The sequence below is a fragment of the Streptomyces sp. NPDC053513 genome (assembly GCF_044544765.1).
GTDB classification, from domain to species: domain Bacteria; phylum Actinomycetota; class Actinomycetes; order Streptomycetales; family Streptomycetaceae; genus Streptomyces; species Streptomyces litmocidini.
In genome coordinates, this window is sequence record NZ_JBITXP010000004.1 from 342,211 (window position 1) to 398,638 (window position 56,428).

A 56,428-nucleotide genomic window follows, 5' to 3' on the forward strand; every position below is an offset into this window, starting at 1 on the left:
AGCTCCAGGAGCCGGTGCACCGTGGAGGCCTCGGCGCCGGTCAGCTCGGCGAGCCGCTTGGCGGCCCGCCCGGTGGGGGCGGCGAGCACGACCTTGGCCTTCTTGGCCCGGGCCAGCTCCACGATCGAGCGGACCGTGAAGGACTTCCCGCAGCCGGGGCCGCCGGTGAGCACGGCGACCTTGCGGGTGAGGGCGAGCCGCACGGCCTCCTCCTGCTCGGGCGCCAGCGACGCCCCCGTCCGGTCGGCGAGCCAGGCCAGCGCCTTGTCCCAGGCCACGTCCCGGAAGGCCGGCATCCGGTCCTCCTCGGTCCGCAGGAGCCGCCGGAGCTGACCGGCCAGGGACAGCTCGGCCCGGTGGAAGGGGATCAGGTACACGGCCGTGACGGGCGTCCCCTCGGGGCCGGGCACGACCTCCCGCACGACCCCCTCGGGATCCTCGGCGAGCTCGCCGAGGCACTCGATGACGAGCCCGGTGTCGACCTGCAGCAGCTTCACGGCGTCCGCGATCAGCCGCTCCTCGGGGAGGAAGCAGTGCCCCTGGTCGCTGGACTGCGACAGCGCGTACTGCAGGCCGGCCTTCACCCGCTCGGGGCTGTCGTGCGGGATGCCGACGGCCTGGGCGATCCTGTCGGCGGTGAGGAACCCGATGCCCCACACGTCGGCGGCCAGGCGGTAGGGCTGGTTCCTCACGACCGAGATCGACGCGTCCCCGTACTTCTTGTAGATCCGCACGGCGATGGAGGTCGAGACGCCGACGCCCTGGAGGAAGACCATCACCTCCTTGATCGCCTTCTGCTCCTCCCAGGCCGCCGTGATGTTCTTGGTCCGCTTGGGCCCGAGACCGGGGACCTCGATCAGGCGGGCGGGGGCCTCTTCGAGGATGTCGAGGGTGTCGAGCCCGAAGTGCTGCGTGATGCGGTCGGCGAAGACCGGGCCGATGCCCTTGATCAGCCCGGAGCCGAGATAGCGCCGGATGCCCTGGATCGTGGCCGGCAGGACGGTCGTGTAGTTGTCGACGGTGAACTGCTTGCCGTACTGCGGATGCGACCCCCAGCGGCCCTCCATCCGCAGCGACTCCCCCGGCTGCGCGCCGAGCAGCGCCCCGACGACCGTGAGCAGGTCCCCGGCGCCCCGCCCGGTGTCGACCCGGGCGACCGTGTACCCGCTCTCCTCGTTGGCGTAGGTGATCCGCTCCAGGACACCTTCGACCACTGCCGGCCCGCGACCCTCGTTGGACATGCCTCGACGGTAGCGAAGGGGTCGGACATCGTGGGGCGCGGGAACGTCCTCCCCGTCCCGGACGGGGACGACGGCTTCACCACGGTCGCCCGCGTGCCCAAGGAGGTCGAGCAGCAGGACGTGTGCCCCCAGGGCGGGTGACCGCCGCCGCCCCCCGGGATGGCGTTGATTCGCCACATGGCGCGCTTGATCGTCCCCCGTGCCGTGGCGACCACCGCGTGAATGTGCTGCTGATCCCCGGAAAGCGCGTATGGGCGCCTTCGTCAAGATAGCTGCGCTTGCCACCCACCTGTCCTGATTCTCCCTTCAAGGCGCCCCCCGCTGCCGGAACGATGAGCGTGCCTTCGGGCGGCGGTCACGACCGGGCCGCCGACGTCACCAACGCGAGGGGAAACAAGGGCATGAAGTGGATCAAGAGCCTGGCCATGACGGGCGCGGCCGTGGTGCTGACCGCCGGCCAACTGCTGGCGGGCACCGCGTCGGCCGCGCCCGCGGCCGACCGGGCGGACGGCCTCCAGCGGAAGGTCGACGCCTACCTGGCGAGCCACCCCGGCGAGCGCCAGCTCGGCGAGGGCAAGGCGACCATGCCCGGCGGATCGGTCACCTTCTCCACCCCCGGCACCGCCGACGCCACCGCCATCAGCTGCAGCTACGGGCACCTGTGCATCCAGGACGGCAACGGCAGCCGCTGGGACTACTACTACTGCGGCTACTACGACTTCTCCGGTGTCGGCGACGGGTACTTCAACAACAACCAGACCTCGGGCACCGTCGCGAGGTTCTACAACAACGACGGCAGCCTCCGCTGGACCAGCAGGGCCCCGCAGAGCGGCACGGCCTCGTGGACGCCGGTGTACCACATCCGCCCCTGTTGATCCGATCCGTCCGAAGCCCGGCCGGTGTTCCCGGAGTCCGGCCGCCCGGCGCTCCGCCCCCCACGTCGGTGGGGCGGAGCGCCGTCCGGTCCGGGGCTTTCCGGAGGCCGCCCGCGCCGGCCCGTGGCGCGTCACACCGCCAGGAACGCCTCCAGCGTCTCCTCCAGGACCTCCGCGCCGTCCCTCGCCCACAGGGCGTCGTTGAAGAGCTCCACCTCGACCGGGCCCGTGTAGCCGGCCTTCTCGACGAGGTCCGCCCAGGCGGCGAGGTCGATCGCCCCCGTGCCCAGCTGGCCCCGGCCGTTGAGGACGCCCGCCGGGAGCGGGGTGGTCCAGTCGGCGAGCTGGAAGGAGTGGACGCGGCCCGCCGCGCCCGCGCGTTCCACCGCCGCCGGGGCCCGGTCGTCCCACCAGAGGTGGTACGTGTCGACCGTGACGCCGACCTGGGAGGCGGGGAAGTGCTCCGCGATCTCCAGGGCCTGGTCCAGCGTCGACACCGCGCACCGGTCCGAGGCGTACATCGGGTGCAGGGGCTCGATCGCCAGGCGGACGCCCCGCTCCCCCGCGTACGGGGCGAGCGCGCCGATCGCCTCCGTGATGCGGGCGCGGGCGGCGGGCAGGTCGGGGAAGGCGGGGGTGAGGCCGCCGGAGACCAGGACGAGGGTGTCGGTGCCGAGGGCGACGGCCTCGTCGATCGCCGCGCGGTTCTCCGCCTCCCAGCCGTCCGAGGTGAAGAAGCCGCCCCGGCAGAGGGTGGTGACGGCGAGCCCCGCGTCCCGCACGAGGGCGGCCGCGGCCTCCACTCCGTACTCCCGGACCGGTTCGCGCCACAGGCCCACGCCGGGGACGCCAAGCCGGACGCACTCCCGCACGAGGTCGGGGAGGGCCAGCTGCCTCACCGTCATCTGGTTGAGGGAGAAGCGGTCGGGGTTCACTGCGGGACTCCGTACACGGTGAGGAGCGAGCGCATCCGGGACTCGGCGCGGGCCGGGTCCGGGAACAGGCCGAGGCCGTCGGCGAGTTCGTAGGCGCGGGCCAGGTGCGGGAGCGAGCGGGCGGACTGCAGGCCGCCGACCATCGTGAAGTGCTCCTGGTGGCCGGCCAGCCAGGCCAGGAACACCACGCCCGTCTTGTAGAAGCGGGTGGGGGCCCGGAAGAGGTGCCGGGAGAGGGCGACGGTGGGGTCGAGGACCTTGCGGAAGCCGTCGGCGTCGCCGGTGTCGAGGATCCGGACCGCCTCGGCCGCCAGCGGGCCCAGCGGGTCGAAGACGCCGAGGAGGGCGTGGCTGAAGCCCTGCTCGTCGCCCGCGATCAGCTCCGGGTAGTGGAAGTCGTCGCCCGTGTAGCAGCGGACGCCCCCGGGGAGGCGGCGGCGCAGCCCGACCTCGCGCCGGGCGTCGAGGAGCGAGACCTTGATGCCGTCGACCTTGTCGGGGTGGGCGGCGATCACGTCGAGGAAGGTCTCGGTGGCCGCGTCCAGGTCGGCCGATCCCCAGTAGCCGTCGAGCTCCGGGTCGAACATCGGGCCCAGCCAGTGCAGGATCACCGGCTCGCCCGCCTGGCGGAGGAGGTGGCCGTAGAGGTCGAGGTAGTCCTCGGGGCCGGTCGCGGCTGCGGCGAGGGCGCGGGAGGCCATGAGGACGGCCTGCGCGCCCGACTCCTCGACGACCGCGAGCTGTTCCTCGTAGGCCGCGCGGACCTCCGCGAGCGTGCCGCCCGCGATCTGGTCGGTGCCGGCGCCGCAGGCGATCCGGCCGCCGACCGCCCGGGCCTCGGCGGCGGACCGGCGGATCAGCTCGGCCGCGCCCGCCCAGTCGAGGCCCATCCCGCGCTGGGCGGTGTCCATGGCCTCGGCGACCCCGAGGCCGTGGGACCAGAGGTGGCGGCGGAAGGCGAGGGTGGCGTCCCAGTCGACGGCGGCCGGGGAGTCGGGGGTGGTGTCGGCGTACGGGTCGGCGACGACGTGCGCGGCGGAGAAGACCGTACGGGAGGTCAGGGGGCCGGTCGCGGAGAGCGCGAGCGGTTCGGCACGGGGGGTGTACGCGCGCGTGGAGCCGTCCGGGAGCGGCAGGCGGAGCGTCACAGCGTCACCTCCGGGACCTCCAGGCGGCGGCCCTCGGCGGCGGACCTCAGGCCCAGTTCGGCGAGCTGGACGCCGCGGGCGCCGGCGAGGAGGTCCCAGCGGTAGGGCTCGTCGAGGACGACGTGCCGGAGGAACAGCTCCCACTGGGCCTTGAAGCCGTTGTCGAACTCGGCGTTGTCGGGGACCTCCTGCCACTGGTCGCGGAAGGAGTGGGTGGCGGGGACGTCGGGGTTCCAGACCGGCTTGGGGGTCAGGCTCCGGTGCTGGACGCGGCAGTCGCGCAGGCCCGCGACGGCGGAGCCGTGGGTGCCGTCGACCTGGAACTCGACGAGTTCGTCGCGGTGGACGCGGACCGCCCAGGAGGAGTTGATCTGGGCGACGGCGCCGCCCTCCAGCTGGAAGATGCCGTACGCGGCGTCGTCGGCGGTGGCGGCGTACGGCTTGCCCTGCTCGTCCCAGCGCCGCGGGACGTGGGTGGCGACCTGGGCGGTGACGGAGGTGACCCGGCCGAACAGCTCGTGGAGCACGTACTCCCAGTGCGGGAACATGTCGACGACGATGCCGCCGCCGTCCTCCGCGCGGTAGTTCCAGCTGGGGCGCTGGGCGTCCTGCCAGTCGCCCTCGAAGACCCAGTAGCCGAACTCGCCGCGCACGGACAGGATCTCGCCGAAGAAGCCGCCGTCGACGAGCCGCTTGAGCTTGAGGAGGCCGGGGAGGAACAGCTTGTCCTGGACGACGCCGTGCTTGACGCCCTTCTCCCGGGCCAGGCGGGCGAGTTCGAGGGCGCCGGCGAGGTCGGTGGCGGTGGGCTTCTCGGTGTAGACGTGCTTGCCGGCGGCGATGGCCCGGGTGAGGGCGTCGACGCGGGCGGAGGTGACCTGGGCGTCGAAGTAGACGTCGATCGTCCCGTCGGCGAGGACGGCGTCGAGGTCGGTGGACCACTCGGTGAGGCCGTGGCGCTCGGCGAGGGCGCGCAGGGCGTGCTCGCGGCGGCCGACGAGGACGGGCTCGGGCCAGAGGGTCTCGCCGTTGCCGAGGTCGAGGCCGCCCTGGTCGCGCAGGGCGAGGATCGAGCGGACGAGGTGCTGGCGGTGTCCCATGCGGCCGGTGACGCCGTTCATGGCGATGCGGACTGTCCTGCGTGTCACGAAAGGTTCCTCTCCGCGGTGCTCCGCGCCCTCGGTCCGTCCGAATCCGCGGGTGGAGCCGGACCCCTGGATAGAAAGCGCTTTCCATCGGGGGTGACGCTAGCCTGCCGACATCGCCGCCGACAAGGGCCCTGGAGGTACGCACACGATGACCGTCACCCTGGCGGACGTGGCCGCCCGCGCACGGGTCTCCCCCGCCACCGTCTCCCGCGTCCTGAACGGCAACTACCCGGTCGCCGCGTCGACCCGGGAGCGGGTGCTGAAGGCCGTGGACGAGCTCGACTACGTCCTCAACGGCCCCGCGAGCGCCCTCGCCGCCGCCACCTCCGACCTGGTCGGCGTCCTCGTCAACGACATCGCCGACCCCTTCTTCGGGATCATGGCGAGCGCGGCGCAGAGCGCGATCGGGGAGAGCGCCACGGGGCGCGGCGGGGGCGAGAAGCTCGCCGTCGTCTGCAACACCGGCGGCTCCCCCGAGCGCGAGCTGACCTACCTCACCCTGCTCCAGCGGCAGCGGGCCGCGGCCGTGATCCTCATGGGCGGCTCCCTGGAGGACCCCGGGCACCTCGCGGCGACGGCCGGCAAGCTGACGAAGCTGGCGGAGGCGGGGACCCGGGTCGTGCTGTGCGGGCGGCCGCCGGTGCCGGGGGACGCGAGCGCGGCGGCGCTCGTCTTCGACAACCGCGCCGGCGCGCGCCGCCTCACCGAGCACCTGCTCGGCCTCGGGCACCGGCGGATCGGTTACGTGGCGGGCCCGGCCGACCGCACCACCACCCGGCACCGCCTGGAGGGCCACCGGGAGGCCCTCGCGGCGGCGGGCGTCCCCGAGGGGCCGACGGTCCACGGGCCGTACGACCGCGCCTCCGGCCACGGGGCCGCGGCCGAGCTCCTCGCCCGCGACCCGCACCTCACGGCCGTCGTCGCGGCCAACGACACGGTGGCGCTGGGCGTCTGCGCGGCCCTGCGGGAGCGGGGGCTCTCCGTCCCCGGGGACGTGTCGGTCGCGGGCTTCGACGACCTCCCGTTCTCGGTGGACGCGGTCCCCGCCCTCACGACGGTCCGCCTCCCGCTCCACGAGGCGGGCGTCCGGGCCGGCCGCCTGGCGATGGGCGCGGAGGAGCCCCCGGCGGGGGGCGAGGAGACGGTGCCGGGGGAGCTGGTGGTGCGGGGGTCGACGGGGGCGCCTCGGGGGTGAGCGGCCGCTATCGTGGTGACGAGCGCCACACGGAGGATCGCATGACGGCCATACTGATGGACCTTTCCAGTGCCTGGGACGTCCTGGACGGCGTCTCTCTGCCCAACGGCTACCGCGTAGAGATCACGGACGGAAAGATCATCATGACGCCCCAGGGCGAGGACCAGTCCGACGTTCTCATCGAGGCTGCCCCTCAGATCAAGAAGCAGCTCGCGGGCCATGGCAAGGTGCTGTCCGACGTCATGATCGACTTCCCGTCGAGCCTTTACGGCTACGCCCCTGACCTGGCCATCATCGCCCCGGGCTCCGAGCGGAACAGGCGCGGCCGCTTCGAGTGGCACAGCCTGGAGGCCGTACTGGAGATCATCTCGCTCAGCACACGGGACAACGACTTCGAGAAGAAGCTCCGGATGTACGCGGAGTGCGCGATCCCGCTCTACGTGATCATCGACCCGTCCGAGAACGTCTGCACCCTCCACAGCAGGCCCGCCCGCACCGGCGTCTACGCGGAGCAGGAGAGCATCCCCTTCGGCGAGGACCTCGTCCTGCCCCTCGAAGGGCGCGAGATCGTCGTGAAGACCGACGGCTTCCCGCGCGCCGAAGGCTGAACGCACCGTACCCCTTCGGGAGGGTTCCTCCCGATCGGCCTGACGGGCATGCGCACGCGCGTCATGCGGAACGCCGCCCAGCCGTTCGGCACTCCGGACCCGGCCCGGCCGAACATCTCGGCCACCATCTGGCGCACCCTCACGGACCTGACGAACCGGGTGTACGCCTTCGAGTCCTCGTACTCCCCCGACGTCGTCTGGACCCGGCTCGACGCGCTCGACTTCGAACGGGCGGCGCGGCTCGACCTCTCGGTGGAGGGGCTCGTGGGGGACGTCAGCGACCGCTACGAGCCGGCCGAGCCGTTCGACTTCGCGTCGGCGTAGGCCTGGGTCCGGGGCTTCGGCATCGGCTTCGGGTTCGGCATCGGGTTCGGCTTCGACTTCGCCTCAGTCATCGGCGTCGACTCAGGCGTCGGCGGTGAGGCCCGTCGCCGCGAGGACCGCGTCGACCGTCTCCTCGACCGTCTGCTCCGCGTTGTCGATCCAGACGCCCTCGCCGGAGAGTTCGGCGCGCATGGCCTCGTCCAGGAACGCCCAGTTCGTGGTCAGCTTCTTGTGACGGGCGTTGTTGCGCTCCCAGGCCTTGTCCGGGCCGGGGGCCAGGATCACCGTCCGGAACGGGACCGCCCGAGCGTGGGCGCGGTAGAAGTCCAGGTGGGAGCGGCGCACGACCACGTCGTCGAGGACCGGCAGGAAGCCCGCCGCGGCGAAGCTGTCCGCGAGGAGGCAGCCGTTGCGGGCGCGCAGCAGGATCTGCCGGTCCGCCTCCGGGTCGCCGTCCGGACTCGGCCAGTGGCCGCCACGGACGATCAGCTCCTGGAGGCGGTCGACCTCGATGTGCGCGGCCCGGGCGAAACGGGCCGCGAGGGCTGCCGCGACGGTGCTCTTCCCGCTGCCGGGGATGCCCGCCAGCAGGACGGCGCCGGGGGCGGGCCCGGCGCTGTCGACGGTGACGTTCTCGAAGGTCATACGGGCCTTCCCTCGCGGGCGGGACGCGGGAACGATACGGCCGCGGGCCCGTCGGACGCCACGGGTTTCCGGCCCGTGCCCCCTCCCGCGCCCCGCCGCGGCGCGAAGGACGTCAGCGCCACGCCCCCCACGAGCAGCGCGGCCGCGCACCAGCGGAGGGGGCTCACACCCTCCCCCAGGAACAGCGCGGCCGAGGACATGCCGAAGACGGGGACGAGGAGGGAGAAGGGGGCGACGGAGGAGGCGGGGTGGCGACGGAGGAGCCATCCCCAGGCGCCGAAGCCGAAGACGGTCGTGATCCAGGCGACGTAGACGATGACGCCGACGCCGGTCCAGTCGAGCCCGCGCAGGGCCGCGAGGTCGCGCTCGGGCCCCTCCAGGAGGAGGGAGAGGGCGAGGAGCGGCAGGACGGGCACGGTGCTGACCCAGACCATGAAGTTGAGCGCGTCGGGCGGGGCGGCCTTGCGGGTGAGGACGTTGGAGACGCCCCAGCAGGCCGCCGCGGCGATCACCAGGGCGAAGCCGGTCACGGAACCCGCCGCGCCCTCGTCGACGGCGGCGACGCCGATGCCGGCGAGGGCGACGGCCATGCCGACGAGCTTGCGGCGCCCGGGGCGTTCGCCGAGGGCGGCGAAGGCGAAGAGGGCGGTGAAGACGGCCTGGACCTGGAGGACGAGGGAGGAGAGCCCGGCCGGGGCGCCGAGGTCCATGCCGGTGAAGAGGAGCCCGAACTTGGCCACGCCGAGCACGAGGCCGACGCCCACGATCGACTTCCAGGCGACCTTCGGGCGGCCGACGAGGAAGACCGCCGGCAGGGCGGCGACGAGGAAGCGGAGGGCGGAGAAGAGCAGCGGCGGGAAGTGGTCGAGGCCGATCTCGATGACGACGAAGTTGACCCCCCAGACGGCGGCGACCAGGGCGGCGAGGGTGATGTGGGCAGGGGCGAGTCGGCCCGGGCCGGAACCGGCCGGGGCGGTGCGTGCGGGGTGCATGCGGTCGAGCATGGCCGCCGCCGACCGTGTAGCACCAGCACGGATTCCTTCATGGTGAGATGAAGCGTTGCTACATCGACCGCATGCGCCCCACCCCCTCGCCCCTTCCCGCCCAGGAGCTGCCCGTGCTGGATCTCGGCCGTCTTCGCGCCCTGCACGCCGTCGCCGTCCACGGCAGCGTCGGCGCCGCCGCCACCGCCCTCGGCTACACCCCCTCCGCGGTCTCCCAGCAGATCGCGAAGCTGGAGCGGGAGACCCGCACGACCCTGCTCGAACGCAGCGGACGCGGCATCCGGCTCACCGACGACGCCCATCAACTCGCTTCCACAGCACGGAAGTTGCTGGCACTGGTCGAGGAGGCGGAGGTACGGCTCGAAGAGCGGCGGGGCCGGCCCGCCGGGCGGCTCACGATCGCCTGCTTCGCGAGCGCGGCGCGCGGACTGATGCCCCGGGTGCTGGCCGAGCTGGCCCGGCTCCACCCCGAGCTCGACGCCCGCCTCTCGGAGGTGGACCCGCACCTCTCGATCGACCTGGTGGCGCGGGGCGTGATCGACCTGGCGGTGGCGCACGACTGGGACATCGCGCCGCTGCCGACGCCGCCGGGCGTCGAGCAGGTGGTCATCGGCGACGACCTGTGCGACATCCTCGTCCACCGGGACCATCCCCTGGCGGCGCGGGAGTCGGTGCGCCGGGAGGAGCTGGCGGCGGAGCGGTGGATCTCGCAGCCGCCGGGGACGGTCTGCCACGACTGGCTCACGCGGACGCTGCGGGCGACCGGGTACGAACCGCTGATCGTCCATCAGGCGGAGGAGAACCACACGCAGGTGGCCCTGGTGGCGGCCGGCCTGGGGATCGCCCTGGTCCCGCGCCTGGGACGGGGCGCGCTGCCGCCGGAGGTGACGCCGGTGCGGCTCGACCCGACGCCGACGCGCCGGCTGCACGCCATGTGGCGGACGGGTGCGGCGCGGCGCCCGGCGATCCGGGAGACGGTCCGTACGCTCCAGGAGCTCTGGCCCTCGATCGCGTCGGCCGGGTGAGCCCCGTGCGGGGATTCCCGTGCGGGGATTCCTGCGCGGATCCTTGACCTGGCAGTTACTTTCGGGCTATCCGTGACACCTTGGAAGTTTCCTTCAACCTTGCACGGCCGGAAGGAGCATCAGTGCACCACCGCGCCCCCGCCCCCTCCCGACGCACCCTCCTCACGGTGACCGCCGCAGCCGCCGCGGCGGCCGTCACCGGCGCCCTCGCCCCCACCGCCTCCGCGACCTCCTCCCCCACCTCCGCCTCCGAGTCGGAGACGAACGACCGCGCGCTCCGGCGGATCATCGACCGGATGTCGCTGGAGGAGAAGGTCGGCCAGCTCTTCGTGATGCGGGTCTACGGCCACTCCGCCACCGCCCCCGACCAGGCCGACATCGACGCCAACCTCGCCGAGATCGGCGTCCGCACCGCCGCCGAACTGGTCCAGCGCTACCACGTCGGCGGGATCATCTACTTCACCTGGGCCCACAACACCCGCGCCCCGCAGCAGATCGCGGACCTCTCCAACGGCATCCAGCAGGCCGCACTCGCCCAGCCCACCCCGATCCCGGTGCTCATCTCCACCGACCAGGAGCACGGCATCGTCTGCCGGGTCGGCAAGCCGGCCACCCTGCTGCCCGGCGCGATGGCCCTCGGCGCCGGCGGCTCGCACGCGGACGCCCGCAAGGCCGCGCAGATCGCGGGCGAGGAGCTCGCCGCCGTCGGCATCCGGCAGAACTACGCCCCCGTCGCCGACGTGAACGTCAACCCGGCCAACCCCGTCATCGGCGTCCGCTCCTTCGGCTCCGACCCGCAGGCGGTCGCCGGACTCGTCGCCGCGCAGGTCAAGGGATACCAGCGGGCCGGGGTCGCGGCCACCTCCAAGCACTTCCCCGGCCACGGCGACACCGCCGTCGACAGCCACTACGGCCTGCCGACGATCACCCACACCCGGGAGCAGTGGGCGGCGCTCGACGCGCCGCCGTTCCGGTCGGCGATCGACGCCGGCATCGACTCGATCATGACCGCGCACATCGTGGTCCCCGCGCTCGACCCCAGCGAGGACCCGGCGACCCTGTCCCGGCCCATCCTCACCGGCATCCTGCGCGAACAGTTCGGCTACGACGGCGTGGTCGTCACCGACTCCCTCGGCATGGAGGGCGTCCGCACCAAGTACGGCGACGAGCGCGTCCCGGTCCTCGCCCTGAAGGCGGGGGTCGACCAGCTGCTCAACCCGCCGAAGCTCGACGTCGCCTGGAACGCGGTCCTCCAGGCCGTCAAGGGCGGCGAACTGACGGAGGCACGGCTCGACGAATCGATCCTGCGGATCCTGCGGCTCAAGGCGAAGCTCGGACTCTTCCGGCAGGCGTACGCGATCCGGGCGGGCGTCGAACGGGTCGTCGGCAGCGAGGAGCACCTCGCCCACGCCGACCGGATCGCCGAGGCGACGACCACCCTCCTCCTCAACGAGGACGGCTTCCTGCCGCTGAGCCCGGCCACCCACCGTTCGGTCCTCGTCGTCGGCGCCGACCCGGCGTCGCCGTCGGGGACGACGGGCCCGCCGACGACCACGCTCGCGACGGCGCTGTCGGAACTGGGCTTCACGGCCACCGCCCTGTCGACCGGGATCACGCCGACGGCGGCGAAGATCGAGGAGGCGGTGGCGGCGGCGGCCGGCAAGGACGTGGTGCTCGTCGGCACGTACAACGTGTCGGCCACCAGTCCGCAGCGGACGCTCGTCTCGCGGCTCGTCGCGACGGGGGTGCCGGTGGTGACGGTCGCGATCCGGAACCCGTACGACGTGGCGCGCCTCGGGGGGCAGCGGGCCGCTCTCGCGACCTACTCCTGGACGGACGTCGAACTCCGGGCCGCCGCACGCGTCCTGGCCGGCCGGGCCCGCCCCGTCGGCCGCCTGCCGGTCCCGATCCAGCACGCGGAGGACCCGACGCGAGTGCTGTACCCGGTGGGCCACGGCTTGTCGTACACCCGCTGAGCCGCCCGGGCGGTGCCCCGTGCGTGCGCGCCGCCCGGGCGGTGCCCCGTGCGTGCGCGCCGCCCGGGCGGTGCCCCGCCGTATGGACCCGCGCCCGGGGCACCCCACCCGCGCGGGCCCACGCCCGCCGGGTCGGCACCCCTGCCCGTGCGGGCGCGCCCTGCGGGGCGTCGCCCCCTGCCCGTGTGGGCCCGCGCCCGGCGGGGCGGTGCCCCCGCCCACCCCCGTGTGGGCAATCGTCCCGCTGGGGCGGGACGGGTGGGCACACGGGACGGCGCCCTTAAGCGGCGCCTCCGCGTTCCGCGCCTGGACCCGCACCGACAGCGGTGGTGCACACGGGGTGCGGGTCCAGGCGCGTCAGCCTCTGGCGCCGGCAGGGCGCGGGTCCGTTGTGCCCACCCGTTCCGCCCCAGCGGAACGACTGCCCACAACGGCGGGGCACTGCCCCGGCGGGCGCAGCCCACAACAGGGGCGCGAGGGGCGGGCACCGCCCCGCGGGCGCAGCCCGCAACGGGGTGCGAGGGTGGGCACCGCCCCGCGGGCGCAGCTCGCAGCGGGGGGGAGCCGCCCCGTTGCGGGTGCCGCCTGCGGGGGGAAAAGGTTGGGGGCGCGCCCGCTTGAGGCGCGCCCCGTGGGGTCACGGGCGCAGGCCGTGTTCCCTGGTCGCGTCCTCGTCGACCACCGTGTCGATGCGCGCGTCGAACCGCGCCAGCGGCTGCCCCGCCTGGACCGCCGACGCGGGGACCCCGGCCCACGCCAGGATGCGGGCGGTGGCGTTCTCGCGCTCGGCGGGGACGAGCCCGGCGACGTTCGCGCCGTGGTTCATGCCCGGCGCCACGTAGACGAAGGAGTCGCGCGCGCCCTTGCCGAGGCGGAACTTCTCCGAGCCCCACGGGTCGTTGCCGCCGTAGACGAAGAGCATGTGGTTCGCGTTCTTGCGGACCCAGTCGTCGACGTCCCGCATGACCTGCGGCTTGAACTTCATGGGGATCGAGCTCGGCACGAAGCTGCTGGCCGGCTGGTAGCCGTAGCGGCTCAGGCCGTTCAGGTGCGGCTGCTTGATGGTGGGCGAGCCGAGCTCGGTGGCCGCCTGGTAGTAGTACGGCGTGTAGTACTCCAGGCCCTGGTCGGTGTAGGCGGACCAGCCGGAGTAGGCGTCGATCGTCTCGTAGACGGTGTCGTCGCTCGCGGTCGCCGCGTCCGGGATCTGGTCGCAGACGTCCTGGCCGTAGTACTGCCAGAAGCCCCACACGAAGTCGAGGACGACGGCCTCGTACGCCTTGTCGAGCGAGCCGACCGTGTTGAAGGTGGCGCCCTCGGACTCGGCCCAGGCCTTGTACTTCTTCTCCAGCGGCTCGCGCCGGACGAGCGCCTCGCGCTGCATGGCGTTCAGGCGGTCGCGGCAGTCCTTGGTGCCGACGGTCTCGAAGAACCGGTCGTAGGCCGAGTCCTCCTTGTTGACCACGTCGTTCGGGGCCACGTAGGCGACGACGCCGTCCATGTCGCGCGGGTAGAAGCGCTCGTAGTACGTGGCGGTCATGCCGCCCTTGGAGGCGCCGGTGGACAGCCACTTCTGGCCGTAGATCGACTTCAGCGCCGTGTAGATGCGGTGCTGGTCGCTGGCCGCCTGCCAGATGTCGAGCTTCGACCAGTCGGCCGGCTGCGGGCGGGACGGCGTGAAGAAGCGGTACTCCATGGAGACCTGGTTGCCGTCGACGATCCGCGTCGGCTCGGTCCGGCTCGGCGTGGTGGACAGCCCGTAGCCGCTGGTGCGGAAGACGGTGGGGCGGCTCGTGTCCTTGTGGAGGATCGAGATCCGCTGCTGGAACGTGCCCGCCCACGGGCGCTTGTGGTCGATCGGCTGTTCGTAGTTGAGGACGAAGTAGCGGTAGCCCGCGTACGGCTTCTCCTCGATCAGGCTCATCCCGGGGATCGCCAGGATGCGGTCCTTGATGTCGGTGCTCGTGCTCTGCGAGTCGACGACGGTCGCGCTGCCGGTCTCCGGGTCCGCGGCGGTGGCCACCCCGGTCGATCCGACGGTGCCTATGAGCACCGAAAGCGACAGCGCCCATCTCAGCGACTTGCGCATTCACCCTCCCCTTGGTTCACAACGGTGTCGCGAACCTAGCGGGGGCAACGTGCGGACCGCCAGACCCAGTTGATCCTTACTCTTGGACTTTCCTGTACATCAGCACAGGATCCAGCCCGTCGCCGTGCCCCGGCCCGCCACCGAACCGGTCGCCTTGACGCAGCGGTTGAGGGCGTGGACGGTCAGGGGGCCCACCTGCCGGTCGAAGCGTCCGGCCCGGACGACGGGGCGGGCGCCGCGCGGCTGGAGCGAGACGACCATCGGGCGGCGGGGTCCGGGGCGCTTGGCGACGGTGACGGCGCAGACGTACTGGCGGGTCCGGTAGAGGCGCAGTTCCCCGGTGGCGAAGGCGATCGTCCGGGTGGGCCGGCCGTGGCAGACGGCGGCGGCGTCGGCGCTCCCGCCGCCGGGGCCGGGTCCGGGGAGGAGGAGCAGCGCGAGGGCGGCGAGGAGCGGGACGAGCACACGGGCGAGGACGCGGGCTGGTGCGGGGCGGCGGTGCCCTTCGGACCGGTCCGTGGTCATGCGTTCCCCTCCCTGGGCGAGTCGTCGTACGGCCGTACGACGCACGGCGCCCCGGAATGGTTGCCTCCGGCTGTCCCGGTCATCCGAAGGTCGTCATGACCAGCGTCGCGAAGACGGCCTCCGCGCCGAACTGCACCCGGAACGCGGTCCGGGCGACCGTGGGACGCGACGCGGCCTGGGCGGTCACGAAGGCCACGGCCGCCACCGCCAGGCTCACGGCGTACGGGTAGCCGGGGGTGGAGCCGCAGCTCTCCCCGTACGTGATGCATCTGCCCGCGTTCTCGGCGGTGAGGGCGAGGAGACCGGCGAACACGGTCGTCGGGACGAGGAGGGCCGCCCAGATCAGGGACAGCCTCCGCAGCCGTCGGCTGTCCACGGGGGAGGCGGGGGTGTCGTGGCTCATGCCCCGATCCAAGCCCCCGGGACGGGGCGGGGGGATCCGCCGGGATACTCACCCGGCGGACCCCCGTACTCAGACCCGCCGCCGGGGCCGCCCGGTCCGGCTCAGACCCGCCGCCCGGTCCGCCCGGTCCGGCTCAGACCCGCTCCCGCTCCGTCTCCTCCGCCTCGCCGACGAAGGTGTTCCACAGCGTCGCGTACCGGCCGCCCAGCGCGAGGAGCTCGTCGTGGGTGCCGTCCTCCGCGACCCGGCCGTGGTCCATGACGACCACGCGGTCGGCGCGGGCGGCCGTCGTCAGCCGGTGGGCGACGACGAGCGTCGTGCGGCGGCCCGCGAGCCGGTCGGTGGCCTGGTTGACCTGGGCCTCGGTCGCCAGGTCCAGGGCCGCCGTGGCCTCGTCCAGGAGCAGGACGTCCGGGTCGACGAGTTCGGCGCGGGCCAGGGCGATCAGCTGGCGCTGCCCGGCGGAGAGGTTCCGGCCGCGCTCGGCGACCTCGTGGAGGTATCCGCCGTCGAGCGTGGCGATCATGTCGTGCGCGCCGACCGCGCGGGCCGCCGCCTCGACCTCGGCGTCGGTCGCCTCGGGGCGGCCGTACGCGATGGCGTCGCGGATCGTCCCGGCGAAGAGGTACGCCTCCTGGGGGACGACGCCGAGCCGGTGGCGGTACGCGGTGAGGTCGAGGTCCCGCAGGTCGGTGCCGTCGGCGGTGACCCGGCCGCTCGTCGGGTCGTAGAACCGGGCGACCAGCTTGACCAGCGTGGACTTGCCGGCGCCGGTCTCGCCGACGAAGGCGACGGTCTGCCCGGCGGGGATGTGGAGGTTGATGTCGGTGAGGGCCTCTTCCTCCCCGTCGCCGGACCCGTACGCGAAGGACACGTGCTCGAAGGCGATCTCGCCGCGCAGCGAGAGCACGTCCAGGGGCGCGTCGGCGGCGGCCGTCGACGTCGGCTCCTGGAGGAGCTCCTGCATCCGCTTCAGCGAGACGGCGGCCTGCTGGTAGCCGTCGAAGACCTGCGAGAGCTGCTGCACGGGGGCGAAGAAGAGGTCGATGTAGAGGAGGTAGGCGACGAGGGCGCCGGTGGTGAGGGTGCCGGCCTCGATGCGGTTCGCGCCGACGATCATGACGGCGGCGGCCGCGACCGAGGACAGCAGGGTCACGAACGGGAAGTAGACCGAGATCAGCCACTGGCCCCGGACGCGCGCCTCGCGGTACGCGTCGCTGCGCTCCGCGAACCGGGCCGCGCCCGAGCGCTCGCGGCGGAAGGCCTGCACGATCCGCAGGCCGGAGACCGACTCCTGGAGGTCGGCGTTGACGACGCTGATCCGCTCGCGCGCCAGCTCGTACGCCTTCACGCTGGAGCGGCGGAAGTAGTACGTGGCGACGGCGAGGACCGGCAGGGTCGCGAAGACGACCAGGGCGAGCTGGAGGTCGAGCACGAGCAGCGCGACCATGATCCCGAAGAAGGTGACGACCGAGACGAAGGCGGTGACCAGGCCCGTCTGCAGGAACGTCGACAGGGCGTCGACGTCCGTGGTCATCCGGGTCATGATCCGGCCGGTGAGCTCGCGCTCGTAGTAGTCGAGGCCGAGCCGCTGGAGCTGGGCGAAGATCTTCAGGCGCAGCGCGTACAGGACCCGCTCGCCGGTGCGGCCGGTCATCCGGGTCTCGGCGGTCTGCGCGACCCACTGCACGAGGACGGTGACCAGGGCGAGCGCGGAGGCCGCCCAGACGGCGCCGATCGCGAGCCGGTTCACGCCCTCGTCGATGCCGTGCCGGATCAGGACCGGGAGGAGCAGGCCCGCGCCCGCGTCGAGGGCGACCAGGCCGAGGCTGATGAGCAGCGGGACGCCGAAGCCGCGCAGGAGACGGCGCAGTCCGTACGCGTCCTCGGGCGCCACGGCCCGGGCCTCGTCGATGTCGGGGGTGTCGGTGGCGGGCGGCAGGGCCTCGACGGCGGCGAGCAGCTCGGGGGTCGCCCCGGGCGCGGGGCTCTCGCGGCCGGTGGTCTCGTCCCGTACCCACAGGGTCGGGGTGATGCCCCGCTCGGCGTCGAACTCGGCGTCCAGCTCGGCCCGCAGCGTGCGGTCCTCGGGGAGCTCCTCCTGCGGCACGAGGTGGCCGGGCGAGACGGCGCCGAGCTCCTCGGGGTCGGTGAGGAGGCGGCGGAAGAGCGGGGAGCGCTCCTCCAGCTCGGCGTGGGTGCCGATGTCGGCGAGGCGGCCCCCGTCGAGGACGGCGATGCGGTCGGCGAGGCCGAGGGTGGAGCGGCGGTGGGCGATGAGCAGGGTCGTGCGGCCCGCCATCACCGACTTCAGGGCCTCGTGGATCTCGTGCTCGACCTTGGCGTCGACGGCGGAGGTGGCGTCGTCGAGGAGGAGGAGCCGGGGGTCGGTGAGGATCGCGCGGGCGAGGGCGACGCGCTGGCGCTGGCCGCCGGAGAGGGTGAGGCCGTGCTCGCCGACCTTGGTGTCGTACCCGTCCGGGAGCTCGGCGATGAAACGGTCCGCCTGGGCGGCGCGGGCGGCGGTCTCGATCTGCTCGCGGGTGGCGTCGGGGACGCCGTACGCGATGTTGGCGGCGACCGTGTCGGAGAAGAGGAAGGAGTCCTCGGGGACCAGGCCGACGGCGGCGCGCAGCGAGTCGAGGGTGAGCTCGCGGACGTCGTGGCCGCCGACGAGGACGGCGCCGTGGGTGACGTCGTAGAAGCGGGGCAGGAGGAGCGAGACGGTCGACTTGCCGGAGCCGGAGGCGCCGACGACGGCGACGGTCTCGCCGGGCCGGATCTCCAGGGAGAAGCCGTTCAGCACCGGGCGCCCGTCTTCGTACGCGAAGGAGACGTCGTCGAACTCGACGGTCGCGGGCGCGTCCGCCGGGAGCTCCTTGGTCCCGTCCTTGATCACCGGTTCGGTGTCGATGAGGTCGTAGACCCGCTCGACGCCGGCGCGGGCCTGCTGGCCGACGGTGAGGACCATGGCGAGCATGCGGACCGGGCCGACGAGGGAGGCCAGGTAGGAGGAGAAGGCGACGAAGGTGCCGAGGGTGATCTGGTGCCGGTAGGCGAGCCAGCCGCCGAGCGCGAGGACCGCGACCTGGCCGAGGGCCGGGACGGCCTGGAGGGCGGGCGTGTACTTCGAGTTCAGCCGGATGGTCCGCAGGCGCCCCGCGAACAGCTTCCGTCCGGCCTCGCGGATCTTGCCGGTCTCCTGCTCCTCCTGGCCGAAGCCCTTCACGACCCGGACGCCGGTCACGGCCCCGTCGACGACACCGGCGACCAGGGCGGCCTGCTGCTGGGCGTGCCAGGTGGCGGGGTGGAGGCGGGTGCGGCTGCGCTTGGCGATCCACCAGAGGGCGGGGGCCACGGCGAGCGCGACGAGGGTGAGCGGGATCGACAGCCAGGCCATGACGGCCAGCGAGATGAGGAACAGCAGGACGTTCCCGATGGTCATCGGGAGCATGAAGAGGAGGCCCTGGATCAGCTGGAGGTCGCTGGTGGCCCGCCCGACGACCTGCCCGGTGGACAGCTCGTCCTGCCGCCGCCCGTCGAGCCGGGTGACCGTGCCGTACATGTCGGTCCGCAGGTCGTGCTGGACGTCGAGGGCGAGGCGTCCGCCGTAGTAGCGGCGGACGTAGGTGAGGAGGTAGACGAGGACGGCGGCGCCGATGAGCAGCCCCGTCCAGACGCCGAGGCTCCGGGTCTTCGCCCCGATGACGTCGTCGATGATCACCTTGGTGATGAGCGGCACGAGGGCGAGCAGGGCCATGCCCGCCAGGGAGGATCCCAGGGCGAGCAACGTGTTCGCCTTGTACCGCCACGCGTACCCGGCCAGCCTGCGCGCCCAGCCCCGCTGTTTCTCCCCGACCGCCACGAGGGCCTCCTGTTCGTCCTGCTCTACCGGAAGGCCCAACACGGCCGACGTGCGATTTCATCCCGCCGCAACAATTCCCGCCGGAGCGGGTAGGGAGTCCCCGGACCGCCGGACGGGCGGTGCCGTGGACGGAGGGGAAGGGGAGGTCCGTGGGGAAGGTCGAGGACGGCAGGCCGTACCGGTGGGGGCGGCTGTACGCGGGGCTGCGGGCGGTTCGGGGGTTCGCGTCGACCGGCCGGGTGGCCCCGGCGACGGCCCGGGATCTGAAGGACACGACGGGCAGGCCCCGGGCGGTCTTCGAGGGCTACCTGCGGACGACGGGCCTCGACGTGCTGGCCGCCCGGGAGCGGGGCGGGGCCGTCGCCGAGGCGGCGTCGGACGCCTTCGCCGACGTGGCGCGGCTGATACCCCCGGGAGCCATGAGCCGCGGGAACCTCACCCTGGCGGAGGCGGAGCACTTCCGCCAGGGGTACGAGGCGCAGCTCGCCGAGTACCGGAAGGCCTGGGAGGGGCTCGTCGACTGAGCGGCGGACGAGCGGGCGACCCCCGCCCGGCCGCACGGCGGGCCGGACAGGGGTCGCTCGGGTCCCGCGACCGAGAGGGTCGCCCGGCCCCGCGACCGGGAGGGTCGCCCGGCCCCACGGCCGGGCCGGGCGGCCGCGCCCGTCACAGGTGCGTCGGCTCGAACATCCTCAGCAGGGCCGGGAGGACCACCACCGACGGGCCCGGGGTGGCGAGGGCCTTCGCGAGGTCCGTCGCCAGGGTCTCCGGCGTCGTCAGGGCGGCGGGGACGCCGAAGGACTCGGACAGGGCGACGAAGTCCGGGCGGGTGAGCTCGGTGGCCGTGGCCTCGCCGAACGCGCCCGTCATGTACTCCCGCAGGATCCCGTAGCCGCCGTCGTCGACGATCAGCCAGGTCACGTCGAGGCCGTACTGCTTCGCCGTCGCCAGCTCCGCGATCGAGTACATCGCGCCGCCGTCGCCGGAGACCGCGAGGACCGGCTGCGACGGGTCGGCGGCGGCCGCGCCGAGGGCGGCGGGGAAGCCGTAGCCGAGGCCGCCCGCGCCCTGGGCGGAGTGCATCGTGTTCGGGTGCCGCGCGTCGAAGGCCGACCACGCCCAGTACGCCAGGATCGTCATGTCCCAGAAGCTCGGAGCCCGGTCCGGGAGCGCCTCCCGCACCGCCGCGACGATCCGCTGCTCCAGGCCGAGGTCCTGCGCGGCGATCCGGTCCCGGACCTTGCCGAGGACGGCCGAGACCCGCGCGGGGGCGGCCGGGTCCGTGCGCTCCCCGACCGTCTCCAGGAGTGCCTGGAGCGCGAGGCGGGCGTCCGCGTGGATGCCGAGCGCCGGGTGGTTGGACTCCAGCTTGCCCGCGTCGGCCTCGATCTGGATCACCCGGCCGCGCGGGGCGAAGGTGTGGTAGTTCGAGGACAGCTCGCCGAGGCCCGAGCCGACGACGAGGAGGACGTCGGCGTCCTCCAGGAAGTCCGTGGTGTGCCGGTCCTCCAGCCAGGACTGGAGCGACAGCGGGTGCTCCCACGGGAAGGCGCCCTTGCCGCCGAAGGTGGTGACGACGGGGACGTCGAGCTTCTCCGCGAGCGCGAGGAGCTTGCCGGAGGCGTCGGAGCGGACGACCCCGCCGCCCGCGATGATCGCGGGCCGCTCGGCGTTCTCCAGGAGGTGCGCGGCGACCGCCGTCAGCTCGGGGCGCGGGACGACCTCCTCGGGCGTCGCGTCCATGGCGGTGACCACCGGCAGGGTGGTCTCGGCGAGGAGCACGTCCTGCGGGATCTCCACCCAGACCGGTCCGTGCGGGGCGGTGAGCGCCGATTCCCAGGCCGCGGCGATCGCGGAGGGGATCTGGGACTGCGTGCGGACCGTGTGGACGGACTTCACGACGTCCCGGAAGGAGGCCTGCTGGTCGCGGAGCTCGTGGAGGTAGCCGTGCCGGCCGCCGCCGAGCCCGGCCGCCGGGACCTGGCTGCCGATGGCGAGGACGGGGGCGGAGGCGGCGGCCGCCTCCTGGAGCGCGGCGAGCGACATGAGGGCGCCGGGGCCGGTGGAGAGGAGGAGGGGTGCCGCCTCGCCGGTGATCCGGCCGTACGCGTCGGCGGCGAAGCCGGCGTTGTTCTCGACGCGGAGGCCGACGTAGCGGAGGTCGGAGCGGCGGAGGGCGTCGAACATGCCGAGGGCATGCTGGCCGGGGAGGCCGAAGACCGTCGTGGCGCCGAGGCCGGTGAGGGTCTCCACGACGAGGTCGCCGCCGTTGCGGCCCTTCGGCGGGTTCAGAGCCGCCTCCGTCTGGGCCGCGGTGGGCCGGAGCACGAGGTCGTGGTCGTGGGTCATGGAGGCGTCCCTTCGGGGATGGCGATCAGGTCGTGGGCAGGCGTTCCGCAGGGCGGAACGGGTGGGCACGACCCGACCACCGGGCCGCACCCCACCACGTACCTGAGCCCGCGACCGCCCGAGGTTACTTCGCGTCTGCGGCGCGGCCCGCCGCGATCTGGCGCGACATGATCGTCGTCAGCTCGTACGCCGTGTGCGACGCGGCGACCGCCGTGATCTCGGCGTGGTCGTAGGCCGGGGCGACCTCGACGACGTCGGCGGAGACCAGGTTGCAGGAGGAGAGGCCGCGGAGGATCTCCAGGAGCTCGCGGGAGGTCATGCCGCCGGCCTCGGGGGTGCCGGTGCCGGGGGCGTGGGCCGGGTCGAGGCAGTCGATGTCGATGGAGATGTACAGCGGGCGGTCGCCGATGCGCTGGCGCAGCTGGTCGGCGACCTCGTCGGCGCCGCGGCGGTAGACGTCGGAGGAGGTGACGATGCCGAAGCCGAGCTTCTCGTCGTCGGTGAGGTCCTGCTTGCCGTAGAGCGGGCCGCGGGTGCCGACGTGGGAGAGGGCGGAGGTGTCGAGGATGCCCTCCTCGACGGCGCGGCGGAACGGGGTGCCGTGGGTGTACTCGGCGCCGAAGTAGGTGTCCCAGGTGTCGAGGTGCGCGTCGAAGTGGAGCAGGGCGACGGGGCCGTGCTTCTTGGCGACGGAGCGGAGCAGCGGCAGGGCGATGGTGTGGTCGCCGCCGAGGGTCATCATGCGGGCGCCGGTGCCGAGGAGGTCGTCGGCGGCGGCCTCGATGGTCTCGACGGCCTCGTTGATGTTGAACGGGTTGGCGGCGATGTCGCCGGCGTCCGCGACCTGGGCGAGGGCGAACGGGGAGGCGTCCTGCGCCGGGTTGTAGGGGCGGAGCAGGCGGGAGGCCTCGCGGATGGCGTTGCCGCCGAAGCGGGCGCCGGGCCGGTAGGAGACGCCGGTGTCGAAGGGGACGCCGACCACGGCGACGTCGGCGGTGCCGACCTCGTCGAGGCGCGGCAGGCGGGCGAACGTCGCGGGACCGGCGTACCGCGGGATGCGGGACGAGTCGATCGGGCCGCGGAAGGCGTTCTGGTCGCTGCTGCTCATGGTCGGGGTCCTCCTGGGTGCTTCTCGGTGGGCCGGGCGTCGGGTCGCGACGCCCGGGGCGTGGGGCCGCCGTCAGGCGGTGACGGGCGCCGGGTCCGGGGACCCGGGCTCGGTCGGGGTGTCCTGGCCCGCCAGCCGGGCGCGCCAGTTCGCGAGCACGGCGGCGTCCGTCGGGCGGGTCGCCAGGGAAACGATCACATAAGCGGCGAGTGAGGCCAACAAACCGTAGTAAACAGGCTCATTTGCCAAGATTCCGTAAGCCCACATCAGGCCAATGACGGTCAGGCCGCCGACGGTGACCGCGGCGAGCGCGCCCTGGACGGTGCCGCGGCGCCAGAGCAGGCCGCCGAGGATCGGCACGAGGAGCCCGCCGACCAGCAGGTTGTAGGCGACGGTGAGGGCCTGGACGACGTCGTTGAGGGCGATGGCGATGAGGATGACGGCGACGCCCATGATCAGGATGAAGAGGCGGTTGCCCTTCACCTCGTCGTGCTCGTCCTCGTGCTTCTTCGCGACGGCGCCGCGCAGGCGTGACCAGATGTCGTTGTTGGCGACGGTGGCGCAGGCGATGAGGGCGCCGGAGGAGGTGGACATCACGGCGGCCAGCGCGGCGGCGAGGACGAGGCCCCGGACGCCCATCGGCAGCTCGTCCTTGACGATGGTGGCGAAGGCGTCGTCGGCGCTGGGGAGCTTCGGGTAGAGCACCTTGGCCGCCGTGCCGATGACGGCTCCGGCGAGCGCGTACGCGAGACAGTAGGTGCCGGCGACGGTGCCGCCCCACTTGGCGACCTTGTCGGTGCGGGCGGTGAAGACCCGCTGCCAGATGTCCTGGCCGATCAGCATGCCGAAGGTGTAGATCAGCACGTACGTGAAGATCGTCTCGCCGCCGATGCCGAGCGGCTCGAAGTACGAGGTGGGCAGCGCCTCCCGCATGCCCTCGAAGCCACCGGCCTTGACGACGGCGATCGGCAGCAGCAGGAGCAGCACGCCGATGGTCTTCACCACGAACTGCACCATGTCGGTGATGGTGATGGACCACATGCCGCCGAGGGTCGAGTAGGCGACGACGATGGTGCCGCCGAGGACGATCGCGAGGGTCCGGGGCAGGTCGAAGAGGACGTCGAAGATCGTGGCGTACGCGATGGTCGAGGTGACCGCGAGCATCAGCGTGTACGCCCACATCACGACGCCCGAGATGACGCCGGCCCTGCCGCCGTAGCGCAGGTCGAGCATCTCGGAGACGGTGTAGACCTTCAGGCGCGCGATGCGCGCGGAGAAGAAGACGGAGAGGGCCAGCAGGCCGAGGCCGATGGCGAAGACCATCCAGGCGCCGGAGAGGCCGTACTTGTACCCGAGGCCGACGCCGCCGATGGTGGAGGCGCCGCCGAGGACGATGGCGGCCATCGTCCCGGAGTACATCCAGGGCCCGAGGCGGCGGCCGGCCACCAGGAACTCGCTCTTGGACTTGGCGCGGCGCATGCCCCACCAGCCCATCGCGAGCATGCCGGCCAAGTACAGGACGATCACTGTGTAGTCGACGGCCATGGGGCCCTCCTTCTCACCTCGGTGGCGTGTCGTGCGGGGGAGTGCCCAGGTGCTGATCGCGGGGACATCCGCCCGTACCCGCGGCCCTGGGATGAGACGACAGTAAGTGGCCGGAAAGCGACGTTGAAGTGTACGTTTCCTCCACTGTTCCGGCGGGGGGTGTACGAAGGATCCATGCCGATGACCCCCGCGTCCCCCTCCGAGACCGGCTCCACTCCCCCGACGCCGCCGGTGCCGCTCGCCGCGCTGCTCGCCCGCCCCGACCTGGGCCTGCGGCTGCTCGCCGGGCCCGAGGACGTGCCGCTGCACTGGGTGCACACCTCGGAGATGGCCGACCCCTATCCGTACCTGCTCGGCGGCGAGCTGCTGATGACGGCGGGCGTGCAGCTCACCGATCCGGCCCACTTCGTCGACCGGGTGGTGGAGGCGGGGGCGGCGGCGCTCGCCTTCGGGGTGACGCCGGTGTGGGACACGGTGCCGCCGGAACTCGTCGCGGCGTGCGAACGGCACGGTCTGCCGCTCGTCGAGGTCCCGCCCCGGACCCCGTTCACGGCGGTGGCGCGGGCGCTGTGGCGGCTGATGGCGGAGGCCCGGCTGCACGAGCTGCGCCGGGTGACCGAGGCCCAGCAGTCGCTGGCGGCGGCCGCGGCCCGGCCGGCGCCGGTCCCGGCGGTCCTGGGCGCGCTGGCCTCCCGCCTGGGCGGCCGGGCGGTGCTGTTCGGCGCGGACGGCACGGAGTCGGCGGCGGCCGGCCGGGAGGTGCCGGCGGAGGCGGCGCGGGCGCTGCGGGACCTCGCGGGGGTGCTCGGACCGCGCCCGGGCGGGCCGGCCTCGGCGAGCGGGGACGGCGGCGGGCTGCGGCTCGCCGCGTACGCCCTGGGCGGCGGGGACGGCCTGACCCTGGGGGTGGCGACGGAGCGGCGCGGCCCCGGCGACCACACGATCGCGGGCGTGGCGGTGGTCCTGCTGTCGCTGCTCACGGCGCCGCACCGGGGCGCGGCCGTGACCGTACGGGACGGGGCCCTGGTCCGGCTGCTGCTCGGCGCGGCGCCGGCGGAGGTCACGGAGTCCCTGGGCCCGGGCCCGTGGACGGTGGTCCGCGCGCGGGGCGGCGACGGCACGCCGTTCGCGGCGGCGAGCCTGGCGGCGGCGCTCGGCACCCCCCTCGCGGACGAGACGGAGGGCACCGTGCGCCTCCTCCTCCCCTCCTCCTCCCCCGTCACCGCCCAGCAGGGCTGGACGCTCGGGGCGAGCGCCCCGGTGGCGGCGGCGGAGCTGGCGGCCGGGGACGCGCAGGCGGCGCGGGCGCTGCGCAGGGCGGAGGCCTCCCGGGCGGCGCTCGTCAGACACCGCGCCCACGGCCTCGCCGCGCTCGTGGACCGCGACGAGGCCGCCGCGTACGCCCGGAGCCTGCTGGCCCCGCTCACCGAGCCGCTCGCCGAGACCCTCCGGGTCTGGCTCTCGCTCCACGGCAGCTGGGACCGGACGGCGGTGGCCCTGGAGATCCACCGGAACACGGTCCGGCAGCGGATCACCCGCTGCGCGGCCCTGCTCGACCGGGACCTGGACGATCCGGACGTACGGATGGAGCTGTGGTTCGCCCTGCGGGCTCAGTGAGCCGGGCGGTCCCGCGTCACCAGAGCTTGTTCACCGCCGTCTTCGCCGTGGTGCGGAACGCGGCCACGGGGGCGTCCTTCAGGTCGCCCATCTGCCCCCACCGGACGTAGGTGACGGTGCGGCCGTCGCGGCCCACGGCGAAGAGGTGGATGTCGGTGCTGCCGATCTGCGGGTCGGCGGTGTCCAGGCTGTAGACCCAGGCGCCCTCCTCCACGGCGATCCTGCCCTGGTAGGCGCTGACGGCGTGCAGGCCCGGGTTCTGCCTCTCCAGGAGGGCGCCGCAACCGGCGAGGGACTTGCGGAGGGTGTCGACCAGCTTCACCGCGTCGGCCTCGGTGCGGGCGACGGTGGTGATCTGGACGCCGTTGGTGTCGAGCTCGGTGGCGAACTCGCGGTAGCGGGTGTTCTGCGCCGGGATCTTGTACGGGGCGCAGAGGGCGCCGCCGTTCTCCGGGACGCCGGAGAAGACCCGGGTGGCGGTCCACGGCGTCGACGACGCCGGCATCTGGGCGGCGGAGAGGAAGGCGGGCTGGGCGGCGGCCTGCGCCGGGGCGGCGGCGAGGGCGGCGAGGCCCAGGGCGGCGGTGGCGGTGGCGGCGAGCGCGGTACGGAGCCTGTTCATGGTGGTGGGTCCCCCGTCGGGTCGTTCGGTCAGTGCCCCCTCAGCGTCGGGCCCCCGCCCGCCCCGGGCAACGGCGACGCGCCCTCCACCCGTTCCGGAACCATTCCACCCCCTCTGACGTGGGAGAACGCAAGAGGGGTGGAACGAGCGGGGGATGGGCCGATGGGTGACGTCGAGGAGTTCGCGGCGCGGGTGCGCGCGCTGAAGGAACGGGACGGGCGGAGTTACGAGGCGCTGGGGCGGCGCCTCGGCGTCAGCGCCTCCACCCTGCACCGTTACGGCTCCGGAGCGGCCGTCCCGGAGTCCTTCGCCGTCGTCGAGCGCCTGACCCGGCTGTGCGGGGCCACCCCGGACGAGACGCGGGAGCTGGAGGAGCGCTGGCGGCGCGCGGACCTCGTCCGCAGGCCCCCGGCGAAGCCGGTCGTACCGGTCGCGGCCGGGGCGACCGCGCCGGGGCCGGGGCCCGGATCCGGGCCGGCACCCGCGCCCGGGGTCGCGTCCGTGCCCGCCCCCGTCCCCGCGCGGCCCCGGCGGGGGCGGAAGGCGTGGCTCGTCGTCGGCGTCGTAACCGGCGTCGTGGCGCTCGTGCTCGGGGCCGCCCTGCTGCCCGGGCACGGCCGGGAGCCGCAGGGAGCGGAACCGCGGGGGACGGAGCCGCCGCTCCCGTTCACGTACACGGTCGCCTCCGACCTCTGGGAGAACGGCTGCGGGCACACCTATCTCGTCGACCGGCCCCCGGCGCGGGTCCCCGCTCCCCCGGCGCCCGCCGACGCCGCCCGGTGGGCGGGGGCGCTCGGTGCCGTGGACGGCGGGCAGACGCTGGTGCGGGTCACGGTGCAGGGGAAGGGGGCCTCCGCCGTCGTCCTCCACGGGCTGCACGTGCGCGTGGCGGGGCGGGCGGAGCCGCTGCCCTGGGCGGGATACCGCATGGACGAGGGGTGCGGCGGGGCCGTCACCCCCCGGATGTTCACCGTGGACCTCGACGCGCCGCGTCCGCTCGCGCGGCCGGTCGACGGGTACGACGCCTCGGGCGAGGAGGGGCGGACCCTCCCGGCCGTCGCGTTCCCCTACGCGGTCACCGCGGCCGAGCCCGGGGAGCTGCTGGTGTCCGCCCGCGCGGTCGGCTGCGACTGCCGCTGGTACCTGGAGCTGGAGTGGAGCGCGCAGGGCCGGAGCGGCGTGGTGAGGATCGCGGACCGGGGCGGGGAGGCCTTCCGTACGAGCGGGCGGGCACAGGGGAGCCCGGTCCACGTCCACGACCCGTCGAAGGGGCTCTGGATCACAGGCTCGGAGTCTGGACAGGGCGGGTGACCGCTGGGTAACTTCGAACGGAACACCCTGAGCAAGCGCTTAGACAACCGGCAGCGACAAGGAGGCGGCTCGTGCGCCGTACCGTATTCAACGAGGACCACGAGGCGTTCCGGGAGACCATCCGCGCCTTCATCGAGGCCGAGGTCGTCCCCGTCTACGACGAGTGGTTCGCCGCCGGCCAGGCGCCGCGCGAGTTCTACGACAAGCTCGGCGAGCTGGGCATCTTCGGCATCAACGTCCCCGAGGAGTTCGGCGGCGCGGGCCTCGACACCCACAAGTTCGAGGCCGTCCTGTACGAGGAGACCTCGCGCGCGGGCGTCCAGTTCGGCGGCTCCGGCGTCCACGTCCTGCTCGCCCTGCCGTACATCAAGATGCTCGCCACCGACGAGCAGAAGAAGCGCTTCCTGCCGAAGTTCGTCACCGGCGAGGAGATGTGGGCGCTCGCCATGACCGAGCCGGGCACCGGCTCCGACGTCGCGGGCATGAAGACCACCGCCAAGCTCTCCGAGGACGGCACCCACTACGTCCTCAACGGCGCCAAGACCTTCATCACCGGCGGCGTCCACGCCGACCGCGTGATCGTCTGCGCCCGCACCTCCGCCCCCTCGGCCGAGGACCGCCGCTTCGGCATCTCCCTCTTCGCCGTCGACACCAAGTCCGAGGGCTACTCCATCGGCCGCAAGCTGGACAAGCTCGGCCTGCGCACCTCCGACACCGCCGAGCTGGCCTTCGTCGACGTCAAGGTGCCCGCCGAGGACCTGCTCGGCGAGGAGGGCAAGGGCTTCTACTACCTCGGCCACAACCTGGCCTCCGAGCGCTGGGGCATCGCCTTCGGCGCCTACGCCCAGGCCAAGGCCGCCGTCCGCTTCGCCCAGCAGTACGTCACGGACCGCACGGTCTTCGGCAAGCCGGTCGCCTCCTTCCAGAACACCAAGTTCGAGCTGGCCGCCTGCCAGGCCGAGGTCGACGCCGCCGAGGCCGTCGCCGACCGCGCCCTGGAGGCCCTGGACGCGGGCGAGCTCTCCCCGGCCGAGGCCGCGAGCGCCAAGCTCTTCTGCACCGAGGTCGCCCACCGCGTCATCGACCGCTGCCTCCAGCTGCACGGCGGCTACGGCTACATGAACGAGTACCCGATCGCCCGCCTCTACGCCGACAACCGCGTCAACCGCATCTACGGCGGCACCAGCGAGATCATGAAGTCGATCATCGCCAAGTCGATGGGCCTGTAAGTGCCCGACGCACCCGGTGCCCTGGACGACCTGCTCGATCTGCTCGACCTGGAGCGGATCGAGCAGGACATCTTCCGGGGACAGTCCCGGTCCGCGCTCGTCCCCCGCGTCTTCGGCGGCCAGGTGGCCGCCCAGGCGCTGGTGGCGGCGGGCCGGACCGTGCCGGAAGACCGGCTCGCGCACTCCCTGCACGCGTACTTCCTGCGCCCCGGGGACCCGGGCGCGCCGATCGTCTACACGGTCGACCGGATCCGCGACGGACGCTCCTTCACCACCCGCCGGGTCGTCGCCGTCCAGCACGGGCAGCCGATCTTCCACCTCTCCGCGTCCTTCCAGACGTACGAGGAGGGGCTCGACCACCAGGTGGAGACGCCGCCCGCCCCGGACCCGGAGTCGCTCCCGACGCCGGCCGAGATGCTCCCCCGCCACCTCCCCCGCGAGGTCGCGGACCGGCTGATCGAGGCACGGGCGGCGGTGGACCTGCGCTACGCAGAGACGCCTCCGTGGGGGACGGTCGGGCGGCCGCGCGAACCGCGCTCCCAGGTCTGGTTCCGCACGAACGGCAAACTGGCCGACGACCCGCTGCTGCACGTCGTCCTCGCCACCTACGTCTCCGACATGACCCTGCTCGACTCGGTCCTCCTCGCCCACGGGCGGGGCGGCTGGGCCGTCGGCGACGTGGTCGGGGCGTCCCTGGACCACGCCATGTGGTTCCACCGACCCTTCCGGGCCGACGAGTGGCTCCTGTACGACCAGGAGTCACCGACCGCGTCGGGCGGCCGCGGTCTCGGCCAGGCGCGCATCTTCACCCGGGACGGACGACTGGCGATCTCGGTCATCCAGGAGGGTGTCGTTCGCGTCCCGCGCTGACGACCGGGCATAAGTCCGACCATGGCGGACATCACGGCGGACGGGCCGAAGAACGGTGAGAGCACCTTCACGGTGATCGTGGCGGCGGCGGCCAATCTCGGCATCGCCGTCGCCAAGGCCGTCGCGGGGCTCATCAGCGGATCCAGCGCGATGCTCTCCGAGGCGGCGCACTCGGTGGCCGACACGGTCACCGAGGTGCTGCTCCTGGCCGCGCTCAAGCGCAGCGAGAAACCGGCGGACGAGGACCATCCGCTGGGCCATGCGGGCGAGCGGTACGTGTGGGCGTTGCTGGCCGCGGTCGCCACCTTCGTCGGCGGCGCGGTCTTCTCCGTGTATGACGGCGTCCACACCCTCACCCAGGGCGAGGACCTGGGCGATCCGGTCGCCTCGTACGTGGTGCTCGCCGTCGCCTTCGTCCTGGAGGGCTTCTCGCTGCGGACGGCGGTCCGCCAGGTCCGGGCCGAGGCACGGCGCACCCGCACCCCCTTCGTCCGCTATCTGCGGCACACCCCGGACACGACCGTGAAGGCCGTCGTCATGGAGGACTCCGCGGCGCTGGCCGGCCTGCTGCTCGCGGCCGGCGGCCTGATCGGCGGCCAGCTCACCGGCTCGGGCGTCTGGGACGGGGTCGCCTCGATCCTCATCGGCGCGCTGCTGGTGTACGTGGCCTGGGTCCTGGGCCGCTCCAACGCGGAGCTCCTGGTCGGCCGGGCGCTCCCGCCGCGCCTGCGGGAGGCCGTGCACGAGGAGCTGCTCGCGGACGAGCACGTGATCGCGGTGGTCGACCTGACGACCCTGATCCAGGGTCCGGACGAGGCCCTGGTCGCCGCGAAGATCGACTTCCGGGACGGGTCGACGGCCGAGGAGATCGAACGGGCCTGCGACCGCGCCGAGGCGCGGCTGCGCGAGCGGATCCCGGCCGTCCGCCGGGTGTACCTGGACCCCACCTCCCGCCGGGCGCGCTGACGGGCGGGCGGGTCAGCCCGCGAGTCCCGCCGCGTTCAGCGTGTACTCCGTCAGGGGCTCGTAGAAGCGGGGGTCCAGGACGTGGTCGTCCAGGGGGATCGTGACCTGCATCGTGCCCTCCGCCTCGCCGAGGAAGAGCGCGGGGTCGTTGCAGTCGGCGTAGCCGACGGAGTCGATGCCCCGCTGACCCGCGCGGCCGGCCCAGCCGTGGTCCGCGATCACCAGGTCCGGTCGGCCGGTCTCGCCGAGCGCGTCGAGGATCGCGTTCATCGGCTCCGGGGAGTGCGTGTGCCACAGGCTCGCGCCGCGCTCGAAGACGGCGACGTCGGCGAACTGCACGACGTACCCCTCGTCGGCGACGAGCCCGCCGGGGATGCGGACGATGTCGCAGCCCTGGGCGCGCAGCGCGGCCGCGACCCGGCTGTGGACGTCGATGAGGGAGCCGGGGTGCCCGGTCGCGAAGAGGACCCGCTCGCGGCCCGCGGCGGCCTTGCGGAGCCGGGCGGCCATCCGGTCGAGGCCGTCGACGGTGAGCTCGGGGTCGATGGTGTCCTGGCCGACCCGGTGCGCCGGGTCGTCGACGACGCCGCACCGCTCGGCCATGACGGCGAGCACGTCCTGCTCGTCGGTCCAGCGGTCGCCGAGTTCGAGGCCGAGCCAGTAGTGCCGGTCGCCGTTGGCGAGCTTGCGGTAGTGGGAGAGGTTGTTGTCGCGCGGGGTGGCGACGTCTCCCGCGATCCGGGTGCGGACGAGGTGCTCGACGAGGGCGGGGCGGCTGAGTATCGGCATGGGGCTCATTGTGCCGGGCGCCGCCCCCGGGCGTCCCGGGTGACCGGACACCGGGACGCCCGGGGCCGGAGGGCCGGGCTTCTTCCGCCCGGTCCGGCTCCTCGCCCGCGTGCCGGGCGGTCCTAGACGGTGATCGTGGTGAAGCGGGGGACGGCCCTGTCCCAGCCCGGCCAGAATCCCTGGGATCCGGTACGGGCGGTGAGGACGATGAGCAACGGGGTGCGGCCCGCCTCCGTCACGATGTCCCCGACGCACTCCGGCACGAGGTGTCCGGCCCGGTGGAGGTGTTCGGCGACGGCCACCATGGGGCGTTCGGGCGTGGCCCGGCGCAGCGCCGCCCTCAGGTCGTGGGCGAGGTCGGCGCCGTCGGGGCCGGGCTGGACGTGCCAGACGGCGGCCCGGTCGTCCCGCTGGAGTTCGGTCATCAGCCGGGCGACGAGGGCGGCCTGGCGCTCCTCGGCGTCGCCGGTGAGGGCGACGACGTACGGTCGGTTCTGCCTGCGGACCAGATCCAGGAGGGCGTGCAGCACGTCGAGTTCGGGGTCGGCGGAGGGGCGGGGCGCGCCGCCGCGCGGGTCGGGGGCGTCCTCGGGGGCGAGGAGGGGGTCCTGCCGGACGATGGCGCCGTGCAGGTCCTGGAGCTCCCGGCTGGGGGCCGCTCCGAAGTCGTCGCGCAGTTGGCGGTGGAGCCGCTCGTAGGCGCGCAGGGCGTCGTCGCGGCGGCTGGAGCGGTAGAGGGCGGTCATGAGCAGCCGCTGGGTGCGCTCCCGGGAGGGGCCGGCGGCGGCCACGCCCTCCAGCCGCTGGATGACCTCGTGGGGCCGCCCGTTGGCCAGTTCGGCCTCGCAGTACTCCTCCAGTGCGTGCAACCGGGCCCCTTCGGCGGCGGCCGTCTGGGGCCAGTCGAAGCCGGAGTCGGCGAGCTCCGCCAGGGCGCGGCCGCGCCACAGTCCGAGGGCGCGGCGCAGCAGCCGGGCGGCCTCCTCGGTGTCCCCGGCGGCGAGCGCGTCCCGCCCCTTGTCGGCGAGGAGCCGGAACCGCGTCAGGTCGAGGTTCTCGGGGGCGGTCTTGAGCACGTAACCGGAGCCCTCGCTGGTGAGGGCGGCGACGTGTTCGGGCACGCCGCCGCGGGCCAGCACGCCGCGGAGGGCCGAGATCGCGTTCTGGAGGCTCTTGCGGCCGGTGGCGGGCGGGTGGCCGTCCGGCCAGAGCACGTCCATCAGGTCGGTGGTGGGCACGACGCGGTTGACGTTGAGGAGCAGGAGGGCGAGGACGAGCCGCTGGTTCATGCCCTTGAGGGGCAGTCGGCCCTTTGCCGTCGCGATCTCGAGCGGACCGAGGAGGCGGAAGAAGACGCCGCGTTCGGTCATGACGGAGGGGCGTGGGCGGGGCAGGCGGGCAGGGTCGCCGAGCATGCGCCCGGATGGGGTGGCGACCGAGGGCGGGAGGCCCCGGCCGGCCGGTACAGCGGCTGGTTTCGGTCGCGGGACGGACTGGCTCAGCAAGATGTTCCCCCATGTCAGGCGCTCCCTGGTGGGAGCGCGTGGCACCGGAGGCGGTTCCGGTGCCGGTGTTCCACCGGGGGCCGGTCATGCCGCGGGCGCCGACGCGCCGTGGCGCGTGGTGCCCTGTCGGGGCCCGGTGCGCGCACCGGCCCTGACGTCCCCCCGGACTGTCGCCCTTCCGGGCACTGCGATCACGAACGTGAACGGCGGCCCCGAGGCGGTCGACACCCGGAGGCTACCAGCGAGTAGGCCTTCGGGGGCCGCCTCCGCCGACTATGCGTCAAGTCGGTCGGCCTGGGCGCCGAGCACCCCGCGGACCTCGGGACTCGCGTCGGAGAGCTCACGCAGCAGCTCCTCCATGGTGAGGGTGGACCGGCCGAAGAGATCCTTGCCCGACGCGGTGAGGCGGACGTCGAAGCCGCGCCGGTCGTTGGCGCAGGGGCGGCGCTCCACGTACCCCGCGTTCACCATTTGCGCCAGCAGGCGGGAGACCTGGGGCTGGCTCCGGGCGGCGCGGGCGCTCAGCTCCCCGGCCCGGATCCAGTCGCCCTCCCGCGCCATGACGTCCATGATCTCGAAGGCACTGGTGCAGAGGCCGTACTCGTCGGAGAGCCGGCGTTCCGCCGCCTGGACGATCTGCGCCCCGGCGCGGATCACGGTCATCCATCGGTCGGTCAGAGCTGTATCCGTCACCCCTCCGATACTAGGTTCCTCACCCTCCCTTGTCTATGCGTGCGCATGAATGTAGTGTGCCGACCACTTCGATGCATTCGCATGGATCAGACTTTCACGAGCAAGGAGACCCGGTGACCGAGCAGACGCTGGCACCCCCCACGGAGCAGGCGCCGGACGCGCCCGCCAAGGCGCCCTGGACCACCCTCGTCGTGGTCGGCGTCGCCCAGTTGATGGTGATGCTCGACTCCACGGTCGTGAACGTGGCCCTCCCCTCCATCGGCGGGGACCTGCCCGCCGACCAGACCGGCCTCCAGTGGACGATCAGCGGCTACGTCCTGATGTTCGGCAGCCTGCTCCTCTTCGGCGGCCGCGTGTCGGACGTCTTCGGCAGGCGGCGCACCTTCCTCACCGGCCTCACCCTCTTCGCCGTGGCCTCCGCTCTCTGCGGCATCGCGGGCAACCAGGAACTGCTGGTCGCCGGACGCGCCGCGCAGGGCGTCGGTGCCGCGCTGCTCTCCGCGGCCGCCCTCTCGATCATCCTGGAGGTCTACCAGGACGAGGAGCAGCGCAAGATCGCGCTGACCGCCTGGAGCGGCCTCGGCGTGATCGGCGCCACGATCGGCGTGGTGCTCGGCGGACTGATCGTCACCGCGATCAACTGGCGCTGGGCCTTCCTGATCAACCTCCCCGTCAGCGTCGCGGCCTTCGTCGGCGCGCTGCGCAGCATGTCGCCGCTCCGGACCACCTCGGGTCGCAAGCTCCGCTTCCCCTCCGCCGTCGTCTCCACGGCCGGACTCGCCGCCCTCTCCTTCGGCCTGATCCGCCTCCACGAGGGCTTCGGCGACACCACGGCCTGGATCAGCCTGGGCGCCGCCGTGGTCCTGCTGGCCCTGGTGACCTTCATGGAGCTGGGCAAGGACGACCCGCTGCTCCCCCTGCACCTGCTGCGCAAGCCCACCTACTGGCTGTCCAGCATCGGCCTGCTCCTGGTCGCCAGCGTGATGATCAGCAGCTCCTTCCTCGCCAGCATGTACTTCCAGCAGGTCCACGGGATGAGCGCCTTCGTCACCGGCCTCTCGCTGCTCCCCATGGGCCTCGCGGCCCTCGTCGTCGCCATGGTCGCCCCGGTGCTCGCCGGCGCGCTGGGCCTCGGCGGGATGTACGCGGTCGGCGCCACGCTCCAGCTCGTCGGCGCGGGCGTCCTCGCCACCGGCACCGACTCGGTCTGGCTGACCATCGTGGCGCTCGCCGTCATCGGCGCCGGCCTCCCGGCCTGCTTCGTCCCGCTGTTCGGCATCGGCACCTCGCACGTCAAGGTGGAGGAGTCGGGCGTCGGTTCCGGCCTGCTGAACACCTTCAACGAGAGCGGCGCGGCCCTGGGCATCGCCGTGATCGGCACCATCCTCGCGACCTCCGTGGACGGGCGCCTGAAGGAGGGTGCCTCCGCCGCGGACGCGACCACCTCCGGCGTCGCCAACGGCTTCCTCGCCCTGGCGGTCTGCTCCGCGGTCGCCATCGTCATCGCCCTCGCGCTGCGCCACCTGACCCGCGACGAGCAGCCGGCCGCCGCGTAGCCCCGAAGCGGCTCCGCCGCCCCCGGACGCCCACCGGCGCCCGCGTCACACCTTCCCCTCCCTCCCCCGAACGTGGGCTTGCGGCTCCCCCCGCCGCAAGCCCACTCGGCGTTTCCGGGCCCGTGGCTCCCCCAGCCGCGGGCCCGCTCGGCGTTTCCGGGCCCATGGCTCCCCAGCCGCGGGCCCGCCCGTCGTTTCCGGGCCCGTGGCTCCCCCCGCCGTGGGCCCGCCCGTCGTTTCCGGGGATTACCACGAGTTCACCGACTCTCCCGAACTTCCGCCGATGGACGGCCGATTACCGCAGCCTGGATGGCTGATTCCCGCGCCGTGGAACCTCGCTTTACATCTTGGACAGCCCCATCTACCGGCCGGTAACGTCGAGTTCGTCCGAGGGGGTGACCTCGGGAGAAGCCCGCGCCACTCCCCCTTCGGCCCGACGCGAGACGACTCGCCGTCCACCGGGTCCCCACCGCGTCCGGCCGTCCCGACACCCCGCCGGGGCCTCCGTCACGGGCACCGCCCGCGGGCCGGGACCGCGGGGCCCACGACCGGCCCCACCCCTTTCTTCCCGCCCTCCAAGAGCGAAGGAATTCCGCATGGCCATCTCGCCCGAAGAGATCTCCCGCACCCTGTCCGAGGCCGCCCGGTCCTCCGCCGCCTGGCACGCCGCAGGCGCCACCGTCCGCTTCGTGATCTCCGAGCCGGACGCCGAGTTCACGCTCGACCCGCAGGGCGCCGTCACCACGGCCGAGCCCACCCACGTCCTCGGCATCACCCACGCCGACCTGCTGGACCTCACCGCCGGCCGCCGCACCTTCCTGCGGACCGTCACCGCCCGCCGCGTCACCGCCCGCGGTCCCGTCATGCAGACCTTCGCCGTCGGCCAGGCCCTGACGACCTTCTCCCTCGCGGGCTGACCCCCCGTCCCGGGCTCCGCACCCCTCAGACAAGGAATCACCATGACGTACACGCACAACCCGGCCGACCACCCGCTGCTCGACGCCGCCGAGGCCGCCCACCTGCGCGAGGTCACCGCCTTCGCCCGGGACGAGGTGGCGCCCGGCGCCGCCGAGCGCGACCGCATCGAGAAGGGCCAGGTCGACTGGGAGACCGTCCGCAAGGGCCATGCGCTCGGGCTGCTCCGCATGGCCATCCCGCGCGAGTTCGGCGGCCTGGGCCTCAGCCAGCTCGGCATCGCCCTCACCCTGGAGGAGCTGGCCGCCGCCGACCCGGGCATGGCGCTGATCTTCGGGGCCACCGGCCTCTTCCAGACCCCGCTGCTCATCTGCGAGAAGCCCGAGCTGCAGGAGAAGTACCTCCCGAAGTTCCTCGGCCCCGAGCCCGTCCTCGCCTGCAACGCCGTCGCCGAGGAGCGCAACGGCACCGACCTGGTCCTGCCGCAGCAGGCGCCGTACGCCCAGGACATGACGGTCGCCCGCCGCTCCGGGAGCGAGTACCTCCTCACCGGCACCAAGCGGTACATCACCAACGCCCCGGTCGCCACCTACGCCACGATCATGGCCAACCTGGAGGACGCCCCCGGCTCCACCGGCCTCACCTGCTTCGTCACCGACCTGGAGCAGGACGGCGTCACCCGCGGCGAGATCCACGACAAGGTCGGCTACCGCACGGCCCCGGCCGGCGAGCTGATCCTCGACGGCGCGCGCGTGCCCGAGGAGAACGTGCTCGGCGACGAGCGCGGCGGCTGGGACCTCAACGTCGCCATCGGCAACCTCACCCGCGTCACCTGCGCCGCCGTCGCCACCGGCATCGCCCGCCACGCCCTGGACCGCGCCGTCGCCTGGGCCGGCACCCGCCGCCAGGGCGGCAAGCTCCTCTTCGAGCACCAGATGTCCGCCCGCAAGCTGGCCGACATGGCCGCGCGCGTCTCCGCCTCCCGCGCCCTCTACCTGGACGCGGTGCTCAAGGCCGACACCGTCATCCCCACCCCGGCGTACGAGCCGGCCGTCGCCAAGATGGTCGCCGACCGCGCCGCCATCGACAACGCCGACGCCGCCATGGCCCTCATCGGCGCCGCCGCCTTCCAGCGCGAGGACGGCATGGACCGGGTCCTCCGCGACGCCTACGGCCCGCGGATCTACGAGGGCAGCCCCGAGGCCCTCGCGCTGGTCGTCACCGGCGAGCTGTTCGGCGTCCCGGAGGTCCGGTGACCACCGCCCCCGCCTCCCCCGCCGAGCTGACCGGGTACCGCGTCCGTCTGCTGCACGCCACCCGGGCGATCGTCCTGCCCGACCTGGAGTCGTCCGTCGAGGGCGAGCCGCTCTTCCGGGCCGTCAGCCCGGAGGGCCTCCTCACCCTCACCGTCCGCGGCGCGCAGCTGCCCGCCGCGTACCTCGCCGACGTCTACCGCTTCCGCCTCGCCCAGTACCTCCAGCGGGGTTGGGTCAACGAGGAGGCCGCCGCCGCGCGCGGCCTCGACGCGGAGCCGTACGACGTGTCCGCCCTCACCGACCAGCACACGCTGGTCGTCGAGGCGGAGACCGGCCGGCTGCGCGGGTACGGCACCCTGGCCGGCACCCGCAGTCCGGCGGGCACCCGCCTCGGCGACCCGGCCCACCGCCCCTTCGTCGTCGAGCGCGACTACGAGCTCCGGCTCGCCGACCAGCTCGGCGCCGCCACGCCCGCCGCCCACGTCTGGGAGGGCAAGCGCCTGGTCCGCGACTACGCCATGGAGCGCTCGCAGGCCGGCGTCACCGTCCCCTGGTGGGTCTACCGGGGCTGGGCGGAGGGCTGCGTCCAGGCCCTCGCCGAGGAGGGCGCCGCCGTCGTCGGCGACGGCAAGCCCGGGGTCGCCATCCACCAGCTGGGCCTGCTCGGCTTCGCGGCGCGCATGCTCGACGTGCCCGCCCGGCCCTCGGACCCCGAAGACCTGTTCGCGCCGATGTGGGACCAGCAGCAGCGCTCGTACCCCTTCGTCCTCACCGACGGGGGCGCCCTGCGCCCCACCCTCGCCCACCTCGACGCGATCCTCGTGTCCGGTGAGCCGGGATCGGTCGGCGCCCGGCTCACCGCCTACCGGGAGGCCCGCTCATGAACGCCACACCGCCCGACGTCGGCACGCCCGCGGAGGCCCGCGAACTGGCCGAGGAGGAGTTCTACGCCTCGCTGACCCAGCGCAACCGCGGCCTCGTCCCCGCCGACCTCCAGGACCGCATCCGGCACGCGCCGCTGCTCATCGCCGGCTGCGGCTCCATCGGCGGCGCCACCGTCCAGCCGCTCGGCCGCATGGGATACCGCGACTTCGTCCTCGCGGACGTCGGCACCTACGAACTGAACAACCTCAACCGGCAGCACGCCACCGTCGACGACCTCGGCCGCAACAAGGCCGAGGTGGGCGCCGCCGCCCTGCGCGCCATCAACCCGCACGTCCGGGCCGAGGTGGTGCCCGAGGGCATCACCCCGGAGAACGTCCGGGAGCTGGTCCGCCGCGCCGAGGTGATCGTCGACGGCGTCGACGTCACGACGCGGTCGGGACTGCTCGCCAAGGTCGCCCTCCACCAGGAGGCCTGCCGTCAGCGCAAGCCGCTGGTCACCGGCTGGGACATGGCCGGCATGCTCGCCGCCCAGTGCTTCGACTACCGGCTGGTCCGGCGGATCTTCGACGGCCAGCTGCTGGCGGAGGACGCCGAACGGCTCGGCACCTGGGAGGTGATCTTCCGGATCGCCCCGCGCGGCCACATCCCCGGTGAGATGTACCGGGAGCTGCGCCGCGGCCTCGGCCGGCCCGACTACAGCGTGCCGCAGCTCACCGAGGCGGCCACCCAGTTCGGGTCGCTGGCGGTGCACATGGTCAACCAGCTGGTGGCCGGCGAGGACGTGCCGCGCACGGTCGCCGTCGACGTCCACCACATCGCCCTGACGCCCGGCCGCCGGGCCGTCAACCGGGTGAGCCGCCACTGGGAGAAGGCCCGCTTCCTGCGGAAGCTGCCGCCCGAGCAGGCGTGGCGGGGCTTCGCGCCGGGGGCCGTCTACCGGGCCGCCCGCCGCACCGACCGGGTGGCCTGACCGGCGCCCGGCCGGAGAGAAGGACTCGGAACAGGACGCAGAGAAGGAAAGGACGCATGAGAAAAGAATTCGCGTACGCCGACGCGCGCGCGACCGGCATCGTGCTGAGCGGGAGCGAGGCCGAGATCGTCGAGGCCTCCGCCCTCAGGATCGCCGACGAGTACGCCGGCCACTCCCTGCACGGCACCGACCTGCTGCACGCCGTGGAGCTCGCCGCCGCCGCCCTGCCCGCGCACGTCCGCCGTGCCCTCATCTCCTTCCGCGACCAGGGGAACGAGAGCGGCACCCTGCTGCTGCGCGGTCTGCCCGTGGGCGAGCTGCCCGCCACCCCCGACCGGGTGGAGGACGAACCCGCCTGGACCGAGGTCGCGGTGGCGACGATCGCGCAGCTCATGGTGATGTCCGTGCTGGGCCGCTCGATCTCCTACAGCGACGAGAAGAACGGCGACCTCGTCCAGGACGTCAGCCCCAAGCGCGGGGCCGAGAGGCGCCAGGAGAACAGCGGCTCCATCCTGCTGGAGCTGCACACCGAGGACGGCTTCCACCCGGCCGCCCCGCACTTCCTGAGCCTGCTCTGCCTGCGCGGCGACCGGGACGGGGTGGCCGCCACCGTCACCGGCGGGATCGGGGACGTGCTGCCGGCCCTCGACGCGCGGACCGTCGAGGCGCTGCGCCGGCCCGAGTTCCGGACCCGGTTCTCCAGCTCCTTCGTGCACGACACCGACGAGGAGGTGCTGACCCCGCCGATGCCGGTCCTCTCCGGCCCGGCCCACGACCCGGACCTGCGGGTGGACTTCCACGGCACGGTCGGCGTCACCGCCGAGGCCCGCGACGCCCTGGCCACGCTCCAGGCGGCGATGCTCGACGCGCTGCGCGGGATCGTGCTCCGGCCCGGCGAGCTGATCATCCTCGACAACCGGCGGACCGTGCACGGCCGCACCGGTTTCACCCCGCGGTACGACGGCGAGGACCGCTGGCTGCGGCGCTCCTTCGCCCTGGCCGACCTGCGGCCGGTCCTCGGCCGCCTCGGCGAGGGCCGCAGCCACCAGCCGGTCACCGCGCCCGCCCCGGCGCCCACTCTGACGGCCGTCTGAACCGCCGACGTCCGGGCCCGCACGCGCGTGGGGGCCCGGACGTCGGCGGTTCAGGCCGCCAGCGCCCCGAACGCCCCGTGCGCCAGCTTCCGCAGCAGGTCCTCCATCGGCCGGCGGCCGAGGGCGGCCAGGTGCGGGGTCGAGTTGAGGAGGCCGAAGACGGCGTGGACGGCCGTGCGGGACTCGGACTCCCCCGCGTCGGGGTACAGCTCGCGGACGACCGCGACCCACAGTTCGACGTACTGCCGCTGGAGCTGCCGGACCCGCTTGCGGTCCTCGTCCTTGAGCCGGTCGAGCTCGCGGTCGTGGAGGGTGATCAGCGGCCGGTCGTCGAGGGCGAAGTCGATGTGCCCGTCGATGAGGGAGGCGAGGAGCGCCCTCGGGTCGCCGTCCGATTCGGCGGCCCGCAGCCGGCCCCCGTCGAGCAGCCGCTCGCTGATGCCGACGAGCAGCTCGGCGAGCATCGCGTCCTTGCCCGGGAAGTGGCGGTAGAGGCCGGGGCCGCTGATGCCGACGGCCGCCCCTATCTCGTCCACGCCGACGCCGTGGAAGCCGCGCTCGGCGAAGAGGCGGGCGGCCTCCTTGAGGATCTGCTCGCGGCGGGTGGGCGCGTCGATCCGCGTCGGGCTCGTGGTCATGCAGGCAATTCTAGACAACCCGGTTAGCGGTCGTTAACCTGGGTGCCGTACGTTAACGCTCATTAACCGAGCAAGGGAGCTCGAGGGATGCAGCAGGCACCTGTGCTGACGAGCGCGGCGGATCCCGCGTCCGCGGCCTGGCAGGCCAATGAGGCGGCCCATCACGAGCTGGCGGCGACCCTGCGCGCCAAGCTCGCGGCGGCCGCCCTGGGCGGTGGTGAGAAGTCCAGGGCCCGGCACACCGCGCGCGGCAAGCTGCTGCCGCGGGACCGGGTGGACACGCTGCTCGACCCGGGCTCGCCGTTCCTGGAGCTGGCCCCGCTGGCGGCGAACGGCATGTACGGCGACCAGGCCCCGGCGGCCGGCGTCATCGCGGGCATCGGCCGGGTCTCCGGGCGCGAGTGCGTGATCGTGGCGAACGACGCGACCGTCAAGGGCGGCACGTACTACCCGATGACGGTGAAGAAGCACCTCCGGGCGCAGGAGGTGGCGCTGGAGAACCGTCTCCCCTGCCTCTACCTGGTCGACTCGGGCGGCGCCTTCCTGCCGATGCAGGACGAGGTCTTCCCGGACCGGGAGCACTTCGGCCGGATCTTCTTCAACCAGGCCCGGATGTCCGGCGCCGGCATCCCGCAGATCGCCGCGGTCATGGGCTCCTGCACGGCCGGCGGCGCGTACGTCCCGGCGATGAGCGACGAGGCCGTGATCGTACGGAACCAGGGGACCATCTTCCTGGGCGGCCCGCCGCTGGTGAAGGCGGCGACCGGCGAGGTCGTCACGGCCGAGGAGCTCGGCGGCGGCGAGGTCCACTCCCGGATCTCCGGCGTCACCGACCACCTGGCGGAGGACGACGCGCACGCCCTGCGGATCGTGCGGAACATCGTCGCCACGCTGCCCGAGCGCGGCCCGCTGCCGTGGAAGGTCGAGCCGGCCGAGGAGCCGAAGGTCGACCCGTACGGGCTGTACGGCGCGGTGCCGGTGGACTCCCGCACGCCGTACGACGTGCGCGAGGTGATCGCCCGGGTCGTGGACGGCTCCCGTTTCCAGGAGTTCAAGTCCGAGTACGGGCAGACGCTGGTCACCGGCTTCGCCCGGATCCACGGCCACCCGGTCGGCATCGTCGCCAACAACGGCATCCTGTTCGCCGAGTCGGCCCAGAAGGGCGCGCACTTCATCGAGCTGTGCGACCAGCGCGGGATCCCGCTCGTCTTCCTGCAGAACATCACCGGCTTCATGGTCGGCAAGGCGTACGAGCACGGCGGCATCGCGAAGCACGGCGCCAAGATGGTCACGGCCGTGGCCACCACCCGGGTGCCGAAGCTGACGGTCGTCGTCGGCGGTTCGTACGGCGCGGGCAACTACTCGATGTGCGGCCGGGCGTACTCCCCCCGCTTCCTGTGGATGTGGCCCAACGCCAAGATCTCGGTCATGGGCGGCGAGCAGGCCGCGTCCGTCCTCGCGACCGTCAAGCGCGACCAGCTCGGCGACGGGTGGAGCGCCGAGGAGGAAGAGGCCTTCAAGGCTCCGATCCGCGAGCAGTACGAGACGCAGGGCAGCGCCTACTACGCGACCGCCCGGCTGTGGGACGACGGGGTCATCGACCCCCTGGAGACCCGGCAGGTCCTCGGCCTCGCCCTGACCGCCTGTGCCAACGCGCCCCTGGGTGACCCCCAGTTCGGCGTCTTCCGGATGTGAAGGGCTCCCAGAAGATGCAGAGCATGTTCGACACCGTCCTCGTGGCCAACCGGGGCGAGATCGCCGTCCGCGTCATCCGCACCCTGCGGGAGATGGGCGTGCGCTCGGTGGCCGTCTACAGCGACGCGGACGCCGACGCCCGGCACGTGCGGGAGGCGGACACGGCGGTGCGGATCGGTCCGCCGCCGGCCGCCGAGTCGTACCTGTCCGTCCCGGCGCTGCTCGACGCGGCGAAGCGGACCGGGGCGCAGGCCGTGCACCCCGGCTACGGGTTCCTGGCGGAGAACGCGGCCTTCGCGCAGGCCTGCGCGGACGCGGGTCTCGTCTTCATCGGCCCGTCCGCCACCGCGATCTCCCTCATGGGCGACAAGATCCGCGCCAAGGAGACCGTGAAGGCCGCGGGCGTGCCCGTGGTCCCCGGCGCGGCCGACCCCGACCTGGAGGCGGCGGCCCGTGAGCTGGGCGCGCCCGTGCTGCTCAAGCCGAGCGCGGGTGGCGGCGGCAAGGGCATGCGGCTGGTCCGCGACCTGTCGACGCTCGACGACGAGATCGCGGCGGCCCGGCGCGAGGCCCGGTCCTCCTTCGGCGACGACACGCTGCTCGTGGAGCGGTGGATCGACCGGCCCCGGCACATCGAGATCCAGGTCCTGGCGGACGCCCACGGGAACGTGATCCACCTCGGCGAGCGCGAGTGCTCGCTCCAGCGCCGCCACCAGAAGATCATCGAGGAGGCGCCGAGCGTCCTGCTCACCCCGGAGATCCGGGCGTCGATGGGCGCGGCGGCGGTCGAGGCGGCGCGTTCCTGCGGCTATGTGGGCGCGGGCACGGTCGAGTTCATCGTGCCGGGCGGCGACCCCTCCTCCTACTACTTCATGGAGATGAACACCCGGCTCCAGGTCGAGCACCCGGTGACCGAGCTGATCACCGGCCTCGACCTGGTGGAGTGGCAGCTGCGGGTGGCGGCGGGCGAGCCGCTGCCGTTCGGGCAGGACGACGTCCGTCTGGACGGCTGGGCGGTCGAGGCCCGGATCTGCGCGGAGGACCCGGCGCGCGGCTTCCTGCCGTCGGGCGGCACGGTCCTCGCCCTGAACGAGCCGCGGGGGAACGGCGTCCGCACGGACTCGGGGCTCTCGGAGGGCACGGAGGTCTCGTCCCTCTACGACCCGATGCTGTCGAAGGTCATCGTCCACGCCCCGACCCGCGAGGCGGCCCTGCGCAAGCTGCGTGCGGCGCTCGGCGAACTGGTCACCCTGGGCGTGCCCACCAACGCGGGCTTCCTGCGGAGGCTGTTGGCCCACCCGGACGTCGTCGCGGGCGACCTGGACACGGGCCTGGTGGAACGCGACGCGGACAGCCTGGTCCCGCAGGGCGTCCCGGACGAGGTGTACGCGGCGGCGGCCGCCGTGCGGCGCGCGGAGCTGGCCCCGGCGCCCCGGGACGGCTGGACCGACCCGTTCGACGTGCCGAGCGGGTGGCGCCTGGGCGGCGCGGCCAAGCCGCTCACCTTCCCGTTCCGGGTACCGGGACTCGAACCCGCGACGGTGGAGGCCCCCGCCGGGGCCCGGGTCACGGACACCACCGTGACGGTCACCGTGGACGGCATGACCCACACCTTCCACCGCGCCGGGGCCTGGCTGGGCCGCGACGGCGACTCCTGGCACGTCCTGGACCACGACCCCGTCGAGGCCGCCCTCTCCGGGGCCCGGCACGGGGGTGCCGACACGCTCGCCGCGCCGATGCCCGGGACCGTGACGGTCGTGAAGGTGGCCGTCGGGGACGAGGTGGAGGCCGGGCAGAGCCTGCTGGTGGTGGAGGCGATGAAGATGGAGCACGTCATCTCCGCCCCGCACGCCGGCACCGTCACCGAGCTGGACGTCACGCCCGGCACCACCGTCGCCATGGACCAGATCCTGGCCGTGGTGACGCCCCGCGAGGAGGGGGACGCATGAGCACCGGACTGCCGATGACCGTGCCCGACCCGTCGCTGCCCGCCCGGGTGCGGATCCACGAGGTCGGCGCCCGGGACGGGCTGCAGAACGAGAAGACGGCCGTCCCGACCGGGGTGAAGGCCGAGTTCGTGCGGCGGCTCGCGGCCGCCGGGCTGACGACGATCGAGGCGACGAGCTTCGTGCACCCGAAGTGGGTGCCGCAGCTCGCCGACGCGGAGGAGCTGTTCCCGCTCGTCCGCGACCTCCCGGTCCGGCTCCCGGTGCTGGTGCCGAACGAGCGCGGTCTCGACCGCGCCCTCGCGCTGGGCGCCCGTGAGGTCGCCGTGTTCGCCTCGGCGACCGAGTCCTTCGCGAAGGCCAATCTGAACCGGACCGTGGACGAGGCGCTCGCGATGTTCGAGCCGACCGTCACCCGGGCCATAGAGGCCGGGCTGAAGGTGCGCGGCTACCTGTCGATGTGCTTCGGCGACCCGTGGGAGGGCGCCGTGCCCGTCGAGCAGGTCGTCCGGGTCACCAAGGCCCTCGCCGACATGGGCTGTGACGAGCTGAGCCTCGGGGACACCATCGGGGTCGCGACCCCGGGCCACGTCCAGGCGCTCCTGACGGCCCTGGACGAGGGCGGGGTGCCCGTCTCCCGCATCGCCGTGCACTTCCACGACACGTACGGACAGGCGCTGTCCAACACCCTGGCCGCCCTGCGGCACGGGGTGACCACCGTCGACGCCTCCGCCGGCGGCCTCGGCGGCTGCCCGTACGCGAAGAGCGCGACCGGAAATCTCGCCACCGAGGACCTCGTGTGGATGCTCGACGGTCTCGGCATCGAGACCGGGGTCGATCTGGCCGCCCTCACCGCCACGAGCGTGTGGATGGCCGAACAGCTGGGCCGGCCCAGCCCTTCCCGTACCGTCCGCGCCCTCTCCCACAAGGAGTGACGAAAGACATGTCCCTCGACCACCGGCTCACCGAAGAGCACGAGGAACTCCGCCGTACCGTCGAGGAGTTCGCCCACGACGTCGTGGCGCCGAAGATCGGCGACTACTACGAGCGGCACGAGTTCCCGTACGAGATCGTCCGCGAGATGGGCCGCATGGGCCTGTTCGGGCTGCCCTTCCCCGAGGAGTACGGCGGCATGGGCGGCGACTACCTGGCCCTCGGGATCGCCCTGGAGGAGCTGGCCCGGGTCGACTCCTCCGTGGCCATCACCCTGGAGGCGGGCGTCTCGCTCGGCGCGATGCCGGTCTACCGCTTCGGTACGGAGGAGCAGAAGCGCGAGTGGCTGCCGAAGCTGTGCTCCGGCGAGGTGCTGGGCGCCTTCGGCCTCACCGAGCCCGGCGCGGGCAGTGACGCCGGCGGCACGCGCACCACGGCCGTCCGGGACGGCGACCACTGGGTCATCAACGGTTCGAAGTGCTTCATCACCAACTCCGGTACGGACATCACGGGTCTGGTGACGGTCACGGCGGTCACCGGCCGCAAGCCCGACGGGCGTCCGCTGATCTCCTCGATCATCGTGCCGTCCGGCACCCCGGGCTTCACGGTCGCCGCCCCGTACTCGAAGGTCGGCTGGAACGCCTCGGACACCCGTGAGCTCTCCTTCGACGACGTCCGCGTCCCGGTGGGGAACCTCCTCGGCGAGGAGGGCCGTGGGTACGCGCAGTTCCTGCGGATCCTGGACGAGGGCCGGGTCGCGATCGCGGCGCTGGCGACGGGCCTGGCGCAGGGCTGTGTGGACGAGTCGGTGAAGTACGCGAAGGAGCGTCACGCCTTCGGGTCGCCGATCAGCACGTACCAGGCGGTCCAGTTCAAGATCGCCGACATGGAGACGAAGGCTCACATGGCCCGGATCGGCTGGCGGGACGCGGCCTCCCGTCTGGTCCTCGGCGAGCCGTTCAAGAAGGAGGCGGCGATCGCGAAGCTGTACTCCTCCACGGTGGCGGTGGACAACGCCCGTGAGGCGACCCAGATCCACGGCGGCTACGGCTTCATGAACGAGTACCCGGTGGCCCGGATGTGGCGCGACTCGAAGATCCTGGAGATCGGCGAGGGCACCAGCGAGGTCCAGCGGATGCTGATCGCCCGGGAGCTGGGCCTGCCGGCCTGACGGGACGGACGGACAGGGTGAAGGGGCGCGCGGCCCGAGCCGCGCGCCCCTTCCTCGTGTCCTGCCGGCCGGCCCTCGTGTCCTGCCGACCGACCCTCGTGTCCTGCTAGCCGGCCGTCACTCCGGCGCCCCGGCCCGGCGTGGCGTTCCACTCCCGGATCCGGGCGGCGAGGTCGGCGAGACGCGGGTCGAGCGGGCCGACGGCGATGTAGAACAGCGACTCGTCCACCGGCTTGTCGTCACCGCCCCAGCGGACCACACCGCCGCAGTCCGCGAGGACGGCACGGACGGCGTCGAGCTGGAGCGGGAAGAGCGAGCCCTGCGTCGCCCCGGTCCCCGGGCGGATCCGCACGGCCGTGCCGGACGCGAGGTTCGACTCGGGGTGGCGGCGGCGCACCTCCTTGGCGGGGCGCCAGCCGACGAGGTCGCCGGCGTGGAGCTCCTCGACCTCGTAGTGGAAGCGGCGCACGACGTGGAGCAGGACGGTCTCGACGTCACCGATCCACACGGGCACGGTCAGTCCGGTGCCGGACACCGAGCGGGTCCACACCTGGGAGTCGCGGTCGACGTTGGTCTGGATCGTCCAGCCGTTCGCGGACGTCGCCGGGCGCCTGGGCTTCCGGGTCCCCGTGACGGCGCCCGTACCCGCGCCCGTGCCCGGTGCGGCCGTGGCGGTGGCGGACAGGACCGGGCCGAGGGCGGCGGCGGCCCCCACGACGGCGGCGGTCCGCACGACCGTACGCCGCGTCATCTTCTGCTGCATGTGCTTCGTTCTCCTCTCGAGTCTTCGTCAGAACAGCCCGATCGCGAAGAAAGGCGCCAGGGAAGCCACCGCGCACACCGTCCAGAACACGGTCCTCGACACCGGCGTCCGGCGCCTGAGGCGCGCGTTCACCAGGCCCCAGACGAGGCCGTAGAGCCCGACGACCGGTACGACGATGACCAGCCACAGCCACATGCCGTCGTTCTCGTTCGGGTCCCGCTCCGTCCACCCGAGGGTGGCGAGCGGCCCGTTGGCCAGGACGTACCAGACCAGGAAGACCGGAACGACGCCCGGCACGCCGAGCAGCAGGTTCACCCCGGCCGGCAGGAGCAGCTTCCTCATGTGTCCATTCTTCGCGATCGGCGGGGGCCGCTAGACGCGGCTGAGCGCGTTGTAGTTCTCCAGGACCTGGTACAGCCCGATGAGTTCCTGCCCGTACTTCTGCGCGTCGGGGCCGGTGCCGTTGTACCGGGCCAGCAGCGCCTGCGTGTCGGCGAGGCTGGTGGTCAGCGACGGCGAGGGAATGCTCAGCTGGTAGGAGTTGTACATCGTGAGGTACGCGACGGAGCGGATGTTGTACTCGGGGTCCTGGAGCTGGTCCCAGACCGCCTTCTTGTCGGCGCTGGTCAGCGGGCTCGCGTTGAGGTAGCCCTGCTGGATGCAGTAGTTCCGGGCCTCGATGGTCACCCAGGCGAAGATCTGGCCCCAGCCCGTGCTGCAGTCCTCCCTCAGGCCGGCCCTCACGGCGTCGTCGGCGAGCGGGTCGAGCGGGTTCAGCTTGCGCAGCTCCCACAGGACGGGGGCCTGGATGAGCGCCTTGCGGATCCTGAGCGTCCTGGCGAGGTTGGTGAACAGCCAGTCGTAGCTGAGAACCGCGTTGAAGGCCTCGGTGGTGGAGATCAGCCCGTACGTGACCCAGTCGTCGTCGACCCAGCCCTCGCCGCCGGACTCCGGGACGCCGATGGAGGTGAGGTAGGACTGGACGTCCGCGAGCAGGGGCGCGCGGTACTTGGCCTGGTCGAGGTCCTTGTCCAGGCCGGAGACGATGCCCGACGGCGGGTAGAAGTCGTTCTGGCCCTGGTCGCGGCCGGAGGCCATGTCGTTGTCGATGTTGATGGCGCCGGTGCCGGAGCCGACCGTGATCGTGGAGATCTGGTCGAAGGCCCACTTGGTCGGCAGCGGGTATCCGAGGTTTCCGGAGAAGCCGGCCGACATGTCGGAGACGAAGGCGGTCTCGGCGTACCCGGCGTCGGTGACGCGCTGGCAGATGTTGCGCGGGCCGTAGACGCCGACGCGGTAGCCGGAGTTCTCGGCGACGGTCCGGGCGATGCCACGGAAGTGCGGGAGGATGAAGTCGGTGACCTCGCCGTCCATGGCGTCGTAGTCGACGGCGAAGTAGATGATCGAGCCCGGCTTGAAGCCGTGCGCCCTGGCCCATTCGACGGCGTTGGACGCGTCGACGCAGCCCTGGCCGTACTTGAAGTAGCTCGCCGAGTCGGAGAACGTCTGGTAGATCGGGAAGCAGCGCAGGCCGTAGTTCTTGATCGTCTCCAGCTCGCCCGGCTGGATCTGCTTCTCCGGCAGGCTGGTCTTCGAGGGGTTGTAGAGGTACCGGCCGACGTACCGGTAACCCGCGTTGACGAGGGTCTGGGCGCGCTCCGGCGTGATCTTGGTGACGCAGTCGCAGGCGCTGCCCCTGCGGGTCTGGTCGCCGTACGAGACGAGCAGCGAGGACCAGGTCGCGTAGTCGCCGACGCCGGTGACCGGGAGCAGGGAGAAGGCCTGGAAGGTCTCGACCTCGCTCTGGACGGCGCCGGTGAACTCGCCGAAGAGGACGTTGCGCTTGTTGAGGACCATCGCGGCCGTGAACAGGTACGCCCAGGTGCTGCTGTTGCCCTGGCCGACGGTGTGGGACTTCAGGCCGGACTGGGTGCCGGGGCCGAAGTTGCCGTTGGCGACGCCGTCGGCCATGCCCAGCTCGTACTGGATCGCGAAGAGCATGGACTTCGCGACGTCGCGGGAGTGGTGGCCGTCGCAGGGGATGACGTAGAAGTCGCGGCGGTTCACGTAGCGCGCGTTCAGCCACCGCTGGACGGTGCGGATCTGCTCGTTGGCGCCGGCGGTGCTGACGTACGCGTCCATGTTGAGCAGGCCCTTGACGACCTTCGGCTCCAGGGACGTGCCCGGGTAGGCGCCGTCCACGCCCATGTGGAGCTTGAGCTGCGCCACGGCGCTCTGGACCCGGCTGTTGTAGACGCCGTCGATCTCGCCGCCGTCGTAGCCCTTGCAGTACAGGGCGGACTGGATGATGCGGCAGAAGTTCGCCGACGGCATCGTGGAGGCGTTGAGGCTCGGGAACTTCGTCTGCAGCGTGGACAGCGTGGTGGGCCCGAAGGCGTTCGACAGGCTGGTGAGGCCCATCTCATACTGGAGGGCCCGGGTGAGGGCGTACATGACCGTCCAGCCGGTCTTGCCGTCCTCGTCCAGCTTGGATATGCCCAGCGTCGCCCCGTTGTCGTAGGTCGAGTTGATGAAGCGCTGGGCCCTCTCGACCATTGCGTCAGCCATGGATCTCCTTCGTCTGCGGCAACGCACGCGGAGAGGCGTCGCGCCGTCGCCGAAACGAGGAGCCCCCCTCTCCTGATTCAGGCAGACCCTAGCAGCGAAACCCCCACTGTTGATCAAGATGAGGTTAGGCTAACCTACCTTCGACTTGCCCGGGCCGACCAAGAAGGTGCCCCGACCCATGACGCACACCGAGACCGCCCCCTTCCAGTTCTTCTCCCTCCAGGTCGACCGGACGCGGCGGCTCGGCCCGTCCCTGGTCCGGATCACCTTCACCGGGGACGACCTGAAGGGCTTCGCCGCCGGGGGTCGCGACCAGTCGCTCTCCCTCTTCCTGCCCCACCCCGGCCAGGACGCGCCCGTCCTGCCGCCCCTGGACGACCCGGACATGTACGCGATCCTGGGCGCCTGGCGGGCGATGCCCCACGACGTGCGGGCCGTGATGCGCTCGTACACCGTCCGCGAGCAGCGCACCGAGCCGAACGAGATCGACATCGACTTCGCCCTCCACGAGGACGGCGGCCCGGCCTGCCGCTGGGCCGGCCGCGCCGAGCCCGGCGACCGGGTGGTGGTCCTGGGCCCGGCGGTCGCCGCGAACACGGGCGTCCGCTTCCAGCTGCCCGAGGACGCCGACTCCGTACTGATCTGGGCCGACGAGACGGCCCTGCCCGCCGCCTCCGCGATCCTGGAGTGGCTGCCGGCCGAGACCCGCGCCCGGGTGTTCCTGGAAGTGCCGTACTCCGGCGACCGGATGGAGCTCGCGACCGAGGCGGACGCCACGGTCACCTGGCTCGTACGGGAGGAGGGGGCGCCGTCCGCCGTCGACGCGGTGTCCGCCGTCCAGCTGCCCGGCGAGGCGCCGTACGTCTGGATCGCGGGCGAGTCGGGCGCCGTGAAGGCGCTGCGCCGCCACTTCGTACGGGAGCGGGGGCTCGACCGCCGCCGGGTCACGTTCGTCGGCTACTGGCGCAAGGGCCTGTCCGAGGACGCCCTGCGCGAGGTGCCGGACGAGACGGCGCAGGACGAGGTGCAGGACGCGGCGGCTCAGGAGGCGGCTCCTCGGGACGCGACTCCTCAGGGCCGGGCGCAGGACGCGGCTTAAGCCCTCCCCGCACCCCCGCACCCCCCAGGGCCAACGGCCCCCCAGCCCCTCCGGGTTGGGGGGCCGTTGTGCTGGAAAGTTAGGTTAGGCTAACCTAACCAAGACCGACCGAGTCCGCTCCCGGAAGGGCCCCACATGCGTTCCCACCTGCTCAACGACACGACGGCGGAGAGCTACCGGCGCTCCGTCACCGAAGGAGTGGAGCGGGTGGCGAGGAAACTCGCGACGACGCGCGGCCCGTTCACGGGCGTGACGCCCTCCGAGCTGGCCCCCGCCGTCGACGCCGTCGACCTCGACCGGCCGCTCGGCGACGCCTCCGCCGCCCTCGACGAGCTGGAGGACGTCTACCTCCGCGACGCCGTCTACTTCCACCACCCCCGCTACCTCGCGCACCTCAACTGCCCGGTGGTCATCCCCGCCGTCCTCGGCGAGGCCGTCCTCTCGGCGGTCAACTCCTCCCTCGACACCTGGGACCAGAGCGCCGGCGGCACCCTCATCGAGCGGAAGCTGATCGACTGGACCACCCGCCGGATCGGCCTCGGCCCGCTCGCCGACGGCGTCTTCACCAGCGGCGGCACCCAGTCCAACCTCCAGGCCCTGCTCCTCGCCCGCGAGGAGACCGGCACCACCGACCTGTCGAAACTGCGGATCTTCTCCTCCGAGTGCAGCCACTTCAGCGTCCAGAAGTCGGCCCGGCTGCTCGGCCTCGGCCGCGACGCCGTCGTCTCCGTCCCGGTCGACCGGAACAGGCGGATGCAGTCCGTCGTCCTCGCCGCCGAGCTGGAGGCCTGCCGGGCCGAGGGCCTGATCCCGATGGCGATCGTCGCCACCGCCGGCACCACCGACTTCGGCTCCATCGACCCGCTCCCCGAGATCGCCAACCTGGCCGCCGAGTACGGCGCCTGGATGCACGTCGACGCCGCCTACGGCTGCGGACTGCTCGCCTCCCGCACCCGCCGGCACCTCCTGGACGGCATCGAGCGGGCCGACTCGGTCACCGTCGACTACCACAAGTCCTTCTTCCAGCCGGTGAGCTCCTCCGCCGTCCTGGTCCGCGACGGCGCCACCCTGCGCCACGCGACCTACCACGCGGACTACCTCAACCCGCTCCCCCAGGCTCTCGGCTCCGCTCGGGCAGGGGGGACCCCCTCGACGCTCGCCGAGAAGATCCCCAACCAGGTCGACAAGTCCCTCCAGACCACCCGCCGCTTCGACGCGCTCAAGCTCTGGATGACCCTGCGCGTGATGGGCGCCGACGGCATCGGCGAGCTCTTCGACGAGGTCTGCGGCCTGGCCCGCGAGGGGTTCGAGCTGCTCGCCGCCGACCCGCGCTACGACGTCGTGGTCGAGCCGCAGCTCTCCACCCTGGTCTACCGCTACGTCCCGGAGGCCGTCACCGACCCCGCCGACATCGACCGGGCCAATCTCTACGCCCGCAAGGCCCTGTTCGCCTCGGGCGAGGCCGTCGTCGCCGGCACCAAGGTCGACGGCCGCCAGTACCTCAAGTTCACCCTGCTCAACCCCGAGACGACGCCGGCCGACATCGCCGCCGTCCTCGATCTGATCGCCGGCCACGCCGAGCAGTACCTGGGAGAGAACCTTGTCCACGCCTGAGCCGTACGACTTCATCGGGATCGGGCTCGGTCCGTTCAACCTCGGACTCGCCTGCCTGACCGAGCCGATCGCCGAGCTGAACGGCGTCTTCCTGGAGTCCAAGCCGGACTTCGAGTGGCACTCGGGGATGTTCCTCGACGGCGCCCACCTCCAGACCCCCTTCATGTCGGACCTGGTCACCCTCGCGGACCCGACCTCCCCGTACTCCTTCCTGAACTACCTGAAGGAGAAGGGCCGGCTGTACTCCTTCTACATCCGCGAGAACTTCTACCCGCTGCGCACCGAGTACAACGACTACTGCCGCTGGGCCGCCGGAAAACTCACGTCGATCCGCTTCTCGACGACCGTCGCCTCGGTCGCGTACGACGAGGGCACCGAGCTGTACGAGGTGACCACGACCGCCGGAGAAACGTTCCGCGCGTCCCGGATCGTCCTCGGCACCGGCACCCCGCCGTACGTCCCGGAGACCTGCGAGGGCCTCGGCGGCGACCTGATCCACAACTCGCGCTACCTCCCGAACAAGGAGGAGCTCCAGAAGAAGAGGTCGATCACCCTGGTCGGCAGCGGCCAGAGCGCGGCGGAGATCTACCACGACCTCCTGAGCGAGATCGACGTCCACGGCTACAGGCTGAACTGGGTGACCCGCTCCCCCCGCTTCTTCCCGCTCGAATACACCAAGCTCACCCTGGAGATGACCTCCCCGGAGTACGTGGACTACTTCCACGGCCTGCCCGAGCGGACCCGCTACCGCCTGGAGACGGAACAGAAGGGCCTCTTCAAGGGAATCGACGGCGAGCTCATCGACGCGATCTTCGACCTGCTCTACCAGAAGAACCTGGACGGCCCGGTCCCCACGCGTCTCCTCACCAACTCGTCGCTGAACTCCGCCGCGTACGACTCCACGACGGGCACGTACACGCTCGGCTTCCGCCAGGAGGAGCAGGAGAAGGACTTCACCCTGGAGACCGAGGGCCTGATCCTCGCCACGGGCTACAAGTACACCGTCCCCGCGTTCCTGAAGCCGGTCGAGGACCGCCTCCGCTTCGACGGCCGGGGCCGCTTCGACGTGGCTCGCAACTACGCGATCGACACCACGGGCCGCGGGATCTTCCTGCAGAACGCCGGCGTCCACACCCACTCGATCACCTCGCCGGACCTGGGCATGGGCCCGTACCGCAACGCGTACATCATCGGGGAGATGCTGGGTTCCGAGTACTACCCCGTAGAGAAGACCATCGCGTTCCAGGAGTTCGCCGTATGACCGCCCTCGTCCACATACGCCCCCTCGACCCCCTGAAGGACGCCGAGCTGATCCACCCCTGGGTCACCCACCCCAAGGCCGCCTTCTGGATGATGCAGGACGCGAAGCTCCAGGACGTCGAGCGGGAGTACATGGCGATCGCCGCGAACCCGCACCACGACGCCTTCATCGGGCTCGTCGACGGTGAGCCCGCCTTCCTCATGGAGCGGTACGACCCTTCCCGCGTCGAGCTCGTCGGGCTCTACGAGGCGCGGCCCGGCGACGTCGGGATGCACTTCCTCGTCGCGCCCACCGACACCCCCGTGCACGGCTTCACCCGGACCGTGATCACCGCCGTGATGGCGGAGCTGTTCGCCGACCCGGCGACCGCCCGCGTGGTCGTCGAGCCCGACGTCCGCAACAAGGCCGTCCACGCGCTCAACGAGGCCGTCGGCTTCGTGCCCGAGCGCGAGATCCAGAAGCCCGAGAAGAAGGCCCTGCTGAGCTTCTGCACCCGCGCCCAGTTCGAGACCGCCGTCGGAGCCGCCGCATGAACCCCGTCGCACACCTCACCCCCGAGCGCTGGGCCGCCGCCAACCGCGCCCTGATCCGCAAGGGCCTCGCCGAGTTCGCCCACGAGCGGCTGCTGAACCCCAAGGAGCTGGGCGAGAGCCGCTACCAGGTCCTCAGCGACGACGGCACGACCGAGTACCGCTTCACCGCCGACCGCTTCGCGCTCGACCACTGGCAGGTCTACCCGGACTCGATCAGCCGCCACCGGGGCGACGAGCAGCTCCCGCTGGACGCGCTCCAGTTCGTCATCGAGCTGCGCGGCTCCCTCGGTCTGAGCGACGAGGTCCTGCCGGTCTACCTGGAGGAGATCTCCTCCACCCTGGCCGGCACGGCCTACAAGTCGACCAAGCCGCCCGTGACCTCCGCCGAACTGGCCCGCGCCGGCTTCCAGGCGATCGAGACCGGGATGACCGAGGGCCACCCCTGCTTCGTCGCCAACAACGGGCGGCTGGGCTTCGGCGTCGACGAGTACCGGGCGTACGCCCCCGAGGCCGCGAGCGGGATCCGGCTGATCTGGCTGGCCGCGCACCGCGACCGGGCCACCTTCACGGCCGGGGCGGACATCGAGTACGAGGCGTTCGTCCGCGCGGAGCTCGGCGACGCGACGGTGGACGGCTTCGCCGCGGCCCTCGCGGACCGGGGCCTGGACCTCTCGGACTACCTCCTCGTGCCGGCCCACCCCTGGCAGTGGTGGAACAAGCTGTCCGTCACCTTCGCCGCCGAGGTCGCGCAGCAGCGCCTGGTCTACCTGGGCGAGGGCGACGACACGTATCTGGCGCAGCAGTCGATCCGCACCTTCTTCAACACCTCCGACCCGGCCAAGCACTACGTGAAGACGGCCCTGTCCGTCCTCAACATGGGCTTCATGCGGGGTCTGTCGGCGGCGTACATGGAGGCCACTCCGGCGATCAACGACTGGCTGCACGGTCTGATCGAGGCGGACGCCACGCTCAAGTCGGCCCGGTTCTCGATCATCCGGGAGCGGGCGGCGGTCGGCTACCGGCACCTGGAGTACGAGGCCGCGACCGACCGCTACTCCCCCTACCGCAAGATGCTGGCCGCGCTCTGGCGCGAGTCCCCGGTGCCGTCCCTCGCCGAGGGCGAGCGCCTGGCGACGATGGCCTCGCTGCTCCACCTGGACCACGCGGGCGCGTCGTTCGCGGGCGCGCTGATCGGGGAGTCGGGCCTGGAGCCGAGGGAGTGGCTCCGCCGGTACCTGGACGCGTACCTCCTGCCGGTCCTGCACTGCTTCTACGCGTACGACCTGGTCTTCATGCCGCACGGCGAGAACGTGATCCTCGTCCTCGACGAGCGCGGCGCGGTCGTCCGGGCGGTCTTCAAGGACATCGCGGAGGAGATCTGCGTGATGGACCCGGCGGCGGTCCTCCCGCCGGCGGTGGGGCGCATCCGCGCCGAGGTCCCGGAGGACATGAAGCTCCTGTCGGTCTTCACGGACGTCTTCGACTGCTTCTTCCGCTTCCTGGGCGCGACCCTGGCGGCGGAGGGGGTCCTCGACGAGGACGGCTTCTGGCGGACGGTCGCGGAGTGCGTGCGCGCCTACCAGGAGTCGAAGCCGGAACTGGCGGAGAAGTTCGCGCGGTACGACATGTTCGCGCCGACCTTCGCCCTCTCCGCCCTCAACCGCCTCCAGCTCCGCAACAACAGGCAGATGGTCGACCTGGCGGACCCGTCGGCGGCCCTCCAGCTGGTCGGCGACCTGGTGAACCCGATCGCGCGGTTCGTCTGACCTTCCTTCCCCCATGCCGATGCGAGCCCCGCCGGAGTACGGTCCTCCGGCGGGGCTCGCATCTGTGCGCGCCGGTCGGGGCGCCGTAGCCCTTCGCCGGTCCTGACGTAGCGTTCGCCATCACCTCATTGCAACAGATCATTTCTTTGGCGTTG

48 protein-coding genes (1 of these 48 cut by a window edge) are annotated in these 56,428 nt (G+C 72.8%); 27 read left to right on the forward strand and 21 right to left on the reverse strand.

Annotation, left to right across the window (positions count from 1 at the left end):
* A protein-coding gene (locus ACIGW4_RS09365; RefSeq protein WP_399579476.1) for an ATP-dependent RecD-like DNA helicase crosses the window boundary here: on the reverse strand, nt 1-1,241 show its 5' portion. 985 nt of this gene lie to the left of the window's left edge; 1,241 of the gene's 2,226 nt are visible here — the first part of the coding sequence; its start codon is at nt 1,239-1,241; its stop codon lies beyond the left edge, outside the window.
* A gap of 332 nt (nt 1,242-1,573) precedes the next feature.
* On the opposite strand from ACIGW4_RS09365, the gene ACIGW4_RS09370 reads away from it, so the two are divergent.
* The gene (locus tag ACIGW4_RS09370) at nt 1,574-2,116 is read left to right on the forward strand and encodes a hypothetical protein (RefSeq protein ID WP_398708610.1); all 543 of its coding nucleotides are present in this window, start codon (nt 1,574-1,576) and stop codon (nt 2,114-2,116) included.
* 131 nt (nt 2,117-2,247) lie between these two features.
* On the opposite strand, the gene ACIGW4_RS09375 is transcribed toward ACIGW4_RS09370, so the two are convergent.
* From ACIGW4_RS09375 to ACIGW4_RS09385, 3 genes are read right to left on the reverse strand one after another with little or no spacing between them, the layout of a single operon-like run.
* Nucleotides 2,248-3,051, reverse strand: a complete 804-nt coding sequence (locus ACIGW4_RS09375) for a sugar phosphate isomerase/epimerase family protein (RefSeq protein ID WP_398708608.1) — start codon at nt 3,049-3,051, stop codon at nt 2,248-2,250.
* Entirely contained in the window at nt 3,048-4,199 is a 1,152-nt protein-coding gene (locus ACIGW4_RS09380; RefSeq protein WP_399579479.1) for a dihydrodipicolinate synthase family protein, read from the reverse strand. The genes ACIGW4_RS09375 and ACIGW4_RS09380 overlap by 4 nt, the downstream gene beginning before the upstream one ends.
* On the reverse strand, nt 4,196-5,347 hold the full coding sequence (locus ACIGW4_RS09385; RefSeq protein WP_398708605.1) for a Gfo/Idh/MocA family protein: 1,152 nt from the start codon (nt 5,345-5,347) through the stop codon (nt 4,196-4,198). Before ACIGW4_RS09385 ends, ACIGW4_RS09380 begins: the two co-directional genes overlap by 4 nt.
* Nucleotides 5,348-5,495: 148 nt before the next feature.
* On the opposite strand from ACIGW4_RS09385, the gene ACIGW4_RS09390 reads away from it, so the two are divergent.
* From ACIGW4_RS09390 to ACIGW4_RS09400, 3 genes are read left to right on the forward strand one after another with little or no spacing between them, the layout of a single operon-like run.
* Nucleotides 5,496-6,542, forward strand: coding sequence for a LacI family DNA-binding transcriptional regulator (locus tag ACIGW4_RS09390; protein WP_399579481.1), 1,047 nt, complete (start codon nt 5,496-5,498; stop codon nt 6,540-6,542).
* Nucleotides 6,543-6,583: 41 nt separating this feature from the next.
* Nucleotides 6,584-7,150 carry a Uma2 family endonuclease gene (locus ACIGW4_RS09395; protein ID WP_399579484.1) on the forward strand — a complete coding sequence of 189 codons (567 nt, stop codon included), beginning with the start codon at nt 6,584-6,586 and terminating at the stop codon, nt 7,148-7,150.
* A gap of 48 nt (nt 7,151-7,198) precedes the next feature.
* Nucleotides 7,199-7,474 carry a hypothetical protein gene (locus ACIGW4_RS09400; protein WP_399579485.1) on the forward strand — a complete coding sequence of 92 codons (276 nt, stop codon included), beginning with the start codon at nt 7,199-7,201 and terminating at the stop codon, nt 7,472-7,474.
* A gap of 81 nt (nt 7,475-7,555) precedes the next feature.
* Here the strand turns inward: ACIGW4_RS09400 and ACIGW4_RS09405 are convergent, their stop codons facing one another.
* A complete protein-coding gene (locus ACIGW4_RS09405) occupies nt 7,556-8,119 on the reverse strand; it encodes an AAA family ATPase (RefSeq protein ID WP_399579487.1) in 564 nt (187 codons plus the stop codon).
* A complete protein-coding gene (locus ACIGW4_RS09410) occupies nt 8,116-9,111 on the reverse strand; it encodes an EamA family transporter (protein ID WP_398708599.1) in 996 nt (331 codons plus the stop codon). The genes ACIGW4_RS09405 and ACIGW4_RS09410 overlap by 4 nt, the downstream gene beginning before the upstream one ends.
* Before the next feature lie 125 nt (nt 9,112-9,236).
* On the opposite strand from ACIGW4_RS09410, the gene ACIGW4_RS09415 reads away from it, so the two are divergent.
* Together ACIGW4_RS09415 and ACIGW4_RS09420 are read left to right on the forward strand one after the other, a co-directional pair.
* Nucleotides 9,237-10,148 carry a LysR substrate-binding domain-containing protein gene (locus tag ACIGW4_RS09415; RefSeq protein ID WP_359587666.1) on the forward strand — a complete coding sequence of 304 codons (912 nt, stop codon included), beginning with the start codon at nt 9,237-9,239 and terminating at the stop codon, nt 10,146-10,148.
* Nucleotides 10,149-10,270: 122 nt separating this feature from the next.
* Nucleotides 10,271-12,124 (forward strand): glycoside hydrolase family 3 protein, encoded by a 1,854-nt coding sequence (locus ACIGW4_RS09420; RefSeq protein ID WP_398708598.1) that lies wholly within the window; start codon nt 10,271-10,273, stop codon nt 12,122-12,124.
* A gap of 637 nt (nt 12,125-12,761) precedes the next feature.
* Here ACIGW4_RS09420 and ACIGW4_RS09425 read toward each other — a convergent pair.
* The 4 genes from ACIGW4_RS09425 to ACIGW4_RS09440 form a co-directional block, all read right to left on the reverse strand.
* On the reverse strand, nt 12,762-14,213 hold the full coding sequence (locus ACIGW4_RS09425; protein WP_359587478.1) for an aminopeptidase: 1,452 nt from the start codon (nt 14,211-14,213) through the stop codon (nt 12,762-12,764).
* A gap of 99 nt (nt 14,214-14,312) precedes the next feature.
* A complete protein-coding gene (locus ACIGW4_RS09430) occupies nt 14,313-14,738 on the reverse strand; it encodes a hypothetical protein (protein ID WP_123452541.1) in 426 nt (141 codons plus the stop codon).
* 79 nt (nt 14,739-14,817) lie between these two features.
* The gene (locus tag ACIGW4_RS09435; RefSeq protein WP_398708596.1) at nt 14,818-15,141 is read right to left on the reverse strand and encodes a hypothetical protein; all 324 of its coding nucleotides are present in this window, start codon (nt 15,139-15,141) and stop codon (nt 14,818-14,820) included.
* A 133-nt stretch (nt 15,142-15,274) separates the two neighbouring features.
* Complete coding sequence (locus tag ACIGW4_RS09440; protein WP_399579490.1) at nt 15,275-19,006, reverse strand: ABC transporter ATP-binding protein; 3,732 nt, start codon at nt 19,004-19,006, stop codon at nt 15,275-15,277.
* Between the two features lie 149 nt (nt 19,007-19,155).
* On the opposite strand from ACIGW4_RS09440, the gene ACIGW4_RS09445 reads away from it, so the two are divergent.
* Complete coding sequence (locus tag ACIGW4_RS09445) at nt 19,156-19,530, forward strand: hypothetical protein (RefSeq protein WP_123452543.1); 375 nt, start codon at nt 19,156-19,158, stop codon at nt 19,528-19,530.
* A 142-nt stretch (nt 19,531-19,672) separates the two neighbouring features.
* Here ACIGW4_RS09445 and ACIGW4_RS09450 read toward each other — a convergent pair whose 3' ends face one another.
* The 3 genes from ACIGW4_RS09450 to ACIGW4_RS09460 all read right to left on the reverse strand — a co-directional run bounded on the left by ACIGW4_RS09450 (nt 19,673) and on the right by ACIGW4_RS09460 (nt 24,008).
* Nucleotides 19,673-21,355 (reverse strand): thiamine pyrophosphate-binding protein, encoded by a 1,683-nt coding sequence (locus tag ACIGW4_RS09450; RefSeq protein ID WP_398708592.1) that lies wholly within the window; start codon nt 21,353-21,355, stop codon nt 19,673-19,675.
* 124 nt (nt 21,356-21,479) lie between these two features.
* A complete protein-coding gene (gene speB / locus ACIGW4_RS09455; protein WP_086823410.1) occupies nt 21,480-22,463 on the reverse strand; it encodes an agmatinase in 984 nt (327 codons plus the stop codon).
* Nucleotides 22,464-22,535: 72 nt separating this feature from the next.
* Nucleotides 22,536-24,008: a sodium:solute symporter gene (locus ACIGW4_RS09460; RefSeq protein ID WP_399579492.1), complete on the reverse strand. Its 1,473-nt coding sequence runs from the start codon at nt 24,006-24,008 to the stop codon at nt 22,536-22,538.
* Nucleotides 24,009-24,182: 174 nt separating this feature from the next.
* On the opposite strand from ACIGW4_RS09460, the gene ACIGW4_RS09465 reads away from it, so the two are divergent.
* Complete coding sequence (locus ACIGW4_RS09465; protein WP_399579494.1) at nt 24,183-25,625, forward strand: PucR family transcriptional regulator ligand-binding domain-containing protein; 1,443 nt, start codon at nt 24,183-24,185, stop codon at nt 25,623-25,625.
* Nucleotides 25,626-25,641: 16 nt separating this feature from the next.
* On the opposite strand, the gene ACIGW4_RS09470 is transcribed toward ACIGW4_RS09465, so the two are convergent.
* Entirely contained in the window at nt 25,642-26,247 is a 606-nt protein-coding gene (locus tag ACIGW4_RS09470) for a hypothetical protein (protein ID WP_399579497.1), read from the reverse strand.
* A 162-nt stretch (nt 26,248-26,409) separates the two neighbouring features.
* On the opposite strand from ACIGW4_RS09470, the gene ACIGW4_RS09475 reads away from it, so the two are divergent.
* The 4 genes from ACIGW4_RS09475 to ACIGW4_RS09490 all read left to right on the forward strand — a co-directional run bounded on the left by ACIGW4_RS09475 (nt 26,410) and on the right by ACIGW4_RS09490 (nt 30,623).
* Nucleotides 26,410-27,558 (forward strand): helix-turn-helix domain-containing protein, encoded by a 1,149-nt coding sequence (locus ACIGW4_RS09475; RefSeq protein ID WP_399579499.1) that lies wholly within the window; start codon nt 26,410-26,412, stop codon nt 27,556-27,558.
* A 71-nt stretch (nt 27,559-27,629) separates the two neighbouring features.
* Nucleotides 27,630-28,787, forward strand: coding sequence for an acyl-CoA dehydrogenase family protein (locus ACIGW4_RS09480; protein ID WP_123452548.1), 1,158 nt, complete (start codon nt 27,630-27,632; stop codon nt 28,785-28,787).
* A complete protein-coding gene (locus ACIGW4_RS09485; RefSeq protein ID WP_399579501.1) occupies nt 28,788-29,657 on the forward strand; it encodes an acyl-CoA thioesterase in 870 nt (289 codons plus the stop codon). It abuts the gene before it with no gap.
* A 21-nt stretch (nt 29,658-29,678) separates the two neighbouring features.
* A complete protein-coding gene (locus tag ACIGW4_RS09490) occupies nt 29,679-30,623 on the forward strand; it encodes a cation diffusion facilitator family transporter (protein ID WP_123452552.1) in 945 nt (314 codons plus the stop codon).
* Between the two features lie 12 nt (nt 30,624-30,635).
* Here the strand turns inward: ACIGW4_RS09490 and ACIGW4_RS09495 are convergent, their stop codons facing one another.
* The 3 genes from ACIGW4_RS09495 to ACIGW4_RS09505 all read right to left on the reverse strand — a co-directional run bounded on the left by ACIGW4_RS09495 (nt 30,636) and on the right by ACIGW4_RS09505 (nt 33,610).
* Entirely contained in the window at nt 30,636-31,412 is a 777-nt protein-coding gene (locus ACIGW4_RS09495; RefSeq protein ID WP_123452554.1) for a phosphatase, read from the reverse strand.
* 122 nt (nt 31,413-31,534) lie between these two features.
* Entirely contained in the window at nt 31,535-32,782 is a 1,248-nt protein-coding gene (locus tag ACIGW4_RS09500; protein ID WP_185094549.1) for a BTAD domain-containing putative transcriptional regulator, read from the reverse strand.
* Between the two features lie 408 nt (nt 32,783-33,190).
* Entirely contained in the window at nt 33,191-33,610 is a 420-nt protein-coding gene (locus tag ACIGW4_RS09505; protein ID WP_399579504.1) for a MarR family winged helix-turn-helix transcriptional regulator, read from the reverse strand.
* Nucleotides 33,611-33,723: 113 nt separating this feature from the next.
* Here ACIGW4_RS09505 and ACIGW4_RS09510 point away from each other — a divergent pair, with 113 nt between their 5' ends.
* The 6 genes from ACIGW4_RS09510 (at nt 33,724) to ACIGW4_RS09535 (ending at nt 40,286) form a co-directional block, all read left to right on the forward strand.
* Complete coding sequence (locus ACIGW4_RS09510; RefSeq protein ID WP_399579507.1) at nt 33,724-35,166, forward strand: MFS transporter; 1,443 nt, start codon at nt 33,724-33,726, stop codon at nt 35,164-35,166.
* 596 nt (nt 35,167-35,762) lie between these two features.
* Entirely contained in the window at nt 35,763-36,083 is a 321-nt protein-coding gene (locus tag ACIGW4_RS09515; RefSeq protein ID WP_123452562.1) for a hypothetical protein, read from the forward strand.
* Nucleotides 36,084-36,125: 42 nt separating this feature from the next.
* The gene (locus ACIGW4_RS09520) at nt 36,126-37,337 is read left to right on the forward strand and encodes an acyl-CoA dehydrogenase family protein (protein WP_123452564.1); all 1,212 of its coding nucleotides are present in this window, start codon (nt 36,126-36,128) and stop codon (nt 37,335-37,337) included.
* A complete protein-coding gene (locus tag ACIGW4_RS09525; RefSeq protein WP_123452566.1) occupies nt 37,334-38,221 on the forward strand; it encodes a hypothetical protein in 888 nt (295 codons plus the stop codon). The genes ACIGW4_RS09520 and ACIGW4_RS09525 overlap by 4 nt, the downstream gene beginning before the upstream one ends.
* A complete protein-coding gene (locus ACIGW4_RS09530) occupies nt 38,218-39,192 on the forward strand; it encodes a ThiF family adenylyltransferase (RefSeq protein ID WP_185094550.1) in 975 nt (324 codons plus the stop codon). Before ACIGW4_RS09525 ends, ACIGW4_RS09530 begins: the two co-directional genes overlap by 4 nt.
* Before the next feature lie 56 nt (nt 39,193-39,248).
* A complete protein-coding gene (locus ACIGW4_RS09535; RefSeq protein WP_399579511.1) occupies nt 39,249-40,286 on the forward strand; it encodes a TauD/TfdA family dioxygenase in 1,038 nt (345 codons plus the stop codon).
* A gap of 50 nt (nt 40,287-40,336) precedes the next feature.
* Here ACIGW4_RS09535 and ACIGW4_RS09540 read toward each other — a convergent pair whose 3' ends face one another.
* On the reverse strand, nt 40,337-40,924 hold the full coding sequence (locus ACIGW4_RS09540; RefSeq protein WP_123452572.1) for a TetR/AcrR family transcriptional regulator: 588 nt from the start codon (nt 40,922-40,924) through the stop codon (nt 40,337-40,339).
* A gap of 87 nt (nt 40,925-41,011) precedes the next feature.
* Here ACIGW4_RS09540 and ACIGW4_RS09545 point away from each other — a divergent pair, with 87 nt between their 5' ends.
* From ACIGW4_RS09545 to ACIGW4_RS09560, 4 genes are read left to right on the forward strand one after another with little or no spacing between them, the layout of a single operon-like run.
* On the forward strand, nt 41,012-42,619 hold the full coding sequence (locus ACIGW4_RS09545) for a carboxyl transferase domain-containing protein (protein WP_359587461.1): 1,608 nt from the start codon (nt 41,012-41,014) through the stop codon (nt 42,617-42,619).
* A 14-nt stretch (nt 42,620-42,633) separates the two neighbouring features.
* Nucleotides 42,634-44,568 carry an acetyl/propionyl/methylcrotonyl-CoA carboxylase subunit alpha gene (locus ACIGW4_RS09550; RefSeq protein WP_399579513.1) on the forward strand — a complete coding sequence of 645 codons (1,935 nt, stop codon included), beginning with the start codon at nt 42,634-42,636 and terminating at the stop codon, nt 44,566-44,568.
* Nucleotides 44,565-45,500 carry a hydroxymethylglutaryl-CoA lyase gene (locus ACIGW4_RS09555; RefSeq protein ID WP_123452576.1) on the forward strand — a complete coding sequence of 312 codons (936 nt, stop codon included), beginning with the start codon at nt 44,565-44,567 and terminating at the stop codon, nt 45,498-45,500. Before ACIGW4_RS09550 ends, ACIGW4_RS09555 begins: the two co-directional genes overlap by 4 nt.
* 8 nt (nt 45,501-45,508) lie before the next feature.
* Entirely contained in the window at nt 45,509-46,669 is a 1,161-nt protein-coding gene (locus ACIGW4_RS09560; protein ID WP_123452578.1) for an acyl-CoA dehydrogenase family protein, read from the forward strand.
* Between the two features lie 106 nt (nt 46,670-46,775).
* Here the strand turns inward: ACIGW4_RS09560 and ACIGW4_RS09565 are convergent, their stop codons facing one another.
* Genes ACIGW4_RS09565 through ACIGW4_RS09575 form a run of 3 tightly spaced genes read right to left on the reverse strand, consistent with a single transcriptional unit; the run spans nt 46,776 to nt 50,000 of the window.
* Entirely contained in the window at nt 46,776-47,432 is a 657-nt protein-coding gene (locus tag ACIGW4_RS09565; RefSeq protein WP_123452580.1) for a hypothetical protein, read from the reverse strand.
* 27 nt (nt 47,433-47,459) lie between these two features.
* Nucleotides 47,460-47,774 (reverse strand): hypothetical protein, encoded by a 315-nt coding sequence (locus ACIGW4_RS09570; protein WP_399579515.1) that lies wholly within the window; start codon nt 47,772-47,774, stop codon nt 47,460-47,462.
* Nucleotides 47,775-47,804: 30 nt separating this feature from the next.
* The gene (locus ACIGW4_RS09575) at nt 47,805-50,000 is read right to left on the reverse strand and encodes a glycoside hydrolase domain-containing protein (protein WP_359587459.1); all 2,196 of its coding nucleotides are present in this window, start codon (nt 49,998-50,000) and stop codon (nt 47,805-47,807) included.
* A 178-nt stretch (nt 50,001-50,178) separates the two neighbouring features.
* On the opposite strand from ACIGW4_RS09575, the gene ACIGW4_RS09580 reads away from it, so the two are divergent.
* The 5 genes from ACIGW4_RS09580 to ACIGW4_RS09600 all read left to right on the forward strand — a co-directional run bounded on the left by ACIGW4_RS09580 (nt 50,179) and on the right by ACIGW4_RS09600 (nt 56,273).
* Nucleotides 50,179-51,099 (forward strand): siderophore-interacting protein, encoded by a 921-nt coding sequence (locus ACIGW4_RS09580; RefSeq protein ID WP_399579519.1) that lies wholly within the window; start codon nt 50,179-50,181, stop codon nt 51,097-51,099.
* A gap of 135 nt (nt 51,100-51,234) precedes the next feature.
* Entirely contained in the window at nt 51,235-52,713 is a 1,479-nt protein-coding gene (locus ACIGW4_RS09585; RefSeq protein ID WP_399579520.1) for a pyridoxal phosphate-dependent decarboxylase family protein, read from the forward strand.
* Complete coding sequence (locus ACIGW4_RS09590; protein WP_399579524.1) at nt 52,700-53,974, forward strand: lysine N(6)-hydroxylase/L-ornithine N(5)-oxygenase family protein; 1,275 nt, start codon at nt 52,700-52,702, stop codon at nt 53,972-53,974. Before ACIGW4_RS09585 ends, ACIGW4_RS09590 begins: the two co-directional genes overlap by 14 nt.
* On the forward strand, nt 53,971-54,507 hold the full coding sequence (locus ACIGW4_RS09595) for a GNAT family N-acetyltransferase (protein ID WP_123452589.1): 537 nt from the start codon (nt 53,971-53,973) through the stop codon (nt 54,505-54,507). The genes ACIGW4_RS09590 and ACIGW4_RS09595 overlap by 4 nt, the downstream gene beginning before the upstream one ends.
* Nucleotides 54,504-56,273 carry an IucA/IucC family siderophore biosynthesis protein gene (locus tag ACIGW4_RS09600; RefSeq protein WP_359587443.1) on the forward strand — a complete coding sequence of 590 codons (1,770 nt, stop codon included), beginning with the start codon at nt 54,504-54,506 and terminating at the stop codon, nt 56,271-56,273. Before ACIGW4_RS09595 ends, ACIGW4_RS09600 begins: the two co-directional genes overlap by 4 nt.
* The last annotated feature ends 155 nt before the right edge of the window (nt 56,274-56,428 follow it).

What these genes read in the sequence shown, in the direction of transcription:
- ACIGW4_RS09370 (WP_398708610.1), top strand. Translation starts at nt 1,574, where the DNA reads ATGAGCGTGCCTTCGGGCGGCGGTCACGACCGGGCCGCCGACGTCACC.
- ACIGW4_RS09390 (WP_399579481.1), top strand. Translation starts at nt 5,496, where the DNA reads ATGACCGTCACCCTGGCGGACGTGGCCGCCCGCGCACGGGTCTCCCCC.
- ACIGW4_RS09395 (WP_399579484.1), top strand. Translation starts at nt 6,584, where the DNA reads ATGACGGCCATACTGATGGACCTTTCCAGTGCCTGGGACGTCCTGGAC.
- ACIGW4_RS09400 (WP_399579485.1), top strand. Translation starts at nt 7,199, where the DNA reads ATGCGCACGCGCGTCATGCGGAACGCCGCCCAGCCGTTCGGCACTCCG.
- ACIGW4_RS09405 (WP_399579487.1), bottom strand. Translation starts at nt 8,119, where the DNA reads ATGACCTTCGAGAACGTCACCGTCGACAGCGCCGGGCCCGCCCCCGGC.
- ACIGW4_RS09410 (WP_398708599.1), bottom strand. Translation starts at nt 9,111, where the DNA reads ATGCACCCCGCACGCACCGCCCCGGCCGGTTCCGGCCCGGGCCGACTC.
- ACIGW4_RS09425 (WP_359587478.1), bottom strand. Translation starts at nt 14,213, where the DNA reads ATGCGCAAGTCGCTGAGATGGGCGCTGTCGCTTTCGGTGCTCATAGGC.
- ACIGW4_RS09430 (WP_123452541.1), bottom strand. Translation starts at nt 14,738, where the DNA reads ATGACCACGGACCGGTCCGAAGGGCACCGCCGCCCCGCACCAGCCCGC.
- ACIGW4_RS09435 (WP_398708596.1), bottom strand. Translation starts at nt 15,141, where the DNA reads ATGAGCCACGACACCCCCGCCTCCCCCGTGGACAGCCGACGGCTGCGG.
- ACIGW4_RS09450 (WP_398708592.1), bottom strand. Translation starts at nt 21,355, where the DNA reads ATGACCCACGACCACGACCTCGTGCTCCGGCCCACCGCGGCCCAGACG.
- speB (WP_086823410.1), bottom strand. Translation starts at nt 22,463, where the DNA reads ATGAGCAGCAGCGACCAGAACGCCTTCCGCGGCCCGATCGACTCGTCC.
- ACIGW4_RS09460 (WP_399579492.1), bottom strand. Translation starts at nt 24,008, where the DNA reads ATGGCCGTCGACTACACAGTGATCGTCCTGTACTTGGCCGGCATGCTC.
- ACIGW4_RS09465 (WP_399579494.1), top strand. Translation starts at nt 24,183, where the DNA reads ATGCCGATGACCCCCGCGTCCCCCTCCGAGACCGGCTCCACTCCCCCG.
- ACIGW4_RS09470 (WP_399579497.1), bottom strand. Translation starts at nt 26,247, where the DNA reads ATGAACAGGCTCCGTACCGCGCTCGCCGCCACCGCCACCGCCGCCCTG.
- ACIGW4_RS09475 (WP_399579499.1), top strand. Translation starts at nt 26,410, where the DNA reads ATGGGTGACGTCGAGGAGTTCGCGGCGCGGGTGCGCGCGCTGAAGGAA.
- ACIGW4_RS09490 (WP_123452552.1), top strand. Translation starts at nt 29,679, where the DNA reads ATGGCGGACATCACGGCGGACGGGCCGAAGAACGGTGAGAGCACCTTC.
- ACIGW4_RS09495 (WP_123452554.1), bottom strand. Translation starts at nt 31,412, where the DNA reads ATGCCGATACTCAGCCGCCCCGCCCTCGTCGAGCACCTCGTCCGCACC.
- ACIGW4_RS09500 (WP_185094549.1), bottom strand. Translation starts at nt 32,782, where the DNA reads ATGACCGAACGCGGCGTCTTCTTCCGCCTCCTCGGTCCGCTCGAGATC.
- ACIGW4_RS09515 (WP_123452562.1), top strand. Translation starts at nt 35,763, where the DNA reads ATGGCCATCTCGCCCGAAGAGATCTCCCGCACCCTGTCCGAGGCCGCC.
- ACIGW4_RS09520 (WP_123452564.1), top strand. Translation starts at nt 36,126, where the DNA reads ATGACGTACACGCACAACCCGGCCGACCACCCGCTGCTCGACGCCGCC.
- ACIGW4_RS09530 (WP_185094550.1), top strand. Translation starts at nt 38,218, where the DNA reads ATGAACGCCACACCGCCCGACGTCGGCACGCCCGCGGAGGCCCGCGAA.
- ACIGW4_RS09535 (WP_399579511.1), top strand. Translation starts at nt 39,249, where the DNA reads ATGAGAAAAGAATTCGCGTACGCCGACGCGCGCGCGACCGGCATCGTG.
- ACIGW4_RS09540 (WP_123452572.1), bottom strand. Translation starts at nt 40,924, where the DNA reads ATGACCACGAGCCCGACGCGGATCGACGCGCCCACCCGCCGCGAGCAG.
- ACIGW4_RS09545 (WP_359587461.1), top strand. Translation starts at nt 41,012, where the DNA reads ATGCAGCAGGCACCTGTGCTGACGAGCGCGGCGGATCCCGCGTCCGCG.
- ACIGW4_RS09550 (WP_399579513.1), top strand. Translation starts at nt 42,634, where the DNA reads ATGCAGAGCATGTTCGACACCGTCCTCGTGGCCAACCGGGGCGAGATC.
- ACIGW4_RS09555 (WP_123452576.1), top strand. Translation starts at nt 44,565, where the DNA reads ATGAGCACCGGACTGCCGATGACCGTGCCCGACCCGTCGCTGCCCGCC.
- ACIGW4_RS09560 (WP_123452578.1), top strand. Translation starts at nt 45,509, where the DNA reads ATGTCCCTCGACCACCGGCTCACCGAAGAGCACGAGGAACTCCGCCGT.
- ACIGW4_RS09565 (WP_123452580.1), bottom strand. Translation starts at nt 47,432, where the DNA reads ATGCAGCAGAAGATGACGCGGCGTACGGTCGTGCGGACCGCCGCCGTC.
- ACIGW4_RS09570 (WP_399579515.1), bottom strand. Translation starts at nt 47,774, where the DNA reads ATGAGGAAGCTGCTCCTGCCGGCCGGGGTGAACCTGCTGCTCGGCGTG.
- ACIGW4_RS09575 (WP_359587459.1), bottom strand. Translation starts at nt 50,000, where the DNA reads ATGGCTGACGCAATGGTCGAGAGGGCCCAGCGCTTCATCAACTCGACC.
- ACIGW4_RS09580 (WP_399579519.1), top strand. Translation starts at nt 50,179, where the DNA reads ATGACGCACACCGAGACCGCCCCCTTCCAGTTCTTCTCCCTCCAGGTC.
- ACIGW4_RS09585 (WP_399579520.1), top strand. Translation starts at nt 51,235, where the DNA reads ATGCGTTCCCACCTGCTCAACGACACGACGGCGGAGAGCTACCGGCGC.
- ACIGW4_RS09595 (WP_123452589.1), top strand. Translation starts at nt 53,971, where the DNA reads ATGACCGCCCTCGTCCACATACGCCCCCTCGACCCCCTGAAGGACGCC.
- ACIGW4_RS09600 (WP_359587443.1), top strand. Translation starts at nt 54,504, where the DNA reads ATGAACCCCGTCGCACACCTCACCCCCGAGCGCTGGGCCGCCGCCAAC.